Here is a 56,427-nt window from a genome sequence, read left to right as displayed (position 1 = left end):
TGTCGTCTATTGGCATTCCGCTATTCAAGTGTGCATCCAATAGCATCTCCAATTGTTTGCCATTGGCATTTGCTGTAATGCTCTGCGGATTATAACAATAGTGATAGTATCCTTGGCTGCAGGTTCTGATTGTCTTTGCAGCCTCGAGCAGATGGGGGAGCGTGTAAACATCCTCGAATACCTTATCTTCAGGATATCTTATATTGCAGAAAAGCGATTTCTTATAGATTTTGTTACAAGCGTAGGTGTGACGATAGGCTTGACCTTGGAGCCAGTATTTCTGAGCATCTGTATAAATGCAGTCGGGGAGCGACAGGCGGTTGGCAATAGAGTATTCCAACAGGTCGGCATCCTCCATACACTGAAGTAAAGGGGCATAGGTGTTGGCTGCGATGTAATCATCAGAATCTACAAAGGTGATATAATCACCCTGGGCCTTATCCAACCCTGCATTACGTGCATTGCTCAAGCCTCCGTTCGGCTTGTGGATAACCCGGATATGTGCATCTTTCGCTGCCCAGTCGTCGCATATCTGCGGACTGTTGTCGGGCGATCCGTCGTCAACGAGTATCACCTCAAAATCGTCGAGATTCTGGTTGAGCACGCTCTCAACACATCTGTGGAGCGTGGCTTCTGTGCGATAAACAGGGATGATGATACTCAGTTTCATGGGCACAAAGTTACAAATTTATTTGGATAATCGTAATAATTTGCTTACTTTTGCGTTTGTTTTTAAGGAATTATGAACGAAGAGCGCGACGAGAGTTATAGTCACGTGCTGAAATACACGGGTGTATTTGGCGGGGTGCAAGGCCTGAATGTGTTGATAGGTCTTGTGCGCAATAAATTCGTGGCCATGCTTCTAGGTCCTGGTGGCATGGGCTTGGTGTCGCTCTTTAATACCACGGTTCAGCTTATATCGCAGGCCACCAACTTAGGTATTGCCATGAGTGCGGTGCGCCATATATCGGAATACTACGATGCTGGCGATACTGAGCACACCGCCCACTATGTAAAAGTGGTGCGTGGCTGGTGCTTGCTTACCGCTTTGCTGGGCATGCTGATATGTGTGGTTTTAGGTCCGTTTTTCAGTAATGCCACCTTCTCGTGGGGCAATCACACCTTGCATTTTGTACTGTTGGCGCCTGCCATTGGTATGCTGGCTGTTACGGGTGGCGAAACAGCTATTCTGAAAAGTGTGCGAAAGCTGGGGGCCTTGGCTTTGGTGCAAATCGTTGCCGCCTTGGCGTCGTTAGCCATTACTATACCCATTTATTATATGTTCGGCCAGGCTGGTATCGTACCGGTAATAGTGCTGATGGCATTCGTTACCATGTGTGCCACGTTATGGTTCTCGTGGCGCATCTTCCCGTTGCAGCTACGAGGCACGCGAGGCATTCTGGGTGAGGGTATGGAGATGGTTCGCTTGGGTGTGGCGTTTACGTTGGCAGGCATTGTGGGTAGCGGGGCCGAGATGTTTGTGCGCTCGTACCTGAATGTGGTGGGCGATTTGGAAGTGCTAGGCTTGTATAATGCCGGCTATATGCTTACCATTACCTATGCCGGTATGGTGTTCTCGGCAATGGATACCGATTATTATCCGCGCCTCTCGGCTGTTAACCATGATATAGCGGCAACCAACCTTACGGTGAATCGCCAGATGGAGGTGTCGCTGCTGATAGTTGCGCCTATGCTTACAGCCCTCATCGCTTTGTTGCCGATACTCATTCCTTATCTTTTCACCAGCGAGTTTGCACCCGTAGTGCCTATGGCGCAGGTGGCAGCATTGGCCATGTTTTTCAAGGTGCTCACAATGCCTGTGGCTTACATTACGTTGGCCCGTGGTTATTCGATGACTTATCTGATGCTCGAGACTGCTTATTTTGTGTTTTTTGTACTGTTGATAGTGTTAGGCTATCAGTATTGGGGCTTGCTGGGTACTGGTATTGCCATCACGCTGGCTCATGTTTTCGAGTGCTTGATGATTAATGGTTATGCCTATAAAAAATACGGCTACCGTATGTCGGCAGCCGTATATCGATATGCAATCGTATTGCTTTTGTTTGGCTTCCTCGCCTATGCCTGCACCATCTTTCTGGATGGCATGGTCTACTGGTTGGTAGAAATGGTGGCTATTGTGGCGAGTGCTCTTTATGCGCTTCAGAATCTGAAGTCGAGCTCCATGTCGAACAAGTTGTAGTTGTGCTTAGCCAACGAACGATCGTTTACGCGTGAATACTCAGCATGCAGCTCGAGATTCTTTGTGAAGCGATAGTTCAAACCGCACTCAACCTGATTGACTGATGTGGCCCATTCCTTCTGATTACGGTAGGTCTGATAACGAGCCTTAGCGTAGAGCTTGCTCTTAACCAGGGGCACGATACCAAATACGTACCAACCATCGGCCTTATCACCCTTGCTGTAGTCAATCTCGCGTACGTTGTTACCAGGCGACTTTGCACCCCAACCCTGGCTGTGGATATACTCAGCGCGGAAGGTGTAATCGTTCAGGTCGTACTCAGCTGAAAGGGCATAACGGTTTTTCTTAATGCTGATGGTCTTGCCAGTATTGGGATCCAGCATGCCACCACGGCTACCTGTCCATCCGAAGGCACCGATGCGCAAGCCCTTAATAGGCATAATCCATGCACCACCGATGATATCCTTACGGTTGTCCATATCCTTCTGGTTCACACCTTCACCGTTGTAGATACCCAGCTGATAGTGGAATACACGGCGACCATTGGCGTTGGGGAACAGATCACCCGAGAACTGGATACCGATATCACGACCACCCGACGACTTCTCACCAGTACGGTCACCAAAAGCAGAGAGCTTATTGATTACGTCGGCATAGCTACGCCATCCCTGTGTGATGGGATGGGTGGGGTTCTCGTAAGTGAAGGCACGCTTGAACTGACCTGCACGAATCTTGAACTCGGGATACTTACGCCACTCAGCATAGAGGTCGACAAGCTGTACGGTAGGCTGACCAGGACCGGTAGCGTTGGTGCCCTGAATCTGGGCACGCCAGTCGAAATCGCCAATCTTACCATCTAAGATGAAACGGGCCAGACGCAGATTAAATGTATTGCTGTGCGCATTATCCTTGTCTTCGGCCTGATACTGCAGCATGCCGTAGCCGCTGAATTTGATGTTGTTTACCCAGGCGGGTACCTCGATGGTAGCCTTCTGCTGTGTAGCCTCCATAGAGTTAAGAAGTGCTACGTCAGCATCTGATAAGGGCTCCAGATTATCACTTGCTTCAACCAGATTTTCGGCGTTAGCTGTGATTGTCATCGACGCCATAAGCGCCATCATCCAAAATACCTTTTTCATTTTAATATGAGTTTAAAAATTAGTAATGTAGTTGCTCGTCAAAATGTTTTTAGTTAAACTTGGGGCAAATATATGAAAAAATATTGAAACTTCCAAGTATTTGCCCCAAATTATTTTATCTGCGCTCCAGCAGCACCACGTTCTCAACGTGTGGTGTGTGGGGGAACATATCAACGGGTTGAACAGCTGCCACGCGGTAATCTACGTCGAGATCGTGCAAATCGCGAGCCTGAGTGGCAGGGTTGCAACTTACGTAAACAATGCGCTTTGGTGCTGCTCCAAGAATAGTTTTTACCACATCGGGGTGCATACCGGCACGTGGTGGGTCGGTAATAATCACATCCGGACGTCCGTGCTCGGCAATGAATTCTTCTGTCAGAATATCCTTCATGTCGCCTGCATAGAACAGTGTGTTGCCAATCTTGTTTACTTCAGAGTTGATCTTGGCATCCTCGATAGCTTCGGGCACATACTCGATACCTATCACCTTGCGTGCCTTCTTGGCTACAAAGTTGGCAATGGTGCCTGTACCGGTATAGAGGTCGTAAACCAGCTCGTTGCCGGTAAGACCGGCAAAATTTCGGGCAACCGAGTACAGGTGGTAGGCCTGCTCGGTGTTGGTCTGGTAGAAACTCTTTGGGCCAACCTTGAACTTCAGGTCCTCCATCAACTCGTAAATGTGGTCGATCCCCTTGAATACCAATATCTCCTGGTCGCCGATGGTATCGTTGCACTTCTGGTTGTCTAGATACATCAGCGAGGTTATCTGTGGGAATTTGTCGGCGATGTGCTGCAGCAGTCCCTTGGCCTGTTCCTCGCTTTGGGCCAGCGCCTCGGTCGAGGTGCGGTCGTAGTGGAACTGGAAGATAACCATCCACTCGCCACTGGCGCTGTTGCGGATGATGATATCGCGCAGCAGTCCTACCTGGGCACGCAGGTCAAAGAACGATAAACCGTTAGCCATCGCATAGTCGCGTGCCTCGTTACGGATCTCGTTCTGTAGATTGTCCATCAACCAGCATTTCTCGATAGGCAGTATTTTGTCGAAAGCACCTGTGATGTGGAATCCGATAGCGGGTACGTCCTTCAAGCTTTGACTCTCGTCGTTGGGTAGTGTCTGAATCTGTTCCTTAGTCAGATAGCGCTTGTTGGCGCATCCGAAATCAAGTTTGTTACGATACGCCTGAGTGTGTACGCTTCCTAGGATAGGCATAAACTCGGGCAACTCTATCTTGCCAATGCGGTGCAGCTGGTCGTACACCTGCTGCTGCTTAAACTTAAGCTGCTCTTCGTAAGGCAGGTTCTGCCATTTGCAACCACCGCACACACCGAAGTGGGCGCAGAAGGGGGTCGCGCGTACCTTACTTAATTCTATAAATCTAACAACCTCGCCCTCGGCAAAGGAGTGTTTTTTGCGGCGAATCTGTACATCGCACACGTCGCCAGGCACACAGAAAGGCACAAACACCACCAGATCGTTCCAGTGGAACAAACATTTGCCCTCGGCAGCCACAGCTTCAATCACCACGCCCTCAAGGAGCGGTAATGGTTTCTTGTTTCTTGCCATAATCTTTCTTAATTTGGCTGCAAAGTTACAAAATATTTATCAAAAAATGGTGTTTATATGCGTATTCCGTGCCAAAAAAACAAAAATGTAAGGTCGAGTTTGCAATTTTTGTTTTTTTTTCTTGTGTATTTGATGGAATTTTAATATCTTTGCAGAATCTAATCAAAAATAATTTATCATCAACAAAAATAAATATTACGTATGAGTCAGAAAAGAGTTTACCTCTTCGGTAATGGAAAGGCCGAAGGAAACGCAAAGATGCGTGAGGAACTTGGTGGTAAGGGTGCTAACCTTGCCGAGATGAACCATATTGGTGTTCCCGTTCCTCCAGGTTTCACAATCACCACAGATTGTTGTAATGAGTACTATCAGGTTGGTCAGCAGAAGATCATGGAGCTTCTGAACGACGACGTGATGGCTGCCGTGAAGCACATTGAAGATTTGATGAACTGTAAGTTCGGCGATGCCCAGAATCCTCTGCTGGTATCTGTTCGTTCTGGTGCCCGTGCCTCAATGCCTGGTATGATGGACACCATCCTGAACCTTGGTTTGAACGACGAGGTTGCCGAAGGTATGGCTAAGAAGACAAACAATCCTCACTTCGTGTACGACTCTTATCGTCGTTTCGTACAGATGTACGGCGATGTTGTACTCGAGATGAAGCCCGTAAATAAAACTGATATCGATCCATTCGAGGAGATTATCGAAATGGTTAAGAAGGAGAGCGGTGTTGTTCTGGATAAGGACCTCTCTGTTGAGGACCTGAAGAAGCTGGTTCAGCTGTTCAAGGCTGCCATCAAGGAGCGCACTGGTAAGGACTTCCCCAACGATCCTATCGAGCAGCTCTGGGGTGCTATCTGCGCTGTGTTCCGTTCATGGATGAACGAGCGCGCTATCCTGTATCGTAAGATGGAAGGAATCCCCGACGAGTGGGGTACAGCCGTATCAGTAATGGCAATGGTATTCGGTAACATGGGCGATACATCAGCTACTGGTGTATGCTTCAGCCGCGATGCTGCTAACGGTGAAAACCTGTTCAACGGTGAGTATCTGGTTAACGCTCAGGGTGAGGACGTGGTTGCCGGTATCCGCACACCACAGCAGATTACCAAGATTGGTTCTCAGCGTTGGGCTGAGCGCGCTGGTATCTCTGAGGAGGAGCGCGTAGCCAAGTATCCTTCAATGGAGGAGGCTATGCCTGAGATCTATGCCGAGCTGAATGGTATCCAGGACAAGCTGGAGCACCACTATCACGATATGCAGGATATGGAGTTCACCGTACAGGAGGGCAAGCTCTGGTTCCTCCAGACACGTAACGGTAAGCGTACAGGTGCTGCTATGGTTAAGATTGCTATCGACCTGCTCCACGAGGGTATGATCGACGAGAAGACTGCCATCCAGCGCTGCGAGCCTCAGAAGCTCGACGAGCTGTTGCACCCCGTATTCGATAAGAAGGCTCTCTCTGCTGCTAAGGTAATTGCACAGGGTCTGCCCGCTTCTCCAGGTGCTGCTTGCGGTCAGATTGTATTCCACGCTGACGACGCTAAGGAGTGGCACGAGAATGGCCACAAGGTAGTACTCGTACGTATCGAGACCTCTCCTGAGGATCTGGCTGGTATGGCTGCTGCCGAGGGTATCCTCACCGCTCGTGGTGGTATGACATCTCACGCTGCCGTTGTGGCTCGTGGTATGGGTAAGTGCTGCGTATCAGGTGTAGGTGCTCTGAATGTAAGCTATAAGGATAAGACCGTTGAGATCGACGGTGTTGTATATAAGGAGGGCGACTTCATCTCTCTGAACGGTACAACTGGTCAGGTATATGCTGGCGAGGTTCCAACCAAGGCTGCCGAGCTTTCTGGCGACTTCAAGGAGCTGATGGACCTCTGCGACAAGTACACCAAGCTGCAGGTTCGTACCAATGCTGATACTCCACACGATGCACAGGTAGCTCGCGCTTTCGGTGCTAAGGGTATCGGTCTTACACGTACCGAGCACATGTTCTTCGAGGATCAGAAGATCGTTGCTATGCGTGAGATGATTCTGGCCGACAGCGTTGCCGGACGTGAGAAGGCTCTTGCTAAGCTGCTGCCTTACCAGAAGGCCGACTTCAAAGGTATTCTCGAGGCTATGGACGGTCTGCCCGTTAACATCCGTCTGCTCGATCCCCCTCTCCACGAGTTCGTTCCCCACGATCTGGCTGGTCAGCAGACCATGGCTAAGGAGATGGGCGTAAGCCTGGAGGAGATTCAGCGCCGTGTTGACTCACTCGCTGAGAACAATCCAATGCTGGGTCACCGTGGTTGCCGTCTGGGTATCACATTCCCTGAGATTACCGCTATGCAGACAAAGGCTATCCTCTCTGCAGCTTGCGAGCTGAAGAAGGAGGGTAAGAACCCAATGCCTGAGATCATGGTTCCTCTGATTGGTACTATCAACGAGCTCAAGCAGCAGAAGGAGGTTATCCAGTATGCCGCTAAGGAGGTATTCGCTGAGTATGGTATCGAGGTTGAGTTCGAGATTGGTACAATGATTGAGATTCCACGTGCTGCCCTCACAGCCGATCTGATCGCTTCAGAGGCTCAGTACTTCTCATTCGGTACCAACGACCTTACTCAGATGACCTTCGGTTACAGCCGCGACGATATCGCATCGTTCCTGCCTGTTTACCTCGATAAGAAGATTCTGAAGGTTGACCCATTCCAGGTTCTCGACCAGAAGGGTGTTGGCCGTCTCATCAAGTTCGCCGTTAAGGAGGGTCGTGAGGTTCGTCCTGACCTGCGTTGCGGTATCTGTGGTGAGCATGGTGGTGAGCCCAGCTCAGTTAAGTTCTGCGCTAAGATTGGCATGAACTACGCTAGCTGCTCTCCATTCCGCGTGCCCATCGCCCGCCTCGCTGCCGCCCAGGCTGCTGTTGAAGAGTAATCCCTTCAATCACTATAAAAAAGAACCCCGTCAAGTTTTACCTTGGCGGGGATTTTTTGTTTGTCTTGTTTATATTAATCTTTTAAACAACCAATGGGAACCACAAATATGCCGTCTGGCCTTTGGTATGCATAAGGCCCAACTGCTGTAAGAACCATCTTAAATGAAGGCTTTTTCATTTTCGTTGTATCAATGGTGTTTGCAAGCGTATTCAATGCATCAGCACCATCGTTTATCAGCTTTTCGCCGCCAAGTTTTACCTCTATCAGTCCATATGTTCCATTACGGCGATGTAGCACGGTGTCGCACTCAAGCCCTGAACTGTCGCGATAATGATAGAGCTTCCCATCAAGTGTTTCAGCAAATACACGTAGGTCGCGTACAGCCATATCTTCGAAGATAAGACCAAATGAGTCCAAATCGTTTATCAGGTCTTTTGGACCTAAACCTAATGATGCCGTACCAATGCTTGGGTCAACGAAATGACGAGTATCGCTAGTACGAATCGCAGCCTTACTGCGGATGTTAGGATTCCATGCATCGAGGTCTTCAATCACAAAAAGCTTTCTTAGAGCCTTGATATAGTCAGCGACGGTATCCTCGTCAAGTGTTTTTGCGTCGTTTGATAGCATATCGGCCTTAATGGTACTATAGGGCACTTGCTGAGAAATATTACGGGCATAAGAACGAAGCAACAGACGCGTACGTTCTGGGCTGCGTTTTACACCATCTACTCGTTGTATATCTCTTTCTGCTATGTCATCAACATAGCCAAAGGCCTGATCCAGTGCAATATCACCTTCGAGTAGCGTTGCTTGTGGCCAGCCACCACGGCATGTCAGAAAAGCTATACGTTCCAAATCGATGCTATTTGGTTGTGGTTCGAATGTCTCGCCATCAAAGAGTTTTGCCAGACTGACGCTACCCGTAGAATCGCCAGACTCATATAGGCTCATCGGGCGCATCTTGACTCTGCCAATACGTCCCGTGCCGCTATGAACAGTATCTTCAGCCTGTGGTGCAACTGTAGAACCCGTCAGGATGAATTGAGAAAACGCATTTCGCTTATCCACTTCATTTCTGATGGTATCCCATAGTTCTGTTATCGTCTGCCATTCGTCAATCAGTCTGGGTGTTTCGCCTTGAAGGAGCGTCTTTGAACTGATTTCCATCATCTGCTTGCTCTGTTTTAAAACTTCTGTGTCTCCTAAATCAAGCAGACTCTTAGCTTGCTGGCGCGCTGTCGTTGTCTTGCCGCACCATTTTGGTCCTTCAATTAACACTGCACCCTTACCTGCCAGCTTGCGAGCCAAAAGTCTGTCAACAATTCTTGGTTTATACATATTATCCATCATTTTATTCGTTGTTGATTTTGTGCGCAAAGTTACAGATTTATATTGAATTGTCCAAATTTTTTTTGATTTTTCGGTTGTTTGTGGTGATTTTGTTCGGTCGTTTGTGAAAGTTTGGTTCGGTTGTTTGTAATTTTGTATGGGGATTTTTATTGAAAAGTGTAGTTTTTGGGTGCTAAAACTCATTGAAAAGTGTAGTTTATTTGCACTGAGTAAAATTACTCACTCCACTGAGTAAAATTTTAATTTAATTCTAAATACTTGACTATTAGTTGATTAGTGAATACAAGTAACTACCGAAACTTACTAAAGCCCATATCATAAGTGCAATGAGTATTAGTAGGATGATAAGTACTACGTATGATTGTATAGCTTTTTGATTCACTTCCTTTATTACGGTCTCGTTACCGTCTACAAACCCTTGAATCATCGCCATGTTCTTAGTATTGGCGCGGTGGAAAACATCAATAATGTCGCCAACAAAGAATGGTATCATACCCAATAGCACATCACGGAGTGCATTGTTGATAATGGCAAGAGTAAGCGGCATACTTTTGATAACGCGCGTTGAGAAGTAGATAAAAGGCACTGCGCAGAAAATTGTTATGATATCGCCCCATCCAGGAATGATTCCAATTATGGCGTCAAGATAATAGCGATCCATGTAACGAGTGATATCGTTCATTGTCTGATAGACTTTATTGTCCATCAGGCGTTTCCTTTGTAGCAGTCGCTTTTCGTCTTTATTCATTGATTCTTCTTATGAATATCACGATAGTCTGCGAGCAGGTTCCAAATGCCGTCTTCTGATAGAACTCCGCGTTTTAGATCTGGAGGAAGTTTTCCTGCTTCGTCAGCAGCAAAGTCCATTTTCCACAACTCACTACTTCATCCTGCATGGCTATCCATAGAGAATGATATTGGCCATCCTTTTCGAACAGCTTCTTTTGCAGGTGCGAGCACATGTTTATCGTATCGATGGTTATCATACTCAATCAAACAGTTTCTTCCAAATCCACAAAAATGTTACGGCACCAACAACGCAGAATACGAAATTGGTGAGATAACCTTTGCCAAGTAGTTCTATGTTCAGCAGATGGCTGATGAATGTTCCTACATAACTGCCAACGATGCCTATGACGAAGTTCATGCAGCATCCTTTGCCCTCACCGCTCATAATGCGGTTGGCAATGTAGCCGATGAAAATACCAGTGAGTATTGGCCAAGCGGTAAATACTGCAATGTGTTCTAACATAACGTTCTATTTAATTCTTTGTTGTATGTTATTTTTCCTCCAATGCTCCAGTTTCTGAATCAATGATAAACCCGCGAACCACAATATCCTTTGGCACAAGCGGATGAGTCTTGATAGTATCAACTGTCTTACGAACAGAGGTAGGTGTGTCTTTAAAACCTTCCAACCACTGATTGAGGTCTATCCCACACTTACGGATGGTGTCGAGCGTTTCATCTGTCACGCCACGGGCAATCATCTCGTGATGGAAATGGTCATAGCTCATATGGCAGGCTCCACAATGCGAGTGAGCCACGACCATGATTTCCTCCACGCCCAGTTCATAGATGGCAACAATCAAACTGCGCATGGCAGAGTCGAAAGCTGAGATAACCAGGCCTCCTGCATTCTTGATAATCTTCGCATCACCGTTCTTCAGACCGAGGGCCGCAGGGAGCAATTCTGTCAGTCGGGTATCCATACATGACAGTACCGCCAGCTTCTTGTCTGGGTACTTGTCAGTCAGATACTTCTCGTAGCCCTTCTGAGCCACAAATGTCTTGTTGAATTCAATAATCTGGTCAATCATAATCACAAAGCATATTAAAAGCTACGGCAAAGATAGTATTTTTCAGGATTTAATTCGTATTTTTGCCCTCACAATTAACAAAAGTTGAATTTTGTCGCGACTCGGCCAATACTGAGCAAGCTCAATTGGCTCTCGCTGCTCCAAAAATTAGGATAGTTTATGAAGAAAAGTACTATTATCTCAGCATTTACAGCCATTTTGCTGATGGCAGTGACTCCTGCATTTGCACAGGAAGAGCATGGGTTCTAAGAGTGGCCGCGACGGTGACAAGGCTCAGGCTCTTGGGCTTCATACGGCCTATACTGCCAACGGAACGCCTTACTATACAGAGGCTGCAATGGTGATAGAGTGCAAGATTATGTATGCTGCCCCCTTTGACCCTCAGTATTTCAAGAGTGATGCGCCCAAGAAGATGTATGCTAACTTTCCTGCAGGCATCCACTCTATGTATATCGGTGAAGTTGTAAATGCTTGGAAGAAATAAGGCGAGTTATCTCGAACCTGTCATTTCATAAACAAAACGAGAAACCTCATTTCTGAGATTTCTCGCAAGTCCTCTTTCGAGGCATATAGAGAATTTTTGATTTATAGAAAATAAATTTTCTTTATCTAAACATAATACAGACCCACATTTAACAATTTTGTTGTTTATTAACTTGGTGTGGACAGTTTTTGGATATATCAGATCTGTTTTTATACATAACGAGCGATTTCTGGGGGAGATAGTCATGCAAAAATGGTTTTATTTTAATAAAACATTAAATTTTTTGCAAAATGTTTTGTTGTTTTCCAGGAAACTACTATCTTTGTAGCCAATACGTGAAAAGGTGGTACGTAACCCACTTAAAAAGGTGGTACGCAGAGTAAATGCACAAAAATATTCCTGAAAAGGTGGTACGTAACCCACTTAAAAAGGTGGTATGATCATGAAGGTAGAAGAAATCTATAAAGACTGGAAGTCGCTCTTCCCACTTTCGGAAGCGCATGCAGAGTTGTTGCGTAACAAGTTTACAACAGAGTATAACTACAACAGTAACCACATCGAGGGCAACACGCTAACCTATGGGCAGACGGAGTTACTTTTGATGTTTGGCAAGGTGAGCGGTGAAGGAAACCTGAAGGACTTTGTAGATATGAAAGCCAGTCAGGTAAGTGTAGAGATGGTAATGGAAGCAGTACGTGATAGAAACATGCCACTGACACAGAATTTTATCCGTCAGTTACAGAAGGTACTTCTGCGCGAGGATTATACCGTATATCGAGAGCTTCCTGGAGGTGGACAGACAAGCTACACTGTTCATGCTGGACAATATAAGACACGTCCCAACAGTGTTATTACTCGATATGGAGATCGCTTTGAGTATGCATCGCCCGAAGAAACAGCCTCGCTGATGGGAGACCTTGTGGATTGGTATAATTCTGCAGAGCAAGAGGGCGAGTTATCGCCTGTAGAATTGGCTGCTTTGTTTCATTACCGCTATATCCGTATTCATCCATTTGAAGATGGTAACGGACGCATTGCCCGATTGATGGTGAACTACATCATGGCCCGCCATGATTGGCCTATGATTGTCATCCGTAATCGCAAAAAAGCTGAATACTTAGAGGCATTACATCGCTCTGACCAGAAAATTGGCAAAGTGCCATCAGATGGCGCTCATGCCACAATAGGCAAGATTACTTCATTTCTCGCTTTCTTTCGTAAGACAGTATGTGAGGAGATGCAATGCGAGATAGATATCGTAAAGAATGCTGATAAGGATACATGGTGGTACGATGGACAGAAAATTAACTTCAGAAGCGAGAATGGTAGTTTGTTGCTTAAGCTCATGTATGACAAACCCAATATTTCCTTCTCAGAAATGGCAGAACGCATATCAGTAAACCGTTCAGCTGTACAAAAGCAGATTGAGGGATTCAGAAAAAAAGGCTATGTGGACCGACACGACGATGGCAGTTGGCATGTTCTTGCCATGAACTCAAAAATAAAGTAGTGCTGAAGCAGAATAAATCTTTCAAAAGATATGATATTGGTTACCTTTCTGACAAGGTTGTCGGAAGGTGCAAGCAAGGGAGATGGTAGGGGGAAGGTTTAATCTACACCGACTGCTCGTACACAAAATTGATGCACATAAGCATTCTGTTCAAAGCGTCGAAAGCTCTGAACGAATGCCGGCTGTGTATGTACAAATCGATGATAGGAATTCTTCCATGATATATTGCTCGATAGATGCTGCTGACATACCTGAGAAGTCGCAGACGGCCTTTCCCTGGTGGATGTAGGTCATCTCGTCGCAGATGTCAGCGATGGCAGCAACGATATGTGAGGAAAGGATGACGCAACGGCCCTGGGCCTTTAGGTCCTTGAGCCACTGTCTTAGGATGATTGTTCCGGCAAGATCGATGCCGTTGAAGGGTTCGTCCATGATGACGATGTCGTTGTCCTGCAGCATCAACGTCAGCAGCATCAGGCGCTTTTTCATGCCTAAGGAGTATCTGCTGGCGTATCTCTGGAGCGGCAGGGCGAACTTCTCATTCAACTGCTCAATCTCGTCTCGGCTGATGGTCTTACCCTTGGCACGCAGACAGAACTCGATGTGTTCCATGCCTGTGACGTAAGAGTAGTAGAAGGGCGTATCGTTCATGTAACCAATCTGCTTGTTTTCGTTGACGACGACTGAACCGTCGTACGACTCGATTCCGGCAATACATCTGAACAGCGTGCTCTTGCCTGCGCCGTTCTCGCCCATGATGCCATACACCTTGCCGCCATCAAACGAGTGGCAGAAGTTGTCGATGACCGTGAGCTCACGATATTTCTTTGTTAAGTTCCTGATTTCAATCATCATTTATATTTCTTGATTACTAAATAGGCATGATAGGCCAGCATGACGGACACGATGACGGAGAGCACTAAGGCCTGTGGCACCAGTGCCGACACGCAGAAAATGACATTCAAGGCCACATACACAAGGGCTGATATGAGATCGTTGCCACTGTTGGTTCCGCCGCTTACGAAGCAAAGCATCTCTACTTGAAACAGCAGAAGACTTGCACCAAGGCAGTAGGATTCGCCTAAAAGCAACTGCGACCAACTGGGGGCAACAAGTAGCAGACATACGATAAAAGGCAGAAAGATGATGCACGCATTTCTCAGGGCAAACAGCAATTTCAGCCGGAGAAACCTCGCAGCACTCTTGTAATGAAACAGATACTCCATATGCCACTCGCGCATCATCAACATGCTGAAGACAGAAACGGCTATCATACTGACACCGATGACCAGATGGCGGTTGCCGATGTAGGCACCAATGGCTCCTGCCGCCATGAGTGGCAAGAGTAGGGGGAGCGTGAGGCGCGCTGCCCGATGATATTCGTAACTGCCGGAGGCCAGACACGGGCATGTGGGCAGGCGCAAGGAGATGCCTCCGCAAGGCAAGAAGCACACGATCACCAATGCCAGTAGAACGATGGCTACAGCCCAAGGTGCGCTACGATAGAGGAAGAAACACAGGAAAGGGGCGGACAGAAGCGTGTATTCCGCGAAGAACAACATCTTCGTACGTCTTTCGCAAAAGATGGAGCAGAGAAACACGCTATCGCTGCGCGTGAGGTGCCAGGCCAATAGCAGGGTTACATCAACCAGCACGCTATAATAGACGGGAGCCGTCCCCAATTCTTTCCATGTTATCACTCCCAATAACATAAGGAGCAACAGGGCGGGAACAGCCGCGAGTTTCAGCTCCCTAATCATCCGCCACAGGCATCTGATTCTAAGTCCCCCATATAGCCTCAATATGTCGTACATGTTATCTCAAGAAAAAGATTAATCGTCATCTTTAGTCCAAGTCATTTTGATGTGAGGTATTCCATCAAGCATGAAGGTGTCGGACGACTGCTTGAATCCAACGCTTTCATAGAATCCTTTGGCATACTCCTGTGCTTCAATATCTATAAGTGTTGCGCCGAAATGCTCTATGGCTGCACCAATGGCATGGAGCATGATTTGTTTGCCATAGCCTTTATCACGCACGGTGGTAATGACTCTGCCAATAGAAATCTCCTTCATGTGGGTACCAGCAGGACATACACGAGCCAAAGCTACAACCTTGTCGGCTACTGTCAGCCACAAGTGAATGGATGCCTGATCATCTCCGTCCAAATCCTGATAAACGCAGTTCTGTTCAACCACGAATACCTCGCTACGCACTCTAAGTAATTCGTACAGCTCATCCGTGGTCAGCTCCTGAAACGTTTTCTTATGCAGTATCGGTTCTAATTGTTTCATTGCATTATCTTATACATTTAGCAATTCACTCTCCGATAATTGTTACTACCAAATCTCTGGCACCACCGTAATTTCTGTACTCGCAGAAGTAGATGCCCTGCCAGGTACCGAGGTTCTCACAATGCCCGTCTTCGGCAGTTTCGGCAACTGACTTACAATCTCGCTCGTTACCAAATGGAATCCACGACGTTTTGGATTCAGAGTTATCTCAATTTGCTGTACCATATTCTTATCTTAAAGTATCGTAAACTTGGGTGCAAAAGTACGAAAAAACGTGGAGAAAAATGTATCTTTGCCATGAAATCAGTATGTTTTGATATAAAGATTTAAGTTATGACACCACAAAAGCAAAGAAATGAGCTCCTGGCTCAGACGATTATCAAAAATCTGAAGCGTCGCCACATAGAGGGTTTCTATTGTGCGACGGCAGAAGAGGCCGTGAAGAAAGTTTCTGACCTTATCGCCGACGGCAGCAGTGTGACTTGGGGCGGTACGATGACAGTACGCGACCTGGGTATCCCGCAATATCTGAAAGATCGTGGCACACTGGAGGTGCTAGACCGCGACCTGGCAGAAACGCCTGAAGAGAAACAATCCGTTTATCTCAAGGCTTTTTCGGCCGATGTTTACCTGTCGAGTGCCAACGCTATCTCGGAAGACGGTGTTATCGTGAATATCGATGGCAACGGAAACCGTGTGGCTGCCATCACCTGGGGACCTAAGAAGGTAATCTTCGTTATCGGTCTGAATAAAGTGGCTCAGAATGTAGAGGCTGCCCTCGCAAGGGCGCGTAGCACGGCATCGCCCATCAATGCGGCCCGTTTCGATATTCATACGCCTTGCCATACGGATGGCGTGTGCCATAACTGCAACTCGCCGGAGTGTATCTGCAGCTACGTTCATTTTCTCCGTAACTCACCCCAAGGCCGCCATGTAGTAGTATTGGTAGGCGAAACCCTCGGGTATTAATTATGGCTTGGAAACTGAAATCAGAACCTGGTGGTGGGTGGCATCAAATTAAAAGAACCTTTGCCATAAATCCTTAATTTCTTTTCAACATATAATAGGTGTGTATGATAGCTGCTTTGGGTGCGTATATCATCATTCTGGGGCCCGTCCAGCGCATCACCTTACGTATGGCTTCGCGCTCCTGTGGGGCGTAGCAGTGTATGGGGCATCGTTTGCACACCGTTTTCTTCTCGCCGAATCGGCAGTGGTCCAGTCGCTGGCACGCATAGTCGGCCAGATGCTGGTATTCTTCTGTCATTGTATCCTGATGCAGATGATGGCGACAATACAGCTCAATCATCTTTCTTACGGTCTGCTTTTCTCTTTCAATTTTACTCATGTTTGTAGTTTCCTTCTAAGTCTAATTCACAATTCTTATTAAAATGGACTGCAAAGATACACTATTCTAATGTAATTTTACTACTTTTGCACCAAAGATTAACAAAAGTTTAGTAGTCATGTTACAAGTAGGATTAAAACATACAAGTACTCTGGTGGTAACCGACGATGTTACCGCCGTAAAGATAGGTTCGGGCGATATGGCTGTGCTGGCCACCCCCGCTATGATGGCGTTGATGGAGAATGCGGCTATGCTGGCTGTGGCCGATGAGCTGCCCGAGGGCTGTACTACCGTTGGCGGACATATTGCCTCGTCGCACCTCAAACCTTCAAAGGTGGGCGACACAGTTACCGCTACTGCCGAGGTGGTGAAGGTAGATGGCAAGAAGATTGAGTTTAAGATAGCTGCTTATTCGGGCGATGTGCTGATAGGCGAGGGCACCCATCTGCGATTCGTAGTCGATCGCGAGCGTTTTATGTCGAAGCTTGGTTAAGTGATTACAAATCATACTGATATGAATAATACCGATTTAAAGTGGGTGGCCTGTTGGGGTAATGCCACCTCGATTACCGACCGTCGCGAGGCCGTATATGCCAAGAATCTTACCTTGCGTTATCCAGTACGCATGCCGTTTGCCGGCAGCGCCTTGCGTTTCCGTTTCTCCAATCTCACCGGCACCGAACCCGTAACCCTCACCAAGGTGTTTGTAGGTCACACCCCCATTACCTTTGGTGGTGCCATCAGCGTTACGCTGCAGCCTGGTAACGAAGTTGAGAGCGATGCCATCAGCTACGCCGTACATCGTGGCGATACCGTGGATGTAAGCATGTATCTGGCCGATTACACCCAGATGAATAGCGGCACACTCATCACCGGTCCTCTGTCGAAAGGTTTCTATGCCTATGGCGATTTTGCCGAGGCCGACGAGCTGCCCCTCGACCTTACCCGCCACACCAACTGGTTCTATTTCCTCAACACCATCGATGTGCTCACATCGCCCGATAACCACGCCGTAGTGTGCTATGGCGACTCTATCACCGCCCAGTCATGGCCCGATTATCTGGCTCAGCTCGCCTTTGGCACCAACGTGGCCATCATCCGCCGCGCCGTTAGCGGTACCCGTATCCTGCGCCAGTACGACTGCATCACCTATCAGGCTTACGGTTTGAAAGGTGCCACCCGTTTCCCCATCGAGATGCGTGTGGCCGGTGCCAGCGATGTGATTATCCAGCACGGCATCAACGATATCATCCACCCTGTGGGCGAAGATGTCAACCCCTTCCGTCCCTGGAGCGACCTGCCTACCGTCGAGGAGATGCAGCGCGGTGTAGAGGATATCTACGTAAAGCCCGCCAAGGCTATGGGCCTCAAGGTGTGGAGCGGCACGCTGCTGCCCATCTACGGCTGGCGTACCTATAACGAGAAGCGCGACGCCATGCGACAGGAGTTTAATGAGTGGTTACGCACCTCGCCTGTGTTCGATGGCTGTATCGATTTCGATGCCGCCGTGCGCTGTGCCACCAATCCCAAGGCCTTTGCCGACGGTTTCGATAGTGGCGACCACCTGCACCCCAGCGAGCGTGCCTACGAGGCCATGGCCCAGGCTGCCGCCCACAAGCTCATCCGCCACATCCCATCTACCTACGACCACGAAGAGCAGTACTGATAATAATAACTTATAAACAATCTGATCATGAAGAGAATGAGTAAATGGATGCTTGCCGCCATCCTAACAATATGCGGTGCAGGCACGTTGGTGTCGTGTGGTAATAGTGATAATCGTGCTTTGACCAATGTCGCGCCGCTAACCAAGTGGCAGGCCGGTAAAATCGTAAGTGCTGAGGCTGTAGAAGCCTACGGTGGTATCGACAAGTGTTTTGCTGCAGAACCGATACCCGACGACGTTTGGGAGCGCATGCAGGGCAAAACCTACAAGGAGAACCCCTATATCGGTCGCGATGACCTGCGCCATGTACGCGCTCTGCATTGGGACTACGACAACCGTATGCACGTGGGCGAGATGGTGTGCAACAAGCAGATAGCCGACTGCGTGGCTGGTATCCTGCGAAAGCTGTTCGATGCCAAATATCCCATCCAGCGCATGCTGTTGCCCGATGTGTATGATGCCGACGACGAGACGCAGATGCGCGACAACAACTCGTCGTGTTTCTGTTATCGAAGTATCGCTGGCTCTACCAATCTGTCGAAGCATGCCCGCGGTTTGGCCATCGACATCAATACGCTCTACAACCCCTATTATAAGGTGCGCGAGGATGGCACATTGTTTGTCCAGCCCGCCACGGCAGAGGCCTATTGCAATCGCGACTGGGACTTCCCCTACAAGATAGACCACGACGATCTCTGCTTCAAGCTCTTCATCGAGGCCGGTTTCGAGTGGGGTGGCGACTGGACCACGTGTAAGGACTATCAACATTTCGAATTAGTAGAATAACAATTCGTCCCACCATCACCTACGGCCTCGTGGCCTGCTTCGTAACCGAAACGGAGAAGTGAAGTTTATATACATTAAAGCCCTGAGTTGCTATAACCCAGGGCTTTTTTAATGTTCTACACTCCCATGCAGCTGGTAGCGCCCAGTGCCGTCACTATCGCCGTTGCGATACTTGCAATCATCTGCACGATGAACTTCAATGTTTCCTTCTTACTCATAATTCACCTCCTTTCCGTTAGTTCATGTCGCTACCGCCGCTACCTGGGTTGCTTGGCTGATTGCCGCCTGTGTTGCCTCCAGTGTTACCGCCCTGGTTCTGATTACCGCCACCGTTCGATGGCTGGTCGGGATCCTCGATATCGCCGCTGTCACCGCTGGTCACACGCTTCAGCACATTACCGTCCTCGTCCAGGCAGGTAATCTGGATGGCCGTATTCTTCAGCTCGTCCTTTACATCTACGCTGGGTGTGAACACGATACGACGGGTGGTAATCAATCCTGTCTTCACGTCCTCCAGCTCCTCAACAGCCTTACTGCGAACTCCGAATCGCATGGTACCCAGTCCTGGCAGAGGCACTGAGTGGCCCTCGGTGGCCCACGTACGGATTACTTCACCTGCAGCATCCCAAGCTGCCTTAATTACACCTGCAGAGATACCACTGCGAGTGGCTGCGTCGCGAAACACCTTCTTCTCTGCTATTGCACTATACAGGTCGGGGCGCATAATGAAACGCTTACCTGGTTTGTTGCCGATTTTAAGCTCTCGGCGCTGAGCAATTACTTTAATCGCCATACTTCTAAAATTTTAATGGTTAATGTTTAATGTTTAATATTTTCAATAATCTCGCTTTGTCGCCTTGGAGTGCAGGTTTCAACAGCTATTAGTACTTTCAATTGTTACTATTAATGCGCGCAATTTCTAGATTTAATTCTCGCAATTTTTAGCCTTAATGCCGCTGCTCTTACTCTCTCAATTTGACAATGCAAAGGTACGAAAAATTCAGCATATATACAAGCGTTTATTCGTTTTATTTTTAATTTATTTCTACATAGATTTACCATTTCTCGAGCACCTAACGTCCTAACGTTCTAACATTACGATTTCTCTATTATCCAATCATCCACCAATACTAACTATAAATATATATTATATTATTATATATTATAATATATAATAATATAATATATATTCTAATAAGCACGTTAGTTACTACCTAACAAAATACCAAATGTTAGTTTGTTAGGTGGTTAGATGGTTAGGTGGATTGCTAATACGTTAGTCCAAACTGCCAAAGGGGGATGATGTTGGCATGGCCTGTTTCGATATCGTCTTTTACTACGTAGCCTTGGGCTACATTTTGTATCTGTTTCTGCTTCTTGCTCTTTCCGCCCACCTCAAAGGTCTTGCCGTCTATTTCGAAATCACTGATACGCGAACTGATGACATCAGTAGTGACACGCATCTGATTGTAGAAGAAAGTCTCGCGGATGTTGCCAATGTCGGTACTCTCATGTCCAAGTACATAGGCCAGGTTCGTGTTGTCAAGATATACTTTCTCCACCTTTCCTAAGCCACGTATACCGCCAGTATCGTCACGCAGTTGTCCTATCATACCAGCCTGTTCCATGTAAAGGAAGTAGTCGGGTAACAAATTGCGACTTACACCAATAACAGTGGCCAACGACTCCATGACAGGCTTAAAGGGTACGCTCTGTGCAATAACGGCCAGCAATTTCTTTAGTTTTCGGCCTGTTGATGCGTTCATATTCGCATATTGGGGGATGTCTACCTCCATTGTTTGGTTAATAACCTGACGCAAACGCATTTCGTAGCCCCCTTCGTATGCAAATGGGTAGTAGCCGTTTTTTAGATAATCCCTAAACAGGGGCAGTGGGTGGTTAACGGCATCAAGTTTCGCTTTATGCTCCAGAATATCGTTGATGGTATATACTGGGGCGGTTATGTTATGAAACAACGCCAGATATTCTCTGAACGAAAGTCCCTGCATAGTGAATATCAGCGTACGTCGGCTAAGGTCGGATGCTCCCTTTGTGATATCAAGTATTGATGAGCCTGTGAATCCAACCTTCAAGTCAGGATGAGAGTCATAGATGAGTTTCAATTCTCGCGACCAGTTCTCGTATTTATGAATCTCGTCGATGAATATCTGCTCACCACCGTCTTTTACAAACTCATCTACTGTGTCGATAAGTGTGTGGGTTGAGAAATACAGATGGTCGGCGGCTACATATAGCATGTGTCGCTTGTCTCTGTTCTCTTTGATGTATTGTAGGATCATTGTTGACTTTCCCACACCACGTGGCCCAACAAGTCCAAACATTCTCGACTCCCAACTCACCTGATCGTACATATACCGATGGAATGTTGAAGTGGTTAACTTCAACTGACTCTCCATAAATTCAATAAGCGAAATATCCATAATCCTTATATATTTTGCTGCAAATATAATAAAAATGCACTATGGCAGTGCATAAAATAACAGAAAAGTGCACTAAAATAGTGCAATTTAACGATTTTTTACGGAAAACCTTTGAAAATGAAAGAAGGTAAAGAACGCGGGCTTAGTATCGAAGAGATTGGACTGATAGACTCGCTCTGGGGTGAGATTACCCACAACTACAATAAGATGTATTTGGCTGCAACTAAGGAGATTTGGCAGAAGATTAAGCCTGTGCGTGAAAACTTTTATGATGGCCGAAAGAGTCGCGAGGATTGTGAACTATTCGTAAACGATATGCTGAAAATTGCTCTGCCTATTGCAGAGAGACACAATCTCGACATGGAACTCGACGATGAGCATAGTCTGCCGCTGAGTTATCTTAAGTATTGGTTGGACTCTATATATTGTTACGATGATTACGGTCTCGAATAAAGAACCACTAATACCCCGCGGTATCCCCTATATAGTCCCTACTATAGCCCCTATTATAGCCCCTATATAGGGGCTTTTTTTGTTTTAATAGCCGTACCTTTGCCGTCGATAAGAATTTTATGTTTAATCCGAGTGGGGTGGGAGTCCTCTGAGGTGAAAAGCTGCAGCAATCATGCTCTTCTCACAAAACACTTGGAAAAAGATGAAACAAGTAGTATTGCGTATCGACGACGCAGCTTTTGAGAAGTTTATGGGTATGGTTGATCTGTGCCCGATGGTAGAGGTGCTGAATGTTTGTGGCACTGGCGACAAGAAACTTACCATTGATACCTATGTGGCATCGGCCATACGCGAAATGCGCCAGGCCCTGGCCTTTAAAAATCCCTGCGACTATGCTTACCTGATGGTGGCCATGAACGAGAGCGTGGTAAAAGGATTGCCCTTTTTCTATACCCCCAAAGATTTTATCGACTATATGCACCAATCGGATTTTGATAATCTGCCTGGTCGCACCACCATCTACGATACCATAGCTAAGGTGAAAGGCAAGTACCCCGACTGGACGTTTACCGATAGCCCCAAAGCCAGTGAGGCACTACGCAGAAAGAACTTGGTAAAGCGATTTTTGAGTGCCTTTATGAGGGCTCAAAACAATAAGTCGGACGGTTTGTCGGACGAATTCTAAGAAGGTCGGACGATACGTCGGACGATAGAAAATAAAGCCATCGTGGGGTGAATTTTTATTGCGAACTTTGCATCGTCGAAAGGAAAAAACGACGCAAATTTAAAATTAAAAGTTATGGTAAGACAAAGTATTTTTGAAAAGAGAAAAGGCGGTCAGTTCATCTTCGAAGATGAAGACCTGATGAGAGTACAGTGTTTGGAGCATGATGCCGAGAGCGTGATGTGCCAACTGGAGAACAAGTTAAGCCAACCGTTGCTGTTTATGCTTAACCAACAGCTGTTAGGGTTCAGCAGCCAGATGCAACAAGAACTGGCAATGGATATGGTTGACTATGTGTGCGACGATGTGATACGGATGACGGGATGCCCATCGGCTGATTACGTATTGGAAACGTGTTACGCATGGATTAACGACGAAATGGAAGGAGGTATGGCCTAATGGAACAGATAGTTAATGCCTATCACATCAAGGTGAACAAATGCTGCGCATCGTGCAAGCATAAGGAAAGCCAGAATGATGGTACAAGGCAGTGCACTAAGACGGGGCAGATGGTAGAAAGGAAATCGGTATGCTCTGAGTGGGAAATGAACGACGGTCTGCGCAATGCAGGCTTGCAAAAGGGAGCCGTGGTTCGCCTGAAAGGAACGCAAATAGTACTAATCAAATAAAAAAGTAAAGTTATGAAGAAAATGACAAAGATTGAAAAGATGGTGCGCATGTTTAGCGGCACCGACGAGATTGAAAAGCAGTTTGCTAATGATGTACAGACTTGGGGTGATGAGTTTACAGCTATAGCCGATAAGCTCGACATCCGTAACCCTTGGGATCAGGCTGTGCTGGTAGCTATTCTGACCAACATGTTGGCATGTGTAACGGTTAACGCCAAGTTTGATGGTGTGAATCTGGAGGAGGCTATACGTGATAACTATTATGATGCCTTGAAGGAATACAAGAAACAGGCTGCAAGGGAAATAGCGAAAGGCAACATCTAAAAAAGGTAAGTAAATAACCGAGTCGAAGTGTGGTGGAGGAAGTCTACGTAGTGAAAATGGCCAAATTCTAACACAACCCTTCACTCATCAATTCGACAAGTTATGAAAAAATATATTGCTATAGACGAAGAGGTTCTTGTGCGCCTCGTTGAAGGAAAGCGCGTAGAGGGTTCACTACATCGTGACAAGTTTACGGGAGTGATAACATTTAATGCCTATAAGCGTAAGTCGCGTAATTGCGCGAACGACCGCCTGGTAAAAAAGTTGCCATGGGGCTGGGTTAAGGAGAGTATACAGCGTATCAAGGTGTATGGCAGTTTCCCCAAAGAATTGGGTGCTGCAGCAGTGATGGGGCTGATGGACGATCACCATCGCGACGCCAAGAATGCTATGATAGAACGTGAGATAACCGAATTCTGCTAAGGCTTTATTCGAAAGTGATAATTGAAAATTGAGAATTATGTTTTGCTATCAGAAAAACTTTAGTAATCCCACCTTGCCGGTAGATGAGGCTCAGTTCTGGGCTCTTGTTAAGGCCACCAAGTGGAACGAGAATATCGATATGTATCGCGAAACGGGCGATGCGGCGTTGAAACGCAAACTGCCTGCATTCATCTTCCAGGCTACTTTCGACGAAACTGCATCGGCCAAAGGTAGAGTAGGTGCCTGGCGCAAACAGGCAGCCACCCGCTTAACGGGCCTGGTGGTGATGGATCTCGACCATATCGAGAACCCGTTAACCCTGTATCAGGGCTGGATAGATAAAGGCCTCGACCTGAAGGCATTGGGCATTGTGCTCGTGTATATTACACCCAGTGGAAAGGGATTGAAGATTGTGTTCAAGGCCCGACTGGATTGGGGCAACCTGATTGATAATCAGCACGCTATGGCCAAACTGCTGGGCGACGAGGTGGTTGTGGATGAGGCCTGCAAAGACTCGTCGAGAATGAGTTACATTTGCAAATATACCGATATTTTATTTATTGATAAAGAACTGTTTAGTTATGAGAACCAAGAGTATGCTGAGCGATATACTGCTCTATATCGAGACGGTCGCTCACAGAGCGAGAGTGCGAATCTTCCAGAAACATCAACTCCCATCGAGCATAGTAACGAACCTGTAATGTGGCGTGGATATGATGTACAGTGTATTATTGATAAGCGCTATGGCGATAAGCTGCCATGCCGAGAGGATAGAAACCGACATAACGAAAGCCTCAAGTTGGCCTCTGATCTGCTCACACTACTCGACGGCGATAGGGTTGATGTGCAGCGAGTGCTCGAAAAGCAGACGTGGGTACAGGAACTCATCAGCGAGGGCGAAAGGGTGGAGAACACCATATCGAGTGCCGTTGAGCACAAACGCGATAAGGAGAAGAAATTCCTTAATCAGCTGCCCAGTAAGCCCATGCTTGAGGCTATCCAGGAGGTCACGGGTAAGACGTACCAGGAGATTACGAAGGGCACGAAAGCGTCAACGGCGGCGGTGCTGAAGGATGATACCATGGCTCAGATGCTGTGGGAATGGGGTGAAGAGATTGAGGCCCTGAGCGAGTATTATCCAGCCTTGAAGGATGTGTGCAAGGGCTTGAAGCACAATCAGTACCCAGCGGCCCTGTTTGTAGCAGGCGGCCTGTTGATGACGCTGATGACACGATGCACGTATCGCTTTTACCATCGTCCAGAGGAATTGCGACGATTGAATAATTCAACGCTGATAATTGGCGATCCTGCCAGTGGTAAGAGCTTTGCCACTCGCTTGTTTAAGCTGCTGGCAGCACCTATCATCGAGGCTGATAAAGTAGGTAAGGAGGCTATTAATGCCTATCGTGAACAGATGCGCACCAAGGGTGCCAACAAGGAGAAGCCTAAGAAGCCTAAAGTGATTGTACGTGTACACCCAGCACGAACCAGTAATGCCCAGTTTATACAGGACATGGTGAACTCGGTAGAGGAGGTGGATGGCGAGCCCATGCAGCTGCACATGCTCACCTTTGATACGGAGCTGGATAACACCATCTGCGTGCAGAAGGGTGGTAGCTGGATTGACAAGATGAGTCTGGAGCTGAAGGCATTCCATAACGAGGAGGATGGACAGGCATACTCTAACAACGACTCTATCCTGCAGGATTTCTTCGTTACCTGGAACTACATCTACACTGGTACGCCCATCGCGCTTAAAAAGAAGGTGAACGAGCAGAACTTTGGCTCAGGATTGGCCACCCGCTTAACCTGTGTGCCACTGCCAGCCACCAACTTTAAGATGATGAGTCGCGAAAGTAATGTGGATTACGACAGCGACAACCGCTTGAAGGAATGGGCTAAGAAACTGGACCGTACCAAGGGCGAACTCTCAGTACAGAAGCTGGTGGATGAACTCTACGACTGGACAGCCCGTCGCATGGCCGATGCTGAAGAGAACGACAGCAAAGCCGACGAGATGCTGCTAAAGCGTTGTGCCTACCATGGCTTGAACTTCTCGGCTCCGTTTATTGTGATGCGCCACTGGGGCGATCTGCATCAGGAAGGCAACTACTGGTGTGGTACATTCGAAACGGACGAAATCGATTGGCGATTGGCCGAACTGATAGTAAACATACAGTATGCCTGCCAGCGATACTACTTTGGTGCGATGGCCGAAGCCTATTTCGACAACAAACTGAAGGATGCCAGCGTAAACGTTCAGCGTCGTCAGAAAACCTACGAAGGTTTCGAACGCTTGCCCGATGTGTTTACAACCGATGATGTGGTGCGTTGCTTCCAGCTTAAGAGTGCTGCTACAGCCTATATGCGTATCAGCCGACTAACCAAGGACCGACTGATAGAAAAGGCAGAAGACTATGTTGAAGATGGTTGCGCCAAGGTGCGCTATCGTAAAACCGGTCTGCTCATGATCTAACGTCCTAACATCCTAACAAACTAACATTACGAAAATGGAACAGATAGTACAGTTAAACAGTAAAGCAAACCTCTCCCAGCACTTGGCTTCGCCGAGTGAGGCTACGCTCGGCAATTCAAGCAAGCTTGATTGCGCTCGCTTATCGCCTCGCTTCACGCTGGGGGAGTTCACCAGGAGCAAATATCCTGAAGTGTATAACATTCCTAGTCATGAGGCGATTGCGAACCTAAAGCGATTGTGTGAGTGGTTAGAAGTATTGCGAAATAAGATAGGTCATCCAATCGTGATAAACTCAGGTTATCGATCGCCGCAATTGAATCGGAAGGTTGGTGGAGCCCCTACTAGCAATCACTTAACGGGCTGTGCGGCGGATATCCGCACCAATGGTATGGAGCAGGCCATCTGTTATGCAGCCATCCTCATAGCCTACGCCAATGAATCAGCACAGGACTATGATGAACTGCTGATAGAAAAGCGCTCGGCTTTGCCGCTTGGCTCGTCCAAGAATCGCTATGGTGCCATCTGGGTACATTTTGCAGTGAGACCGAAGGATAATCGTAGAAAGGTTGCGTTTATCCAAGCGTAATGCAAATAAAAAACACCCTGCTTCAATTTGTTGAGGCGGGGTGTTTTGGTATTTAGGGGACGACCCTGAGATTAATACTGACGCAGGGCGGCAATCAACTCGCTGTTTTCGGTCTTGGTGCCGATGGTGATGCGCAGACAGTTCTGACAGAGCTGCACGCGGTTGCGGTTGCGAACGATGATGCCCTGATCCACCAGATAGTTGTAGATACCGGTGGCATCGGTCATCTTGGCCAGGAAGAAGTTGGCATCCGTAGGATAAATCTTCTCGCAGATAGGGAGTATGCTGAAGGCCTGCATCACGCGGCCGCGCTCCTCCTTCAGAATCTTTACCCAACCATCTACTTCGAATGGGTCTTGCAATGCCTTGAGTGCCTGCTGCTGGGTGAGCAGGTTGACATTGTAGGGATACTTCACCTTATTAAAAATGTCGATGATGCCTTCTGATGCGAAAGCCATGCCCAGACGGATAGCGGCACAGCCCCATGCCTTTGACATGGTGTTGAGCACAATCAGGTTTGGGTACTTGGCCAACTCGCTACGCAGCGTCTTCTGCGAGGCGAAATCGCTGTAGGCCTCGTCGACAATCACCAGACCGTCGAACTGTTCAATCACCTTTATCACCTCTTCGCGCACCAGGCAGTTGCCGGTGGGGTTGTTAGGGGTGCACAGCCAGATAATCTTGGTATGGGCATCGGTGGCTGCCAACAGCGCGTCGGCAGTTACCTGGAAATGCTCGTCGAGCAATACGGGACGATACTCTACGTTGTTGATATCGGCGCACACCTTGTACATACCATAGGTGGGCTCGATGGCCACCACATTATCCACGCCTGGCTCGCAGAAACAGCGATAGGGCAGGTCGATGGCCTCGTCGCTACCGTTGCCCAGAAAGATGCACTGGGCAGGCACGCCTTTTACTTTGGCGATGGCTGCCTTGAGCTCCAGCTGCAAGGGATCGGGGTAGCGGTTATAAGGCGCGTTGTATGGGTTCTCGTTTGCATCGAGAAACACGTGTGCCTCGCGGCCTGCGTACTCGTTGCGTGCGCTGCTGTAAGGTGATAGAACCCAGATATTTGGCCTTGTTAGCTCTTGTAATGATTTCATTTCAAACTATTGATTCTAACTGTCATTGCATTCTTGTGGGCATCCAGCTGTTCGGCTTCGGCCATAAGTTCTACGGCGCGACCGATGCTGCGGATACCGTCCTCGGTAAGATGCTGGAAGGTAATCTTACGGCAGTAGCTATCCAGGTTTACACCGCTGTAGGCAGTGGCATAACCGTGGGTAGGCAGGGTGTGATTGGTGCCGCTGGCATAGTCGCCAGCACTCTCACAGGCATACTCGCCCAGGAACACGCTACCTGCGTTAACTACCTTATTGGCCACCTTATTATAATCCTTTACCTGCAGAATGAGGTGCTCGGGGGCATAGGCATTCGAGAGGTCGATAGCCTCCTGCATGCTGTTAACCAGTACCAGACGGCTGTTGTCGAGTGCCTTGGCAGCCATCTCCTTACGGGGCAGCAGATCCAGTTGACGGTTCACCTCGGCCTGTACGTCGAGAATCACCTGCTCGGAGGTGGTAATGAGGAATACCTGCGAGTCGATACCATGCTCGGCCTGCGACAGCAAGTCGGCAGCTACAAACTCGATGTTGGCATGCTTATCGGCGATGACGCACACCTCGGAAGGACCTGCGGGCATGTCGATAGCCACGTCGTGCAGACTAACCTGCTGCTTGGCGGCCATCACATACTGGTTGCCAGGACCGAAGATTTTATATACCTTGGGCACACTCTGTGTACCATAGGCCATAGCGCCGATGGCCTGTACGCCACCTGCCTTGAATATCTTGCTTACACCTGCAATGCGGGCGGCCACCAGAATGGCGGGGTTTACCTTACCATCGCGACCTGGAGGGGTGCAGAGCACAATCTCCTCGCAGCCTGCTATCTTGGCTGGTGTGGCCAGCATCAGTACGGTAGAGAAGAGTGGGGCAGTGCCGCCAGGAATGTACAAACCAACCTTCTGGATGGCTACACTCTTCTGCCAGCATACCACGCCGGGCTGTGTCTCGATTTTCTTGCCTTTGAACTGCTGCGACTCGTGGAAGGTCTTGATATTGTAGTGAGCCACCTGAATGGCTGCTTTCAACTCAGGACTTACCAGCGCTTCGGCTTCGTTCATCTCGGCTTCGGAAACAGCCAGTGTGGGCAGATCAACATGGTCGAACTTCAGCTCGTAGCCCTTTACGGCATCATCGCCGCGCTTCTTTACGTCGGCCAATACCGATGCTACGGTGTCGTTGAGCTGCGAAACATCCAGGTGCGGACGCTCTACAATCTTTGCCCACTCGCTACGTTGTGGATTACGAATTATGATCATAATATCATTTTTTCGATTGGCGTTACCAGAATGCCCTGGGCGCCCATTTCCTTCAGTTTGCCAATAATCTCCCAGAACTGCTTCTGGTCGAGTACGGTGTGAACCGAGCACCACTCGTCGTCGGCCAGAGGGATGATGGTGGGGCTCTTCAGGCCTGGCAGCACGTTGATAATCTCTTGCAGGCGGGCCTTGGGGGCGTTCATACGTACATACTTCTTGTCCTCGGCATCCTTTACGGCCTTAAAGCGGAACAGCATCTGCTCGAGGATGGCTTTCTTCTCGTCGCTCATCTGCTTGTTGCCAATCAGCAGAGCCTCACTCTGCATTACAATCTCAACTTCGCGCAGATTATTGCTCACCAGGGTAGAGCCTGATGATACGATATCAAAGATAGCATCGGCCAGACCAATGCCCGGGCTGATTTCTACGCTACCTGTGATGACATGGATTTCGGCATGGATATGATGCTGCTCAAGGAAATGTCGAAGGATTCCGGGGTAGCTGGTGGCAATCTTCTTGCCGTTGAACCACTCTACTCCCTTGTAGTCGATCTCTTTGGGAATGGCCAGCGAGAGGCGGCATTTTGAGAAGCCGAGACGTGAGATGATATCTGCATCTTCGCCACGCTCAACAAACTCGTTTTCGCCCACTACACCGATGTCAGCCACTCCACTGGCTACACTCTGTGGGATGTCATCATCGCGGAGGTAAAGAACCTCCAGCGGAAAGTTGGACGACTGCACCAGCAAGGTGCGTTTTGAGGCACTAACCTTGATGTCAGCCTCTGACAACAGGTTCATGGTGTCCTCGAACAGACGTCCTTTTGATTGTACTGCAATTCTTAACATATCGTTAAATCTAAAAAATATCGGGTGCAAAATTACAACTTTTTCGCGAAATAAGTGTCATTACTGACCAAAAAGTAGTACCTTTGCACCGTTTTTACTAACAAAATGGTGCTGATTGATGCGAAAATGGTATAAATATGTCGGTTTTGGGGCGGTTTTGCTGTCGCTGGCGTCGTGTTTCGAAAAGAAGCACGAACCCATTGTGGCACCCTGGGGCGTGATTGATGATACCGTTTCGGTATCCGACGAGTTCGACCTGCACGATATCCAGACCAGTGGCGAGCTGATTATGGCCACCGTGAGCGGACCTCATACCTATTACGAGTATCACGGTAAGAGTCTGGGCACGCAGTTCCTGATTTGTCAGCGATTTGCCGATTCGCTGGGTGTGCGTCTGCGTGTAGAGGTGTGCCGCGACAGTATGGAGTTAGTAAAACGTTTTGCCGATGGCGAGGTGGACATTGTGGCCTGGCCCACACCGGGACATATCAGTGCCGATACAGCTAAGAACGACCTGGCTAAGGAGCTGCAGGGCTGGTATCGCCCAGAGCTGATTGCAGCCGTGCAGAAGGAGGAGAACGACCTGCTGACGGTGCGTAAGGTGCATCGCCGCATCTTCTCGCCCATGCTGGATGCCAAGGGCGGTATTATCTCGCATTACGACAGCTATTTCATGACGTATGCCCGCGACATACGCTGGGACTGGCGCCTGCTGGCTGCCCAGTGTTATCAGGAGTCGACGTTCGACCCGCGTGCCGTATCGTTTGTGGGTGCCAAGGGACTGATGCAGATTATGCCTGGCACAGCCGACCATCTGGGAGTGCCACGCAGTCAGCTGTACGAGCCTGAGGCTAACATACGTGCAGCGGTGAAATATATCGGACAGCTGCAGAACACGTTCTCGGATGTGCGCGACCAGTACGAGCGTACCAACTTTGTGCTGGCCAGTTATAACGGTGGTGCGCACCATATCCGTGATGCCATGAATCTGGCTAAGCGCGACGGCAGGAACCCGCACCGCTGGAGCGAGGTGGCGCCTTATGTGCTGAAGCTGAGTCAGCCCCGCTATTATAACGACCCGATTGTAAAATATGGTTACATGCGTGGTTCGGAGACGGTGGATTACGTGCAGCGTATCCGTCAGCGCCATGCGGGCTATCAGGGTGTGAAAACGCCGCACATGGGTTTCCACGGGGTAGGCAAGCCCCGCAAAGCGGAACAGCGAAAAACAAAATATGATATTAAAAATTAGGCACGAATTACACGAATTTCACGAATTTTACTAGCAATGAGTAAAATAATTCGTGTTAATTCGCGAAATTCGTGCCAAAATAAAAACTATTTCTGCACGGGGATCTTATCTACGCGCTTCTGGTGGCGGCCACCTTCGAAGCTGGCGGTGAAGAACTCGTCCATAATCTTGCGAGCCATGTTGTTATCGATGAAACGGCCTGGCATTACCAGTACGTTGGCATCGTTGTGCTGACGGATGAGATGTGCAATCTCGGGAATCCAGCACAGTCCGGCGCGCACCTGCTGGTGCTTGTTCAGGGTGATTGAGATACCCTCGCCACTGCCACAGATGGCAATACCGGGATAAACCTCGCCACTCTCGATACCCTCGGCCAGTGCGTGTCCGAAATCGGGATAATCTACACTCGCATCACTCCATGTACCATAGTCCTTAACGGGGTAACCCTTCTCCTCCAGGTACTGGAGCACAAACTGCTTTAAAGCGAAGCCTGCGTGATCGCAAGCAACTCCAACTGTCTTTACTTCCATAGTCTTAAAATTTAAGGCACGAATTACACGAATTTCACGAATTTTACTAGCAATGAGTAAAATAATTCGTGTTAATTCGCGAAATTCGTGCCAGATTATTAATTAAGCAAGCAATTTCTTAACCTGCTTGTAAACATTCTCTCCGGTGAAGCCGAGCTTCTCGTCGAGCACCTTGTAAGGAGCAGAGAAACCGAAGCTCTCCAAGCCCCATACTGTACCGTCGGCACCTACCAGACCCTCGAGGTTAACGGGCAGACCAGCGGTGAGACCGAACTTCTTAACACCAGCGGGCAGTACGCTCTGCTGATACTCCCTGCTCTGGCTGCGGAACAGACCCTCAGAAGGAACGCTAACCACGCGAACCTTTACGCCGTCCTCGCGGAGCAGCTTAGCACCAGCCTCGAGAGTAGAAACCTCAGAACCTGAAGCCAGCAGGATAACGTCGAAGTTCTCGTCTGAACCAGCTACAACGTAAGCACCCTTGGTAGCCTGGTTGTAGTCGTTGCCCTCGGGCAGCATGTCGATATTCTGACGAGAGAAGATCAGGGCTGTAGGAGTATCAACATTCTCCATAGCCATGCGCCAGCAAACGGTGGTCTCCTCGGCATCGGCAGGACGAACTACCAATACAGAGTTCTTACCATGGTGGTTCTTCAGCTTCTCCATCAGGCGGATCTGTGCCTCCTGCTCAACAGGCTCGTGGGTAGGACCATCCTCACCTACACGGAAGGCGTCGTGAGTCCAGATGAACTTAACAGGCAGCTCCATCAGGGCAGCCATACGTACAGCGGGCTTCATGTAATCAGAGAATACGAAGAAGGTACCGCAAGCGGGGATAACACCACCGTGCAGAGCCATACCAATGCAGCAGCAAGCCATAGTGAGCTCGGCTACACCAGCCTCGAAGAAGGCACCGCTGAAGTCGCCACGAACCAGGTCGTGAGTCTTCTTCAGGAAGCCGTCGGTCTTATCTGAGTTGCTCAGGTCGGCAGATGCACAAATCATGTTGGGAACCTGCTCAGCGAGAGCCGACAGAACAGTAGCACTGGCACCACGAGTAGCAGCACCTGCCTTCTGCTCAACCTTGCTCCAGTCGATAACAGGAGCCTTGCCGCTGAACCACTCCTCGAGCTGCTTGGCCTGCTCGGGGTGACCCTTAGCCCACTCAGCCTTCTCGGCGTAGCGCTCAGCTACAATCTTCTTCAGCTCCTCGGCACGCTTTGCGTACATCTCCTGAACCTCGGGGAAAATCTGGAATGGGTTCTCGGGATCGGCACCCAGGTTCTTCATGGTGTTGATGTAAGCATCGCCACCGAGAGGAGCACCGTGAGTAGCGCAGTTGCTCTCGTATGAGCTGTTGTCAGCCTTACGGGCACCCTTACCCATTACACAGTGACCGATGATGAGTGATGGGCGGTCCTTCTCGGCCTGAGCCTTCTTGATGGCCTCGCGAATCTGGTCAACATCGTTACCGTTAATCTTCTGTACAAACCAGCCCCATGCCTCGTACTTCTTGGCGGTATCCTCGCAGGTAACCACCTCGGTCTTGGTAGAGAGCTGAATATCGTTAGCGTCGTAGAACATGATGAGGTTGTCGAGTCCCAGGTTACCAGCAATACGACCAGCACCCTGTGAAATCTCCTCCTGTACACCACCGTCAGAGATGTAGGCGTAGATTGTCTGGTTCATTACGTTGCCCAGACGAGCCTTCAGGAACTTAGCGGCGATAGCAGCACCTACAGCGAAACAGTGACCCTGACCAAGAGGACCAGAGGTGTTCTCGATGCCGCGCTCAATCTCGCGCTCGGGGTGACCTGGAGTTACTGAGCCCCACTGGCGCAGGTTCTTCAAATCCTCGAGTGTGTACTTGCCGATCAGGGCGAGCTGGCTGTACAGCATTGGAGCCATGTGACCAGGATCGAGGAAGAAACGGTCGCGACCCTCCCAAGCGGGATTCTCGGGATCGTAAACCAGGAACTCACTGTAAAGGGTGTTGATGAAATCAGCACCACCCATAGCACCGCCGGGGTGACCCGACTTAGCCTTCTCAACCATCGAAGCAGCAAGGATACGGATATTATCCGCTGCCATGTTCATAACTTTGTTGTCGTTCATAATGAATAATTAATTGAAAAACGTTAATTTTGGGGGCAAAGATACAAAATTATTCCGAAACAAATCACGGTTTCGGAATAATTATTTGATTTAGAGCAAAAAATTATTGTAATTTTACACTTATTGCTTGAAAACTCCTATCTCAACCTTAGTTTTGTCAGTCAAGGATGGCATTCGGCAGGTAACGGTACGCGTTTCGCCTGGGGCCAGCGTCAGGTAGTTGTCGCTCCAGTAGGCGGGGCAAATCAGCTCGCCCTGGTTCTTGGCTGTTAAGCGAATCATAAATGCCACCTTATCGGTAGGATTGCTTACTTGTACCTGGTAGCCATCGTTGGTGGGGGTGGTAGAAAGCTTCACGTCGGTGGTACACAGGCTGTCGAGCATGGCATACGAGGCGTACTTGGTGATGGGGGTGTGTACCCAAGTGGTCTTGCTCCAGTCGTACGTATCCTTCTCGCTTACAATAAAGTATTCGTTGGTGATGTCGTCGCCCAGCTTCAGCAGCAGGAAGGCGGCAGGGGCCTGGGCCATATCAATGTCGAACACCTTGGTTACCATGCCGGGGGCTATCTCAATCTCCTGACTGTCGTCGGTTCGCTTGTCGCCTCTCAGCAGCTGCATCCTGGCTGTGGCCTTGGCGGGGTGCAGCGTCTCGTTAACGGCATACACGGCTTTGGTGTAGTAGTCGTAAATCAGCTGCACGGGGGCGTTGGCTTTCTTTACACCGTAGTAGGCGGCGTTGGGCTGCTTGTAGTAGTCGTACAACTGCCAGTAAATGCCTGGGCGTGAGCCGTTCAGCATCCACTGGATAATGCCTGTGGTGTGGGGCAATCTTACTCGGAAACTCTCGAACATGGCCTTGGTGCTCTCGTAGTTCAGCATGTCGGCGCGGCGCAGGTACTCGTCGATATCCTTGGCCTCGCTAAAGCGGTTACGAATCACCTCGTTCAGCTGTTTCAGCGAGTTCATGTCGCTGCCCGATGCGGTACACAGAATATTCCAGCGCTGGTCGATGGGGAAGAGGTTGGGGCCTAACATCTTCTGCAGCGACTCCTTCACAGGCAGCTGGGCGCCGATACCTGTTTCGGTGTTGAATCCGAATGCGCCTCCAGGAGCTTCTGGCAGATACCAGTAGCTGGGACCCACATACTCGTACGGACCAGCCATCTTGGTTCCCGACGGACCAGAAATCTCGCTCGTCTGATCCTTGGCTGATATCAGGTACTGGCGATCGTCCTCAGTACTCAGGAACGCCTGATACTTCTTCTCAAGTTCGGGTTTGGGCAGCATGTCGCTACCTACAAACCAGCCGATGATGGATGGGTGATAGCGCAGCCACATCACCTGATCCTCGAACGAACGGGCTATCAGGTCGATATTCTCTTGGCTCAGTATGCCGCCGTACAGCTCGTCGCAGGGCGAGCCGATATAGTCCTCCCACTCCCAGTGGCAGCTCCAGCCCACCAGGATAAAGAGTCCCAGCTCGTCGCACAGGTCGTACAGGTTCTGCGAGGTACCCCAGAAACCCTCCAGGCGCACGGTGTTCATATTCATGTCGCGTACATACTCCAGTTGCTGGCGATTGCTCTCGGGTGTGTCGCGCAGGTAGATATCATCTGTCCAGCCGGCACCACGCAGCAGAACGGGCTGGCCATTCAGCGAAAAGGCGCGGTAGCCTTCGTCGGTGAGGTAGCTTTTTATCTCGCGAATACCAAATCGCACATCCTCGAAATCCGAAATTTTGTGGTCCTCGGCAAACTCAATGTGCAAATCACACAGTTCAGGTTTGCCCATGTTGTGGCACCACCACAATTTGGGCTTGTTGATATGTATTTCGGTGGGACTCACAAAGCGTTTCTTCTCGCCAGGGGCCAAACTTACGCGGTAGTTGAACTTCTGTCCGTCGGCAGTACCCTGCACGGTGCCTTCAACGGGCTTATCCGACAGGTTGCGCAGTTCGGTGGCGATGGTGAGCCAGGCCTCGTTCAGCGTTTCGGTGTTTACACGAGAACGTACGGCTGAGTGCGACAGGGCCACATTGCCGCAGGTTTTAATACGCACCTCGCGGTAGATACCCATATTCTCATCGGCAGGGCGTGGATTCCAGTCGGCAAAACCGATATTGGGTTCGCCGGGCTGTGCACGGAACACCTCAACCTCCAGTTTGTTCTGGTCGGCAACCTCGTTGGTAACGTCGAACTCAAACTGGCGGAACGCGCCGTACATCTCCTTGCTGTTGGCTATCTGCTTGCCGTTCAACCATACGTTGGCGCGGTAACTGATACCGTCGAAGTTCAGCACGGCATGTTCGCCCTCGTTAAGGGGTTGCAGCTCGAAGGTGGTGCGGTACTTCCAGCTTTTATCAAACTGTGTTTTGTTAATCTTGGCATAGTCGTCGGCTGTCAGCGCCTCGGGTTCTATGCCGTTGGCAGTCAGCGTACCCATCAGGGTGCCAGGTACTTGGGCTGGTATCCAACCATCGGGTGTTTCTACCTCCCAGTTCATATCCAATGTCTTATGCTCGGTACATGCAGCAGCCACTACTGCCAGCATCCCCGCCGCCAAAATAGTTTTAAATTTCATATTTTAATGTTTGATGTTTAATGTAAGATGGAGGCTCCCAGCATGGCAGCGTTTGGTAAGGTTGATGGCTGGATGCGGGTGGCAGCCACGTTCTCGGGGTAGGGGAAGGTGCTGAGCTGCTGTCGCATGGGTGCTTCGTAAAGCGCGAAAGCGTTGGCTATGCCGCCACCGATGATGATGGCCTCGGGGGCATAGGTAAACAGCACCGCTTTCATCAGGTTGCCCACATGCGTGCCAAACTCCTGCCACACAGCCTGTGCCTCTTTGTCGCCAGCCAAAGCCAGCTTGGCAAAGTTGGCTCCCGTGTCGCCATGCAGCTTGCTGAAGAACCGGCTACTGCAATAAAACTCGTAGTCGGCATCCAGGTAAGGCAGCGAACCAATCTCGCCAGCACCCGTGTTCACACCATTATACAACTTGCCATCGATGATGATACCTGCGCCAATGCCGGTACCTATCGTCAGGCCCACCATATTCTGCGTACCCTTGCCCTCGCCGTAGCGCCAGGCACCTAAGGCAAAGCAGTTGGCATCGTTATTAACAGCTGCGGGCACACCAAACTCGCGTTCAAGGGCCTCCTTCAGGTGTACCTCCTGCCACGAGGGGATATTGGCCACGTTATATACAATGCCCTGCTGGCAGTCTACCACCGAAGGCACACCCACACCAATGCCCGTTACCTCGGGACGCATCAGCTGGGCTATCTGTCGCTTCAGCTGGGCGAGCACTACCTCCTCGGGCTCCTGTGCGGGGCAGGGCTCTATCACGGTATCAACCACCGTGGCGCCATCGGTCAGTCCAACACGCATGTTGGTACCGCCTAAATCAATCGCTATTTTCATCTTTATAGGTTACGTTTGCTTGTTTCAAAATGTTACGATAATAGGCCGATACATCCTTCCAATGGTAGAAGGGGTAGCAGTCGGTCTGGATGGGGATGGAGGTCTCGTTCTCGTTCATCAGGAACTTCACGAGGATATCGTCCGACCCCTGCTTGCGGAAGAAGATGAGCTGCACGTTACCTGCCATCGGGATAAGTCGGAACAGGGCAAATGTGTTATGCAGGTTCTCCATATCCTGCGTGCCGCCCATAGCCTCTTTCACACCTAATATATATGAGAAAGGTAGCAGCACGCTGTCGTGACCGAAGCGCAGACGCACCTGTTTCTTACCCGAAGCTATCATGAGGTCGGCCTCGTCGAGGAAGTTCTTCAGCAGCGGATAGATGGCGTAGTAGTTGGGGCGCGAACCAGGCATCAATCCCTCCCACAGGCACCAGCTGGCATTGTAAACATAAAAGCCGTCGATAAGTTCGTCGGTGGTAAACAGGTCGTTGAACGACAGATTCAACTCGGGCAGACAATGCATGTTCGAGGCGATGTTCCATAAGCCATCGGCCAGCTTGTAGCCATCCACAAAACCTTCCAGCTGTTTGGGATCCTTAAACAGCATCTGCATCTGGTAGCGTCCGTTCAGCTTTTCGTGGCGGAACTTATCCAGTTTGTCGTACAGGTGTCCGTCGATACCTTTCTTAGGGATGAAGATACTATCGTTAGGTATCAGGTAGTACATATCGTGTTCGCTGGCATCCATCGTGATGATGAGCTGTGGATTCATGCACTTCAGCTCCTGACAGAAGTTAGCCATCGAGAGCATGCAACGGCGAACGGTTGATGAGTTGGCCTTCACCTCAACGGGCTGCATCAGCAACTGTGGGTAGTTGGTAGCCAGACGGTGGGCTATGCCCTGATGCTGTCGGGCACCCAGATTAGTCAGGTCGCCATCGCGATGCCATGCATCGGCAGCAGCCAGTTTTAAACGTTGCAGCACTTCTACGCCTTTGGGTGTAAGCCAGCCGCGCGCCTGGGCGGTATCCATCTTGCCAATCACGTATTTGTAGGCATCGTCGTCCGTCATATAACGGGCACCGTGACGGCCGTAATGACTCACGTAGAATGGTTCGTAACCTGCAGGTGCAGGCGTTACTGTTCCCTTGGGTAGGGGGTAATTGCAATAGTTGCCAGTAGCTAACTCCATGTTGGCCAAAAGTTCGGCCTTTGATGTCTGGGCCTGCATGGGCGCACAGAGCATCGTAGCTGTAAAAGCACAGATAAAGGTTTGTTTTAAATGATTCATAAACTGTTTTGAATAGTTGATTTGTGGCGCAAATATACATTATTTTTCTATAAGGTGGTGCATTTTTTTAGTTTTTTTTGTATCTTTGCCGCCACATTATATTAATAAGGTATAAAGATTATGAAGATAGCGATTGTACAACACGATATACCCAGTAGCAATTTTTTAAATAATATGGACCGTTTGGATCCGTTGTTAAAGCAGCAGCCGGATGCCAATCTGTATGTGTTGCCAGAAACCTTTGCCACAGGTTTTATGGCCGAGGGCTATGTAGGTGGGGTGGGTGCTCCGGCTCACTTTATGTTGCAGTGGATGGCGTACCAGGCCATGCTGCATAATGCCGCCATAGTAGGTAGTGTGGCAAAAAAAGATACAGAGGGATTGCTGCGTAACCGCTTGATTTTTATGCATCCTGATGGCAAGTACGACTATTACGATAAGCGCCATTTGTTTACGTTTGCCGGCGAAACCAAGGATTACGTGCCAGGTGATCGCCGTGTGGTTGTAGAGTGGTGTGGTGTGCGTTTCCTGCTGCAGGTGTGTTACGATTTGCGATTCCCTGTTTTTTCGCGTTCGCGTGGCGATTACGATGCCATCATCTACGTGGCCAACTGGCCCGAACAGCGTCAGGATGTATGGCAAACCTTGTTGAAGGCGCGTGCCATCGAGAACCAGTGCTATGTGATAGGTGTGAACCGTGTGGGTAGCGATGCCGCTTGTAAGTATATAGGTGGTTCGGTAGTGATTGATGCCTATGGTCGCACCATCGCCCAGTGTGCCGATGGTGAGGAGGGTATTGCTACCGTTGAACTCGACATGGAACAACTGCAGCGTTTCCGTAAGAAGTTCCCTGTGCTGGACGATGCCGACGAGTTTAGTGTTCTCTGATGCTCTTTGGTTCTACGTGAACGGCGATGTGGGTTTCCTTGCCGTAGTGTTCGCGTAGGATATTCTCCACTTCTTCGCTTTTGTTGTGAGCCTCGCGCAAACTGATGTCGTCGTCCATCAGTATGTGCAGTTCTATGGCGTAATGATTGCCTATTCGGCGCGTGTGCAGATCGTGTGGCTCTGTAACGCCAGGTATCGATCCTGCCAGCTGCAGTATCTCGTTCTCCACCTCGTCGGGCAGCGAATGCTCCATCAGGTCGCCAATGCCATTACGCAGCAGGTCTATCGCCACCTTAATAATAAATAGGCCCACGATGATACCTGCCATGGGATCGAGCACCGTCCATCGTTCACCTAAGAAGATGGCGCCACCAATGCCGATGGCTGTGCCTATACTCGACAGGGCATCGCTGCGGTGGTGCCAGGCGTTGGCCTCTACTGCCTGCGACTTGAGTTTGCGGGCCTGCACCATCGAGTAGTGGAACACCGCCTCTTTCAGAATAATCGAAAGAAGTGCAGCCCAGAGTGCCAGCATACCTGGTGCCTCTAAGGTTCCGCCCTGTGCCCAAGCGATAATCTTGGTGAGTGCGCTATACACAATGCCTACAGCTACTATCAGTAGTGCCAACCCAATCAGTGTGGTGGCCAGCGTTTCGTATTTACCATGCCCGTACTCGTGCGATTTGTCGGTAGGTTTGCCGCTGATGCGCACAAACACCAGCACGATGATATCTGTGACAAAGTCGGACAGCGAGTGCACCGCATCGGCAATCATTGCCGCACTATGTCCCACAATGCCCGCCACAAACTTAAACAGTAGGAGCACCACATTCACGGCGCCACCAACCATTGTTACCTTATATATCTCTTTATTTCTTTCCATTGTAGTGCAAAAGTAGTAAATTGATAGCAAATAGCAAAAAAAACTGCGATTTATTTGTCAGATAGAAATAAAAACATTACTTTTGCAGCGCAAAATTAAATATTCGGGGTGCTGAGGCATGTGCCAAAGCTGAGAAAATACCCATAGAACCTGATACGGGTAATGCCGTCGGAGGAATGCAATATGAAAGTAAGGATTAACAACAAACAACACGAGACGCAAGCCAAAACTGTATCCGAGCTTGCCGCCCAATTGCAGTTGCCCGCCAAAGGTGTGGCAATAGCTATCGATAATGAGTTGAAACCGCGCACTACTTGGGATGACACCATCCTGCAAGAAGGCGCCACTATCACTATTATCAAAGCTGCATGCGGGGGGTAAGGGCTATGTTACAGTTTATATCTCACTACACCGATAAGTATAGCTATCTGGACAGCATCCGTCTTGCCTTGCAGGGTGGTTGCCGATGGATACAGCTGCGCATGAAGGACGCTACCGACGATGAGGTGCGCCCCGTTGCGATTGAGGCCCAGAAGCTATGTAAACAGTATGGCGCTACGTTTATTATCGACGATCGCGTGGCACTGGTAAAAGAGTTGCAGGCCGATGGCGTGCATCTGGGTAAGAACGATATGCCCATTGCCGAAGCGCGACGCCTATTAGGTCCCGATTATATCATAGGTGGAACAGCCAACACCATCTGGGATGTAAAGGCCCACTATGCGGCTGGTGCCGACTACATTGGCTGTGGCCCCTTCCGCTTTACTACCACCAAGCAGAAGTTGTCGCCGGTACTAGGCCTGGATGGCTACCGACGGATTATTATCGAGATGCGTGCGGCGCATATCGATATCCCCATTGTGGCTATCGGCGGTATTACCAAGGATGATATCCCCGCCATACTGGCTACCGGCATTACCGGTATAGCCCTGAGCGGTACGGTGCTTAGGGCCGCAAACCCCATTGACGAAATGAAACACTTAACAAACATAGTTAATCATGAGTAAATTAGTTATTGCAGGACGGGAGTTTAACTCTCGTTTGTTTCTGGGCACAGGCAAGTTTAACAACAATGCGCTGATGGCCCAGGCTATCGAGGCTTCGGGATCGGAGATGGTTACCGTTGCCATGAAACGTGTGGAACTCGACGATAAGAACGACGATTTGCTGACACACATCATCCAGAACCCCAACATACAGCTGTTGCCCAACACCTCGGGTGTGCGTAATGCTGAAGAGGCGGTGTTTGCTGCCCAGATGGCTCGCGAGGCCTTTGGCACCAACTGGTTGAAACTGGAGATACACCCCGACCCACGTTATTTATTGCCCGACTCGGTTGAGACGCTGAAAGCCACCGAGCAGTTGGTAAAACTGGGATTTGTGGTGCTGCCATACTGTCAGGCCGACCCTACGCTGTGTAAGCATCTGGAAGAGGCTGGTGCTGCTACGGTAATGCCACTGGCTGCTCCCATCGGTACCAACAAGGGCTTGAGAATGAAGGATTTTCTGCAGATTATCATCGACCAGGCCACAGTGCCCGTAGTGGTTGATGCAGGTATCGGTGCTCCCAGTCATGCTGCCGAGGCGATGGAGATGGGAGCCGACTGCGTGCTGGTGAATACCGCCATTGCCGTAGCAGGCGATCCAGTAAAAATGGCCGATGCCTTCCGTCAGGCTGTGATTGCAGGTCGCCAGGCCTACGAGGCTGGTTTAGGTGCTATTGCCGATTGCGCCGAGGCATCAAGTCCATTAACCGCATTTCTTAATGTTTAAAGTTCAAAGTATGATAAATGATCACAAAGCTTACGCACAGCGTGAGAAATTCTATATGCAGGGCCAGTTGTACCCTGATGTAAAGGTGGGTATGACTAAGGTAAACCTGACACCCACCGTTACCCGCGACGAGAAGGGCATGCCACACATGGAGCCCAACGCACCAGTATATATCTACGATACCAGCGGACCTTATACCGACCCCAACTACACGGTTGACCTGAAGAAGGGGCTGCCCCCAATGCGCCAGCAGTGGATAGCCGATCGCGCCCAGAAAGGACAGGGTATTACCCAGATGGCATGTGCCAAGGCAGGCATCATCACTCCCGAGATGGAGTACGTGGCTATTCGCGAAAACATGAACTGTCAGGCACTGGGAATCGAGAGTCATATCACCCCTGAATACGTACGCCAGGAGGTGGCTCGCGGACGTGCCGTTATCCCTGCTAACATTCATCACCCCGAGAGCGAGCCGATGATTATCGGACGCAATTTCGCGGTGAAAATCAATACCAACATCGGCAACTCGGCTACTACATCCAGCATCGACGAAGAGGTGGACAAGGCCGTATGGTCGTGCAAGTGGGGTGGCGATACATTGATGGACCTCTCTACGGGTAACAACATTCACGAAACCCGCGAGTGGATTCTGCGTAACTGTCCTGTACCCGTAGGCACCGTGCCCATCTATCAGGCTTTGGAAAAGGTGGATGGCAAGGTGGAAGACCTGACCTGGGAGGTGTATCGCGACACGCTGATTGAGCAGTGCGAGCAGGGTGTGGATTACTTTACCATCCATGCCGGTATCCGTCGCCACAACGTGCATCTGGCTGATAGTCGTTTGTGTGGTATTGTGAGTCGTGGCGGTAGCATTATGAGTAAGTGGTGCCTGCTGCACAATAAGGAGAGCTTCTTATATGAGCACTTTGATGATATCTGTGATATCGTAGCCAAGTATGATGTAGCCCTGTCGCTGGGCGATGGTTTGCGTCCTGGTTGTACTGCCGATGCCAACGATGCCGCCCAGTTTGCCGAGCTCGACACCATGGGTGAGCTGGTGGTACGTGCCTGGGAGAAGAACGTGCAGGCCTTTATCGAGGGTCCCGGTCATGTGCCCATGCATAAAATCAAGGAGAATATGGAGCGCCAGTTGGAGAAGTGTCACGAGGCACCTTTCTACACCCTCGGACCTATTGTTACCGATATCGCTCCAGGCTACGATCATATTACCAGTGCCATCGGTGGTGCGCAGATAGCCTGGCTCGGAACCGCCATGCTTTGCTACGTAACCCCCAAGGAGCATCTGGCTCTGCCTAATAAGGACGATGTACGCGCAGGTATCATTGCCTATAAGATAGCTGCCCATGCAGCCGACCTGGCAAAGGGACACCCCGGTGCTACCATCCGCGATAACGCCCTGTCGAAGGCTCGTTTCGAGTTCCGTTGGCGCGATCAGTTCCACCTGTCGTTGGATCCCGAACTGGCGCTGCAGTATTTCACCGAGGCTGGTCATACCGATGGCGAGTACTGCACCATGTGCGGACCTAACTTCTGCGCTGCCAAGCTGACACATGACCTGAGGAAGCTCAAGAATTGACAATTGATAATTGACAATTAATGGAACTAACGAGTGAACAACGCAGGCGTTATAACCGCCACCTGATACTGGAAGGTTTCGGGCCCGAGGCACAAAGCAAACTGCTGCAGGGCAAGGTGCTGATAGTGGGTGCAGGGGGCTTAGGCTCGCCTGTAGCCCTGTACCTGGCAGCAGCTGGCGTAGGCACCATCGGTGTGGTGGATGGCGATACCGTGAGTATTACCAACCTGCAGCGTCAGGTGCTGCATAGCACCCCCGATGTGGGCCGACCCAAGGTAGAAGTGGCTCGCGAACGTATGCAGTCCATCAACCCCGATGTGTGCGTTGAAACCCATGAGTGCTATCTGAGCGAGACCAACGCCATGGAGCTGATACAGCCCTACGATTTCATCATCGACGGTACCGACAACTTTGCCACCAAGTATCTTGTAAACGATGCTTGCGTGATGCAGGGTAAGGCCTTTACCATGGGTGGTATCAGCAAGTATTGCGGACAGCTGATGACCCACGTGCCTGGTTCGGCCTGTTACCGTTGTCTGTTCCCTGAGCCCCCTGCCAAGCAGGATGTAGAATCCTGCGCTATGGTAGGTGTGTTGGGCTCGATAGCCGGCATGTTAGGTACCGTGCAGGCCACCGAGTGCTTGAAATACTTAGCTGGGGTGGGTCAGTTGCTCACCAACAGCATGCTTACTTTCGATGCCCTCAGCATGCAGTGGCAGCGCTTTGGTTTTGCCCAGCGCCCCAGCTGCGAACTCTGTGGCACTCATCCTTCGATACACCAGTTGAAGGAGTATGCTTTCAAACCCTGTAAATCAAAATAACGATAAGATGTTTAGTGACGAACTTAAAAACATTAGTTGGCAGGAAACCACCGAGCGCATAGCCAGCATGACCGATGCCGATGTGCGCCGTGCCTTAGGCAAGAGTCGCTGCGATGTGAACGACTTTATGGCCCTGCTGTCGCCTGCAGCCGAACCTTACTTAGAGCAGATGGCCCGACTCTCGCGTAAATACACCGAGGAGCGTTTCGGGCGCACCATGTCGATGTTTATCCCGCTGTATATCACCAACTCGTGCTCCAACTCGTGTGTGTACTGCGGCTTTCATCGCGAAAACCCTATGGCACGCACCATCCTCACACCCGAACAGATTGAGGACGAGTACCGTGCCATCAAGCAGTTGGCACCTTTCGAGAACATCCTGCTGGTAACCGGCGAGAACCCAGCCAAGGCGGGAGTGCCTTATCTGGCTAAAGCCATCGATATTGCCAAGCGCTACTTCTCGAACATCAAGATCGAGGTGATGCCGCTGAAGATGGAGGAGTATCGCGAGCTGACTCACCACGGATTGAACGGTGTGATCTGCTTTCAGGAAACCTACAACCGCGAGCACTACCAGCTGTATCACCCACGTGGCATGAAGAGCCGTTTTGAATGGCGCTGCGACGGATTCGACCGTATGGGTCAGGCTGGCGTACACTCTATCGGTATGGGTGTGCTGATTGGACTGGAGAAAGAATGGCGTACCGATGTTACGATGATGGCTTACCACCTGCGCTATCTGCAGAAGCACTACTGGCGCACCAAGTACAGCATCAACTTCCCCCGTATGCGTCCGGCCCAGAACGAGGGATTCCAGCCCAACTGTTTTATGACTGATCGCGAACTGGCACAAGCCACGTTTGCCATGCGTATCTTCGACCACGATGTCGACATCTCGTACAGTACCCGCGAACCCGCTTACATCCGCGACAACATGTGTACCTTAGGTGTAACCACCATGTCGGCCGAGAGCCATGTGAATCCTGGTGGCTACCACACCTATCCACAGGCCTTGGAGCAGTTTACGGTAAGCGATGAGCGTACGGCTAAGGTGATAAACACCCGCCTGAAGGAACTGGGTCGCGAACCCGTTTGGAAGGATTGGGATGCCTCGTTCGATATGTGTAAGAAGTGTGTATGATTATAGTCCTTACGCGCCCTGATTTCTTCGAGGGCGAAGCCGAAAAGATTACCCAGCTGCTGCAAAGCGGCAGGGCCGATTTAATACATATTCGTAAACCTCAAGCCAGCCAGAGCGAGGTAGAGCAGCTGTTGGTCGCCATTCCATCAGCTCTCTACTCGCGCCTGGTACTACACGATCATCACTCCCTGGCCATCAAGTATGGCTTACACGGGGTGCATCTTAACAGCCGAAACCCAGAGACACCGGCAGGGTGGAGTGGGGCGGTAAGCATTTCGTGCCACACCCTGAGCGAGCTGTCGGAGTGCCGCCGAAAGCCTTATGCCTACATGAGCTTGAGTCCCATCTTCGACAGCATCTCTAAGCGCGGCTATTATTCTACGTTTGCTCCCGACGTCATCATCGCAGCCCATAAGGCAGGACTGATAGATGAACGGGTGATGGCACTGGGCGGTATCACATTCGATAAGATAACTGAAGTTGAAAAAATGGGCTTTGGAGGAGCCATGATCCTCGGCGACGCATGGAGGTAGTATTATCAATAGCCGGTAGCGACCCATCGGCAGGTGCCGGCATTCAGCAGGATCTTAAAACCATCACGGCTCATGGCTGTTATGGGGCTACGGTGATTACATCGGTTACCGCACAAAACACGTTAGGCGTACAGACTGCTATGCCTGTGCCGCCCGAAGTAGTAGCCCAGCAGCTGCGTGCTGTGCTTTCCGATCTGGAGCCTAAGGCTATTAAGATAGGTATGCTGCCTGATGCCGAGGTGGCTCAGGTGGTAGTCGACGAACTGCGCTGCTATCTGGAGCAGCATCCTGTGCCAGTGGTTTACGATCCGGTGATGGTATCAACCAGCGGCTATCCGCTGATGGCACCCGAGGCCATCCAGTTAGTGGTTAATCAGTTGTTCCCACTCTGCACACTCATCACGCCCAACCTGCCCGAAACTAACCGCCTGCTGCAACTCATCGAAAAGCCCATCCCGTCATCGTTTGTACAGGTGGCTGGCGAAACTCTCTCGCGATATTTCGGTTGCGCTTTTCTGCTGAAGGGCGGCCATGCTGATTCGCCAAAGATGATAGATCTGCTGTTTGAGTGCGATGGCAACGTGAGCACTTTTGCCACCGAGCGTATTGCTACCAGCAATCTGCACGGTACGGGCTGCACACTCTCATCGGCCATTGCATCCAACTTAGCCTTAGGTCACCCGCTACCCGAGGCGGTGGGTAAAGCCAAGCAGTTTATTACCGAGGCTATCCGCAAGTCGGCAGCTATCCGTATCGGGCATGGTAACGGTCCGCTACAGATGCCGTAACTTTCAGAACATCAAAAAAGGACACCCTCCGTTACCGGATGGATGTCCTACTATCCCATGGATTAGAATTATATAAATCTCTCTTTTTACTTGTTCAGACCGCGGTTGTAGATAGTGATGTTCAACAACATGAGGTACTTCTTCATCTGCTCGGCGTTCAGAACGCGGCTCATACGCTTAACGTCGGTGTTGATAGCGTTCTTAACCATTGCATCGCGATCTGCATTGCCATACTGTGCAGCATAAGTCATCTCGGTGCTGAATACGTGGTGAATGTTCTCAACAGCAGCCTTCTGATCGTCGCCCAGGTTCAGAGCGTCAGCCAGCTTATTGATATTGATATCCATCTTATAAGCCTCTACGTTTGCTACTGCGTTAGTGTTCTCACCCTCGGCAAATGCAGTTGTCATACTCAGCATTGCTACTAATGTCAAAATCATCTTTTTCATCTTTTTACCCTTTCTTAATTTTACTCAGTCGGCCTTTCACGGTCGGCCTACTTTAAACATTTTTGTTACCCTTTGTTTCTTTTTGACGGTGCAAAGGTACGGCGACTTTTTGAATTAAACAAGCATTTTTATTTAATTGTGTGCGAGCACGGCGCTTTTATTGATACAAATCATGTTATTGATTCAGGTCAATCATAGATACAAAAAGTCCGCCTACGGGGATAGACGGACTCTCGGTTTGTTAATACTTAATACTTATTTAGTAGTAGCGGCGGGGCGTGCAGGAGCAGGACCGAAGCTGAATGCGGGCAGCTTCGACTTCTCGGGCTGGCCTAAGAACGAAGCCTCGGCATCCTTCTCGTCCAGCTTGAATACCATGAACTTGGTGCTCTTGGCAGTGCAAGGTGTCCAGGCACCACCCTTAGGACCGTTAGGATCGCTGTACTTTACAAAGTTGGTCCAGGCGGTAAGCATCTTCTCGCTCAGATCCCAGTCGCCCTTAGTCCAGGGGCGCCAGCAGTGCTTCAGACTCTTGAATACAAACCACAGGTCGCTTGAGTGGAAAGCACCCTTCAGGCGCTGGGTTACTTCGGGATGACTGCCATCATCGGGCAATGGACGTGCAAACTGGTAGGCCCAAGCCTTACCGCCCTTCTGCTCGCGAACCTTACAGAACTCGGCAATGTTGGGTGCCATGTTACCCATATCATCCAGTGTAAAGCCAATCATATAAGGTACGTCGGCCAGTGTGCCCTGGCGGGTAGCATCATCAAAGCTCTTCTCGCTTACGTAGCCATCAATCATAGGCATGAATGGCAGTCCGCGCATAAATGGGAAACCACCAGCCTGCTGCTGTCCGTCGTTGTTTACCTGATAGTACAGGGTGGGCAGGGCAAAGATGGTCTCGGTGCTGGCGGCGCGCATCTTTTGCAGGTCGGTCAGTCCAGCCCAGTCGAACACCTTCTTGGCGTTAGCCTCGGCCTCCTGTACGGTACCGCCACTGTAGCGACCACCCATCATGTTACCGTTGGCATCGGGAATGCTCAGTCCCTGGGCACTCATAATCACAGCCTTGTGGAACAAGCCGCGAGCCAGAGGACTCTCGCACAGTGTACGTACGCTACCACCACCGGCGCTCTGTCCGAAGATAGTTACGTTATTGGGGTCGCCACCAAACTGGGCGATATTCTTCTTAATCCATTTCAGGGCCTCAATCTGGTCAAGGATACCATAGTTACCCGATACGTGGTTGGGGCTCTCGGCTGCCAGTGCAGGGTGGGTGAGGAATCCGAATACACCCAGACGGTAGTTGATAGATACCAATACTACATCCTTGGCACCCCATTCCTGTCCGTCGAACTCAGGCTCCGAACCGAAACCCTCGCGATAGCCACCACCGTGAATCCACAGGGCTACGGGCAGCTTCTTGTTTACATCGCCAGGTGCCTTGGTCCATACGTTCAGGTACAGGCAGTCCTCGCTAAAGGCAGCCTCCTTACCATAACCCCACTCAGTGTAGTAGCCACCGGTATACTGGATGGCCTGATAGCTGGGGCGACCGAAGGTATCGCAAACCTTCACACCCTTCCAGGGAATAATGGGCTGTGGTGCTTTCCAACGGTTCTCCTTGATAGGAGGTGCAGCATAAGGAATGCCACGATACACAAAAACTTCGGGATGATCGTCGGCCAGGATGCCTTGCACCTTGCCACCTTCGATTGTTAGAACTGGATTTTCTGCAGCACCTGCAGACGCTGCTACAAAGAGCAGGAGAGACATAAATAGTTTTCTCATAATTATTGGTTTTGTTGATAATAACTAATGGTTCCTTTTATATTCAGGTTTATTTATTGACGTAGCGTGGGGCAAAAGGTTTAAACCGAAAGCAAAGTTTGGCGTGTTTTTTGTCGGCCTATGGCAATCAGTTTTTCCGATTTGTCGTAGTCGAACCCGCCGTAACGGGCCATCTGTATGTCCACCAGCACATCGGGCTTGGTTAGCTGGGCCATCAGCAATGAGTTCTGACGTATCATCAGCGAACTTACGCGCGACAGCATGGTGTAATAGTTAAAGTCGAGGTGGTCGGGCAGTAATCGGTTCAGTATCTGTTGCGACAGCGAGGTGCTGCGTTTGCGCTTCTCGGTCAGTTCCTGCTGTATCTCCCACTGTGCTTTGTAGTCGTGCCCGCTCACGTCGATGCCTACCAGCAGGTCGCCCTCGTGGCGCTCCACACGGTTAAGGGGTATGGGGTTGGTAACGCCACCGTCAATCAGTATCATGCCATCGCGGCGAACAGGCTCGTAAAAGGTAGGTAGCGAGATCGAGGCGCGGATAGCCTCGAACAAACTGCCTTTTCGGAACACCACCTCCTTGCCCGATATCCAGTCGGTAGCTACAGCGCAGTAGGGTATGGGCAGCTCCTCAATCGGCACATCGGGTACAAACTCCATGATGGCTTCGATAATACGGCTGCCTTTTACCAGATGGTTCAGGCTGAACGAGAAATCTGTCAGCTCCAGCATTTTCTTGCGGTCGATGCTTTTCATCCACTCTCTGAAGTCCTCCAGCTTGCCTGCTGCATACACACCACCTATTAGCGCACCCATCGAGCAGCCAGCTATCGAGGTGATATGATACCCCTCGTTCAGCAGTTCTTCGATGGCACCGATATGTGCCAGTCCGCGGGCACCACCACTCGATAATACCAGAGCCACATCACGCTTTGTGTTTGTTTCTGTATCCTGTTTGTTCATTGCAATCATTCTAATTCCGCGACAAAAATACAAAAAATCAGGCACGAATTACACGAATTTGCGCGAATTTATTAATTTTTTCGTGTTAATTCGTGAAATTCGTGCCAAAACATTTATCTTTGCATCCTATATGACACAACAAAGTATCTTCCAGCGTCCTGTTTGGGCTGCCCTTATGGCATTTACCGCAGCGTTTCTGTGGGGATGGGCTTATCCGTTTATCAAACTGGGTTTTGCCGAGTTCGGGATTACTGCCGACATGACGGGCAGTAAGATGCTGTTTGCCGGCATCCGCTTCTGTATCTCGGGACTCATCATCCTTTCGATAGCCCGTTTCACCCATCGCTCGTTCCAGTTCAAGGAGGCTGCCAAACCAAATCTCATAGGTAGTGCTTTGTTTCTGTTAGGTTTCACCTTACTTAATACTACGCTGCATTACGCCGCTTTCTATATCGGCTTGTCGCATAGTCAGGGCAGTCGTGCCGCCATCCTTAATTCGCTCAGCGTGTTTACGCTGGTGTTGTTGGCCTGTCTGTTCTTTAAGAGCGATAAACTCACTACCCGTAAAATCCTAGGCTGTACCATCGGCTTTGGTGGTATCCTGTCGCTTAACTTAGGGGGCGAGGTTAGTGGTTCGTTCACCCTGCTGGGCGACGGTATGATTATACTCAATGCTCTGTGCGGTGCCTTTGCGGGACTGATGACACGAGGCGTCAACAAACGTGTTGATGTATTTGTAGGTACGGGCTACAGCTTAGGTATCGGTGGTGCCCTGCTCATTATCCCCGGCTTGCTGCTGGGAGGCACACTGCCCCATGTAACCCTGCTGGGCTTGTTCTATCTGCTCATGCTGATTGGCATCTCTACCATCGGCTTTGCCCTCTACAACAAACTCCTGACCTGCAATCCCGTAGGCAAAATAGCCATCTGGAACTCGCTCATCCCTGTGGTAGGTGCCGTTACCTCGTGCCTTTGTCTGGGCGAGCCCTTCCTGCCTAAGTACATCCTGGCCGCCACCCTCACCACGGCAGGTATATACATTATTAATAAAGGAAAAGTGTAACATCAAACAATAACAAACAAAACTCATAACCTTATGCCTACAACTCAATATTTACTACTGTTTGCAGTCAACCTGGCGTTTATCCTCACCAACCTGTACGGATGGATTCTTAAGTGGTACTATCGCCCCAAAGCCTACAACGCGCATTTCCACGAGCTGTTTCCTGCCCAGCGGTCGGTAGGTGTGCTGTACCTGATGCAGATTATGGAGCTGCCCTACCTGTTGCAGGTGGGCGATGCCGATGCCCTGCTGTATGTCAACGCCTTTGCCGTGCTGTTCTTCTCGCTGCAGATGCTGGTGATGTGCCATGGTTATTTCTTTGCGGCAGGCCATTCATCGTGTAATTGCATGCTTGATAAGAAAGGCTACTGGCTGTTTCTGCCTGGTGCCATCGTGCTGGTCCCGTTGCTGCTGCAGGCGGTGGGTATTATCAGTATGCCTGGCAGCTATCGTCCGTGGGCGTTTGCTGCCGTTAGTGTGGTGTTTGCCGCCTATTTCGTTTTGTCGGTACGCATGGCGTTGAGGATTGGTCAGGCTGTACGCCGTGCCAACGAGGATATCTACGCCGATAGCGACGATTTCCCCGTACGCTTTGCGCAGTACATCCAGTGGCTGCCCACGTGTATCTGTGTGCTGATGGCCATCAACTTCTATGCCGATAATGCCATCGTAAAAGCCGTACGCGATGTGATCTTTACCGGTATGAACATCTGGTTCTGCATTTTTACCCTTAACCCCTGGCGACAGCCTTACGCGGCCCCATCCGAGCGCACAGCCCGACCTGTTACCGACGATGAGCCCGAAACTGCCCCTGCCGCTGGCAACTTCCGTTTAACCGATGAGCGCTTTGAACAGTTAAGCGAGAAACTCGACCTTCTGCTTACCAAGGAGCGTATTTTTACCGAGCAGCATATCACCAGCGATACGCTTACTGCACGCCTGGGCACCAATGCCACCTATCTCTCCGAGGTGATACGTCGCAGCGGCTACCAGTCGTTCTACGATATGATCTGTCAGCACCGTGTGCGCCATGCTATCAGCCTGATAACCGCCCGTCCCGACGAGCGCCTGCTGGTGATAGCCGAACAGTGTGGTTTCTCGTCGCCAGCCTCGATGACCAAAGCCTTCAAGCAGTTAGGAAAACAGTCGCCATCGGCCTATCGCCAGCGCGGGTAGTCGTCTTTCCTCTCAGCGTATTTCTTTCCTCTTGGCGTATTTTTGCTTTCCTTTCATCGTATTTTTGGCGAGGGGAAAGGCCGTTTTCGGCTGTCGTGTGTATCTTTGCACCCGCTAACTTATATTAATTACGCGTATGATGGCTTTAGAGATTCTGCTTTACGTACTTTTCGGCGTTACCGCCGTTATCGTATTTTACCTTTTATATAAGGTAAACAGTTTTTTCAGTTCTAAGGATCGCCATGATTTAACCTCTAAAAAACTATAGATAATGAACAAACAAAACATTCAGAAAACGCTGGTGCTGCTACCTACAAGTGCACTCCTGGCTGGTTGTTTGGATGCGACCGACAACCCTGCAAACAAAATCACGCCTACGCCTAATGCCGACGGCAAGTACAACATCATCTTTATCACTACCGACCAGGAGGCCTACATGGAGCAGTATCCTGCTGGTAGCGACTATGCCGCTCGCGAACGCCTGCGCCAGATGGGTACCACATTCGAGAAGCACTACGCCTGTGCCAATGTTTCCACATCAAGTCGCTCGGTTATCTACACCGGCCGCCACATCACCGAAACCTGTATGCTGGATAACACCAACTATGCCTTTGTAAACGATATGTCGCGCGACCTGCCTACCGTAGGCGATATGTTGCGCGATGCCGGCTACTATACCGCCTTTAAGGGTAAGTGGCACATTTCTGAAGATACCGAGTCGCTTGAGGAGTACGGCTTTAGCGACTGGACCGAAGGTGATATGTACGGTTCGGTTTGGGAGGGCTATAAAGAGGATGGCACCATTGCCGACCATGCCATCGACTGGCTGAAAAACAAAGGTAAGCAGCTGAACAACGACGGCCAGAGTTTCTTCCTGGCTGTAAACTTCCTGAACCCGCACGATATCATGTACTTTAACGAAACACCGGGCACGTACATCGCAGGCGAGGCTACACCTGCACCCGACGATCCTGTTTATAAAAAGAGCTACAATGTGCCTGTTCCTGCATCGTGGAACGAGTCGTTCGACAAACCTGGTCGCCCTGCTGCACATAAGGAGTACAACAAGCAGTGGCAGGACTGGGTAGGTCCATCGCCAACCGACAGCACAGGGTGGCACACCTTCCGCGACTATTACTTTAACACCATCCAGGATGAAGACAACCACATGCTGGTGCTGCTCAAGTATCTCGAAAAAGCCGGACTGCTTAATAATTCCATCGTTATCTACACCAGCGATCATGGTGAGATGCAAGGCGAACACGGCTTGAAGGGTAAGGGTGGTAATATCTACGAGAACAACATCCACGTTCCCCTGATTATCTATCACCCCGAGATGAAGGGCGGTCGCCATTGTTACAACCTTACCTCGCATCTCGACCTGGCACCCACATTTGTTGATATTGCTACAGCTGGCAACGTGCAGCAGTTTAGTGCTATCACTCAGGAGCTCCACGGCCACTCGCTTATGCCTGCTGTGAAGAATCCCGCTACCGACATCCGTAACAGCGAGGGTGCCCTGTTCTGTTTCGAGATGATATCCATGATTGATGGCGACTACGTGATGAATCCCAGCCTGAAGCCTGCCTATCGTGCCGATATGAACAAGCGCGGTTTTGTACGTGGTATCATCACCCCCGATTATAAGTTTGCCCGTTACTTTGCACCAGTTAAGTTCAACACACCAGCCGATTACGAAGCCTTGTGGGCCGACAACGATGTAGAGCTGCTGATGTGCGGTACCGACGAGACCGAGAACCTGGCATGGCCCAAGGATAATAACGCCAACCAGCAACTGGTAGAGCAGATGAACCAGAAGCTGAACGCCCTGATACAGCGCGAGATTGGTACCGACGATGGTAGCGAAACCAAGAAAGGCTATAAGGGCGGTGTAGAAATGTACGATAAGAATAAGTATGACCAGTAGTGACGACTTGCGACACTATGCCATCGAGGTAAAGCCCATTGGTGCGGCTTGCAACCTGCGATGCCAGTACTGTTATTATTTAGCGAAGGGTAGTGGCTATGCCGCTGGCCCTTCGCTTATGACGGATGAGGTGCTCGAGAACTATATCCGTCAGGTGATTGATATCCACGGTCGGTATGCCGAGATAGAGTTTGCCTGGCATGGTGGCGAGCCCACTATGTGCGGCATTCCCTTTTTTGAGCGGGCCATGGCGCTGCAACAGAAATACGGCGAGGGCCGCCACATACTGAATACGTTGCAAACCAACGGCACGCTGCTTACCGACGAGTGGTGCCAGTTCTTCCGCAATCACCAGTTCCGTATCGGCATCAGTATCGATGGTCCCGAACATCTGCACAACATCTATCGCAAGGACGCACGGGGCGAGGGAACCTTCAGTCGCACCATGCACGGTCTCGACCTGCTGTTGAAACACGGTGTCGACTTCAATACCCTTACCACCGTTAATGCCGCCAACGCCACACATGCTGCCGAGGTGTATCAGTTTCTGCGAGGCTTTAGCAACTACATGCAGTTTTTGCCAGTTGTCGAGAGCCTGCCGCTTAATGATAGCCATAAGAATGTGGCTTTGCCCCCAGGCATCTATAGCCATCAGCCTCGCAACCTGGCCCCCTTCTCTGTGCAACCCGAAGCCTACGGCAAGTTCCTCTGTACCGTATTCGATGAGTGGAGCCGCCGTGATGTAGGTCGCAAGTACGTGCAGGTTATCGAGGCAGCCATTGGCAACCTTACCCACCGCCCAGCCGGTTTGTGTGTTCACGAATCCGTTTGCGGCCATTGTGGTGTGATTGAGAAGAATGGCGACCTGTACCGTTGCGATCGCTATGTGTTTCCCGAGTATCGCATTGGCAACATCCTGCAGGGTTCGCTCCACGATATGATGCAAACCAACCGCAAGTTTGGCGAGTATAAACTCGACAGCCTGCCCTCCGCCTGTCTGCATTGCGATGTAGCCCACCTCTGTTTCGGTGGTTGCCCCAAGGATCGCCTGGTAGAGCGCATCACCCTTAACGGTCCAGAACGCCGCAACTACCTATGCCCCGGCTACAAAATGTTTTTCCGCTACATTTCGCAGAAAATCAAAACAAAAAAATAGGGAGTTACTTTTGCAGTTTTCCACTTTTCCACTTGTAACAGGAAGGTTTTTAAGTTGTTGTGATTACCTATTATATATATTATATATATTATAATATATATAATATCTTATAAGAGAGTTTTGCGAGTATCGCAAAACCTTCCTGTTACAAGTGGAAAAGTGGAAAAGTGGAAAACCATCATCAGACAAAAAAATGTCGTTATATAATCTAAAATAACCACCAAAATATTTGCACAATTCAAATTATTTTTGTACCTTTGCAATGTTGTTGAAAGGCAGCAAAAAGAGCGTTCAAGCCATATAAAAATTTTCAGTAGGCCTATCAGAAAATTTTTGATGGCTACACCCGCTCAAACACGACTAAGAAAAAGGTTTTAAGGAAAAGGAAAGATTTTAACAAACCCTTTTATTTAAAACAAAATTATGGCACTTAAAGTTAAGGCAGTTGAGCGACTGCTTAAGTTTGACAAAGAGAAAGAAGG

The 56,427-nt window shown here is 49.8% G+C and carries 58 protein-coding genes, 1 pseudogene and 1 riboswitch (1 of these 60 only partly in view); of the genes and pseudogenes, 30 read left to right on the top strand and 29 right to left on the bottom strand.

What is annotated here, in order from left to right:
* Window positions 1-670 carry the 5' portion of a glycosyltransferase family 2 protein gene (locus T500_RS0109920; RefSeq protein ID WP_028907984.1) on the bottom strand. Its footprint begins 206 nt before the window's first position, so only the first 670 of its 876 coding nucleotides appear in the window; its start codon is at window positions 668-670; its stop codon lies off the left edge, out of view.
* Window positions 671-742: 72 nt separating this feature from the next.
* Between T500_RS0109920 and T500_RS0109915 the strand changes: the two genes are divergently transcribed.
* Window positions 743-2,200: an oligosaccharide flippase family protein gene (locus T500_RS0109915; protein ID WP_028907983.1), complete on the top strand. Its 1,458-nt coding sequence runs from the start codon at window positions 743-745 to the stop codon at window positions 2,198-2,200.
* Here T500_RS0109915 and T500_RS0109910 read toward each other — a convergent pair.
* Both T500_RS0109910 and rlmD read right to left on the bottom strand, forming a co-directional pair.
* The gene (locus T500_RS0109910; RefSeq protein WP_013063537.1) at window positions 2,161-3,339 is read right to left on the bottom strand and encodes a porin; all 1,179 of its coding nucleotides are present in this window, start codon (window positions 3,337-3,339) and stop codon (window positions 2,161-2,163) included. The two genes, T500_RS0109915 and T500_RS0109910, sit on opposite strands and share 40 nt — an antisense overlap.
* 115 nt (window positions 3,340-3,454) lie before the next feature.
* Complete coding sequence (rlmD, locus tag T500_RS0109905; protein WP_028907981.1) at window positions 3,455-4,906, bottom strand: 23S rRNA (uracil(1939)-C(5))-methyltransferase RlmD; 1,452 nt, start codon at window positions 4,904-4,906, stop codon at window positions 3,455-3,457.
* A gap of 201 nt (window positions 4,907-5,107) precedes the next feature.
* Between rlmD and ppdK the strand changes: the two genes are divergently transcribed.
* The gene (gene ppdK / locus T500_RS0109900) at window positions 5,108-7,828 is read left to right on the top strand and encodes a pyruvate, phosphate dikinase (RefSeq protein ID WP_028907980.1); all 2,721 of its coding nucleotides are present in this window, start codon (window positions 5,108-5,110) and stop codon (window positions 7,826-7,828) included.
* A gap of 74 nt (window positions 7,829-7,902) precedes the next feature.
* Here the strand turns inward: ppdK and T500_RS0109895 are convergent, their stop codons facing one another.
* The 6 genes from T500_RS0109895 to T500_RS0109875 form a co-directional block, all read right to left on the bottom strand.
* Window positions 7,903-9,171 (bottom strand): ATP-binding protein, encoded by a 1,269-nt coding sequence (locus tag T500_RS0109895; RefSeq protein WP_410543883.1) that lies wholly within the window; start codon window positions 9,169-9,171, stop codon window positions 7,903-7,905.
* A gap of 277 nt (window positions 9,172-9,448) precedes the next feature.
* Window positions 9,449-9,931: a DUF4112 domain-containing protein gene (locus tag T500_RS0109890; protein ID WP_028907978.1), complete on the bottom strand. Its 483-nt coding sequence runs from the start codon at window positions 9,929-9,931 to the stop codon at window positions 9,449-9,451.
* Complete coding sequence (locus T500_RS17500; protein ID WP_155267504.1) at window positions 9,928-10,050, bottom strand: DUF4298 domain-containing protein; 123 nt, start codon at window positions 10,048-10,050, stop codon at window positions 9,928-9,930. Before T500_RS17500 ends, T500_RS0109890 begins: the two co-directional genes overlap by 4 nt.
* Window positions 10,005-10,169 (bottom strand): hypothetical protein, encoded by a 165-nt coding sequence (locus T500_RS16690; protein WP_155267503.1) that lies wholly within the window; start codon window positions 10,167-10,169, stop codon window positions 10,005-10,007. The genes T500_RS17500 and T500_RS16690 overlap by 46 nt, the downstream gene beginning before the upstream one ends.
* 2 nt (window positions 10,170-10,171) lie before the next feature.
* Window positions 10,172-10,435 carry a GlsB/YeaQ/YmgE family stress response membrane protein gene (locus tag T500_RS0109880; protein ID WP_028907977.1) on the bottom strand — a complete coding sequence of 88 codons (264 nt, stop codon included), beginning with the start codon at window positions 10,433-10,435 and terminating at the stop codon, window positions 10,172-10,174.
* 28 nt (window positions 10,436-10,463) lie between these two features.
* On the bottom strand, window positions 10,464-11,003 hold the full coding sequence (locus tag T500_RS0109875) for a beta-class carbonic anhydrase (RefSeq protein ID WP_028907976.1): 540 nt from the start codon (window positions 11,001-11,003) through the stop codon (window positions 10,464-10,466).
* A 238-nt stretch (window positions 11,004-11,241) separates the two neighbouring features.
* Here T500_RS0109875 and T500_RS15730 point away from each other — a divergent pair, with 238 nt between their 5' ends.
* Both T500_RS15730 and T500_RS0109865 read left to right on the top strand, forming a co-directional pair.
* The gene (locus T500_RS15730; protein WP_051612004.1) at window positions 11,242-11,487 is read left to right on the top strand and encodes a flavin reductase; all 246 of its coding nucleotides are present in this window, start codon (window positions 11,242-11,244) and stop codon (window positions 11,485-11,487) included.
* Window positions 11,488-11,929: 442 nt separating this feature from the next.
* Window positions 11,930-12,997, top strand: a complete 1,068-nt coding sequence (locus T500_RS0109865; protein ID WP_028907975.1) for a Fic family protein — start codon at window positions 11,930-11,932, stop codon at window positions 12,995-12,997.
* A gap of 150 nt (window positions 12,998-13,147) precedes the next feature.
* Here T500_RS0109865 and T500_RS15725 read toward each other — a convergent pair whose 3' ends face one another.
* The 4 genes and pseudogenes from T500_RS15725 to T500_RS0109845 form a co-directional block, all read right to left on the bottom strand.
* Window positions 13,148-13,849 (bottom strand): ATP-binding cassette domain-containing protein, encoded by a 702-nt coding sequence (locus tag T500_RS15725; RefSeq protein ID WP_230580888.1) that lies wholly within the window; start codon window positions 13,847-13,849, stop codon window positions 13,148-13,150.
* Window positions 13,849-14,757: a hypothetical protein gene (locus tag T500_RS0109855; RefSeq protein WP_036908957.1), complete on the bottom strand. Its 909-nt coding sequence runs from the start codon at window positions 14,755-14,757 to the stop codon at window positions 13,849-13,851. Before T500_RS0109855 ends, T500_RS15725 begins: the two co-directional genes overlap by 1 nt.
* A gap of 72 nt (window positions 14,758-14,829) precedes the next feature.
* Complete coding sequence (locus T500_RS0109850; RefSeq protein WP_028907973.1) at window positions 14,830-15,291, bottom strand: GNAT family N-acetyltransferase; 462 nt, start codon at window positions 15,289-15,291, stop codon at window positions 14,830-14,832.
* A 25-nt stretch (window positions 15,292-15,316) separates the two neighbouring features.
* Window positions 15,317-15,516 (bottom strand): annotated as a pseudogene (locus tag T500_RS0109845) (hypothetical protein).
* A gap of 108 nt (window positions 15,517-15,624) precedes the next feature.
* On the opposite strand from T500_RS0109845, the gene T500_RS0109840 reads away from it, so the two are divergent.
* Window positions 15,625-16,260, top strand: a complete 636-nt coding sequence (locus tag T500_RS0109840; protein WP_013064110.1) for a lactate utilization protein — start codon at window positions 15,625-15,627, stop codon at window positions 16,258-16,260.
* 73 nt (window positions 16,261-16,333) lie between these two features.
* Here the strand turns inward: T500_RS0109840 and T500_RS0109835 are convergent, their stop codons facing one another.
* Complete coding sequence (locus T500_RS0109835; RefSeq protein WP_028907971.1) at window positions 16,334-16,639, bottom strand: nitrous oxide-stimulated promoter family protein; 306 nt, start codon at window positions 16,637-16,639, stop codon at window positions 16,334-16,336.
* A 118-nt stretch (window positions 16,640-16,757) separates the two neighbouring features.
* Between T500_RS0109835 and T500_RS0109830 the strand changes: the two genes are divergently transcribed.
* The 3 genes from T500_RS0109830 to T500_RS0109820 are packed head-to-tail and all read left to right on the top strand — an operon-like array spanning window position 16,758 to window position 19,091.
* Window positions 16,758-17,132 (top strand): thioesterase family protein, encoded by a 375-nt coding sequence (locus tag T500_RS0109830; protein ID WP_028907970.1) that lies wholly within the window; start codon window positions 16,758-16,760, stop codon window positions 17,130-17,132.
* Between the two features lie 21 nt (window positions 17,133-17,153).
* Window positions 17,154-18,305 carry a GDSL-type esterase/lipase family protein gene (locus tag T500_RS0109825; protein WP_028907969.1) on the top strand — a complete coding sequence of 384 codons (1,152 nt, stop codon included), beginning with the start codon at window positions 17,154-17,156 and terminating at the stop codon, window positions 18,303-18,305.
* A gap of 27 nt (window positions 18,306-18,332) precedes the next feature.
* On the top strand, window positions 18,333-19,091 hold the full coding sequence (locus tag T500_RS0109820) for a M15 family metallopeptidase (RefSeq protein WP_230580887.1): 759 nt from the start codon (window positions 18,333-18,335) through the stop codon (window positions 19,089-19,091).
* A 116-nt stretch (window positions 19,092-19,207) separates the two neighbouring features.
* Here T500_RS0109820 and T500_RS16955 read toward each other — a convergent pair whose 3' ends face one another.
* The 3 genes from T500_RS16955 to T500_RS0109810 form a co-directional block, all read right to left on the bottom strand.
* Entirely contained in the window at window positions 19,208-19,309 is a 102-nt protein-coding gene (locus T500_RS16955) for a smalltalk protein (RefSeq protein ID WP_155267502.1), read from the bottom strand.
* Window positions 19,310-19,326: 17 nt separating this feature from the next.
* On the bottom strand, window positions 19,327-19,884 hold the full coding sequence (locus tag T500_RS0109815) for a DNA-binding protein (protein WP_028907967.1): 558 nt from the start codon (window positions 19,882-19,884) through the stop codon (window positions 19,327-19,329).
* Between the two features lie 475 nt (window positions 19,885-20,359).
* The gene (locus T500_RS0109810; protein ID WP_028907966.1) at window positions 20,360-21,532 is read right to left on the bottom strand and encodes an ATP-binding protein; all 1,173 of its coding nucleotides are present in this window, start codon (window positions 21,530-21,532) and stop codon (window positions 20,360-20,362) included.
* A gap of 117 nt (window positions 21,533-21,649) precedes the next feature.
* On the opposite strand from T500_RS0109810, the gene T500_RS0109805 reads away from it, so the two are divergent.
* The 8 genes from T500_RS0109805 (at window position 21,650) to T500_RS16430 (ending at window position 27,147) form a co-directional block, all read left to right on the top strand.
* Entirely contained in the window at window positions 21,650-21,985 is a 336-nt protein-coding gene (locus tag T500_RS0109805) for a hypothetical protein (RefSeq protein WP_028907965.1), read from the top strand.
* Between the two features lie 202 nt (window positions 21,986-22,187).
* Window positions 22,188-22,670, top strand: a complete 483-nt coding sequence (locus T500_RS0109800; protein ID WP_036908956.1) for a hypothetical protein — start codon at window positions 22,188-22,190, stop codon at window positions 22,668-22,670.
* Window positions 22,671-22,784: 114 nt separating this feature from the next.
* Window positions 22,785-23,108 carry a hypothetical protein gene (locus T500_RS0109795; RefSeq protein WP_028907963.1) on the top strand — a complete coding sequence of 108 codons (324 nt, stop codon included), beginning with the start codon at window positions 22,785-22,787 and terminating at the stop codon, window positions 23,106-23,108.
* Window positions 23,108-23,338, top strand: coding sequence for a hypothetical protein (locus tag T500_RS0109790; RefSeq protein WP_028907962.1), 231 nt, complete (start codon window positions 23,108-23,110; stop codon window positions 23,336-23,338). The genes T500_RS0109795 and T500_RS0109790 overlap by 1 nt, the downstream gene beginning before the upstream one ends.
* Before the next feature lie 12 nt (window positions 23,339-23,350).
* A complete protein-coding gene (locus T500_RS0109785; protein ID WP_036908955.1) occupies window positions 23,351-23,662 on the top strand; it encodes a hypothetical protein in 312 nt (103 codons plus the stop codon).
* Window positions 23,663-23,764: 102 nt separating this feature from the next.
* On the top strand, window positions 23,765-24,085 hold the full coding sequence (locus T500_RS0109780; protein WP_028907960.1) for a hypothetical protein: 321 nt from the start codon (window positions 23,765-23,767) through the stop codon (window positions 24,083-24,085).
* A 37-nt stretch (window positions 24,086-24,122) separates the two neighbouring features.
* The gene (locus T500_RS0109775) at window positions 24,123-26,561 is read left to right on the top strand and encodes a BT4734/BF3469 family protein (RefSeq protein WP_028907959.1); all 2,439 of its coding nucleotides are present in this window, start codon (window positions 24,123-24,125) and stop codon (window positions 26,559-26,561) included.
* Window positions 26,562-26,595: 34 nt separating this feature from the next.
* Window positions 26,596-27,147, top strand: a complete 552-nt coding sequence (locus T500_RS16430) for a D-Ala-D-Ala carboxypeptidase family metallohydrolase (protein ID WP_051612002.1) — start codon at window positions 26,596-26,598, stop codon at window positions 27,145-27,147.
* A gap of 71 nt (window positions 27,148-27,218) precedes the next feature.
* Here T500_RS16430 and hisC read toward each other — a convergent pair whose 3' ends face one another.
* The 3 genes from hisC to hisG are packed head-to-tail and all read right to left on the bottom strand — an operon-like array spanning window position 27,219 to window position 30,381.
* The gene (hisC, locus tag T500_RS0109765) at window positions 27,219-28,253 is read right to left on the bottom strand and encodes a histidinol-phosphate transaminase (RefSeq protein ID WP_028907958.1); all 1,035 of its coding nucleotides are present in this window, start codon (window positions 28,251-28,253) and stop codon (window positions 27,219-27,221) included.
* Window positions 28,250-29,533, bottom strand: a complete 1,284-nt coding sequence (hisD, locus tag T500_RS0109760; protein ID WP_028907957.1) for a histidinol dehydrogenase — start codon at window positions 29,531-29,533, stop codon at window positions 28,250-28,252. Before hisD ends, hisC begins: the two co-directional genes overlap by 4 nt.
* The gene (gene hisG, locus T500_RS0109755; RefSeq protein WP_028907956.1) at window positions 29,530-30,381 is read right to left on the bottom strand and encodes an ATP phosphoribosyltransferase; all 852 of its coding nucleotides are present in this window, start codon (window positions 30,379-30,381) and stop codon (window positions 29,530-29,532) included. The genes hisD and hisG overlap by 4 nt, the downstream gene beginning before the upstream one ends.
* Before the next feature lie 118 nt (window positions 30,382-30,499).
* On the opposite strand from hisG, the gene T500_RS0109750 reads away from it, so the two are divergent.
* A complete protein-coding gene (locus T500_RS0109750; protein ID WP_028907955.1) occupies window positions 30,500-31,633 on the top strand; it encodes a transglycosylase SLT domain-containing protein in 1,134 nt (377 codons plus the stop codon).
* An 86-nt stretch (window positions 31,634-31,719) separates the two neighbouring features.
* Here the strand turns inward: T500_RS0109750 and rpiB are convergent, their stop codons facing one another.
* From rpiB to T500_RS0109725, 5 genes are all read right to left on the bottom strand, one after another.
* A complete protein-coding gene (rpiB, locus tag T500_RS0109745; protein ID WP_028907954.1) occupies window positions 31,720-32,163 on the bottom strand; it encodes a ribose 5-phosphate isomerase B in 444 nt (147 codons plus the stop codon).
* A gap of 102 nt (window positions 32,164-32,265) precedes the next feature.
* Window positions 32,266-34,278 (bottom strand): transketolase family protein, encoded by a 2,013-nt coding sequence (locus tag T500_RS0109740; RefSeq protein WP_028907953.1) that lies wholly within the window; start codon window positions 34,276-34,278, stop codon window positions 32,266-32,268.
* A gap of 120 nt (window positions 34,279-34,398) precedes the next feature.
* Complete coding sequence (locus T500_RS0109735; RefSeq protein WP_028907952.1) at window positions 34,399-36,861, bottom strand: glycoside hydrolase family 2 protein; 2,463 nt, start codon at window positions 36,859-36,861, stop codon at window positions 34,399-34,401.
* Window positions 36,862-36,878: 17 nt separating this feature from the next.
* Complete coding sequence (locus T500_RS0109730) at window positions 36,879-37,703, bottom strand: ROK family protein (RefSeq protein ID WP_028907951.1); 825 nt, start codon at window positions 37,701-37,703, stop codon at window positions 36,879-36,881.
* The gene (locus T500_RS0109725; protein ID WP_051612001.1) at window positions 37,687-38,997 is read right to left on the bottom strand and encodes a histidine-type phosphatase; all 1,311 of its coding nucleotides are present in this window, start codon (window positions 38,995-38,997) and stop codon (window positions 37,687-37,689) included. Before T500_RS0109725 ends, T500_RS0109730 begins: the two co-directional genes overlap by 17 nt.
* 120 nt (window positions 38,998-39,117) lie before the next feature.
* On the opposite strand from T500_RS0109725, the gene T500_RS0109720 reads away from it, so the two are divergent.
* A complete protein-coding gene (locus T500_RS0109720) occupies window positions 39,118-39,885 on the top strand; it encodes a nitrilase-related carbon-nitrogen hydrolase (RefSeq protein ID WP_028907949.1) in 768 nt (255 codons plus the stop codon).
* Here the strand turns inward: T500_RS0109720 and T500_RS0109715 are convergent.
* Entirely contained in the window at window positions 39,872-40,768 is an 897-nt protein-coding gene (locus T500_RS0109715) for a cation diffusion facilitator family transporter (RefSeq protein ID WP_028907948.1), read from the bottom strand. The two genes, T500_RS0109720 and T500_RS0109715, sit on opposite strands and share 14 nt — an antisense overlap.
* Window positions 40,769-40,862: 94 nt before the next feature.
* Window positions 40,863-40,965: riboswitch (TPP riboswitch) on the top strand.
* Here T500_RS0109715 and thiS point away from each other — a divergent pair.
* From thiS to thiD, 8 genes are all read left to right on the top strand, one after another.
* A complete protein-coding gene (thiS, locus tag T500_RS0109710) occupies window positions 40,952-41,149 on the top strand; it encodes a sulfur carrier protein ThiS (RefSeq protein WP_013063548.1) in 198 nt (65 codons plus the stop codon). Its footprint overlaps the riboswitch before it by 14 nt.
* Before the next feature lie 5 nt (window positions 41,150-41,154).
* A complete protein-coding gene (locus T500_RS0109705; protein WP_230580886.1) occupies window positions 41,155-41,775 on the top strand; it encodes a thiamine phosphate synthase in 621 nt (206 codons plus the stop codon).
* Entirely contained in the window at window positions 41,768-42,541 is a 774-nt protein-coding gene (locus tag T500_RS0109700) for a thiazole synthase (protein ID WP_028907946.1), read from the top strand. The genes T500_RS0109705 and T500_RS0109700 overlap by 8 nt, the downstream gene beginning before the upstream one ends.
* Window positions 42,542-42,551: 10 nt before the next feature.
* Window positions 42,552-44,138, top strand: coding sequence for a phosphomethylpyrimidine synthase ThiC (gene thiC / locus T500_RS0109695; RefSeq protein WP_028907945.1), 1,587 nt, complete (start codon window positions 42,552-42,554; stop codon window positions 44,136-44,138).
* 20 nt (window positions 44,139-44,158) lie between these two features.
* On the top strand, window positions 44,159-44,959 hold the full coding sequence (locus tag T500_RS0109690) for a HesA/MoeB/ThiF family protein (protein ID WP_028907944.1): 801 nt from the start codon (window positions 44,159-44,161) through the stop codon (window positions 44,957-44,959).
* 7 nt (window positions 44,960-44,966) lie between these two features.
* Window positions 44,967-46,100, top strand: a complete 1,134-nt coding sequence (thiH, locus tag T500_RS0109685) for a 2-iminoacetate synthase ThiH (protein ID WP_028907943.1) — start codon at window positions 44,967-44,969, stop codon at window positions 46,098-46,100.
* Window positions 46,097-46,633 carry a thiamine phosphate synthase gene (locus T500_RS0109680; RefSeq protein WP_028907942.1) on the top strand — a complete coding sequence of 179 codons (537 nt, stop codon included), beginning with the start codon at window positions 46,097-46,099 and terminating at the stop codon, window positions 46,631-46,633. The genes thiH and T500_RS0109680 overlap by 4 nt, the downstream gene beginning before the upstream one ends.
* Window positions 46,624-47,421, top strand: a complete 798-nt coding sequence (gene thiD / locus T500_RS0109675) for a bifunctional hydroxymethylpyrimidine kinase/phosphomethylpyrimidine kinase (RefSeq protein WP_028907941.1) — start codon at window positions 46,624-46,626, stop codon at window positions 47,419-47,421. The genes T500_RS0109680 and thiD overlap by 10 nt, the downstream gene beginning before the upstream one ends.
* A gap of 86 nt (window positions 47,422-47,507) precedes the next feature.
* Here thiD and T500_RS0109670 read toward each other — a convergent pair whose 3' ends face one another.
* From T500_RS0109670 to T500_RS0109660, 3 genes are all read right to left on the bottom strand, one after another.
* Window positions 47,508-47,870, bottom strand: coding sequence for a hypothetical protein (locus T500_RS0109670; protein WP_028907940.1), 363 nt, complete (start codon window positions 47,868-47,870; stop codon window positions 47,508-47,510).
* Between the two features lie 255 nt (window positions 47,871-48,125).
* On the bottom strand, window positions 48,126-49,664 hold the full coding sequence (locus T500_RS0109665; RefSeq protein ID WP_028907939.1) for a carboxylesterase/lipase family protein: 1,539 nt from the start codon (window positions 49,662-49,664) through the stop codon (window positions 48,126-48,128).
* Between the two features lie 80 nt (window positions 49,665-49,744).
* On the bottom strand, window positions 49,745-50,623 hold the full coding sequence (locus T500_RS0109660; RefSeq protein WP_036908960.1) for a patatin-like phospholipase family protein: 879 nt from the start codon (window positions 50,621-50,623) through the stop codon (window positions 49,745-49,747).
* Between the two features lie 130 nt (window positions 50,624-50,753).
* Between T500_RS0109660 and T500_RS0109655 the strand changes: the two genes are divergently transcribed.
* From T500_RS0109655 to T500_RS15715, 4 genes are all read left to right on the top strand, one after another.
* Window positions 50,754-51,686: a DMT family transporter gene (locus tag T500_RS0109655; RefSeq protein ID WP_028907937.1), complete on the top strand. Its 933-nt coding sequence runs from the start codon at window positions 50,754-50,756 to the stop codon at window positions 51,684-51,686.
* Between the two features lie 33 nt (window positions 51,687-51,719).
* A complete protein-coding gene (locus T500_RS0109650; RefSeq protein WP_028907936.1) occupies window positions 51,720-52,862 on the top strand; it encodes an AraC family transcriptional regulator in 1,143 nt (380 codons plus the stop codon).
* A gap of 271 nt (window positions 52,863-53,133) precedes the next feature.
* Window positions 53,134-54,789 carry a sulfatase-like hydrolase/transferase gene (locus tag T500_RS0109640; protein WP_028907935.1) on the top strand — a complete coding sequence of 552 codons (1,656 nt, stop codon included), beginning with the start codon at window positions 53,134-53,136 and terminating at the stop codon, window positions 54,787-54,789.
* The gene (locus tag T500_RS15715) at window positions 54,779-55,945 is read left to right on the top strand and encodes an anaerobic sulfatase maturase (protein WP_051612000.1); all 1,167 of its coding nucleotides are present in this window, start codon (window positions 54,779-54,781) and stop codon (window positions 55,943-55,945) included. The genes T500_RS0109640 and T500_RS15715 overlap by 11 nt, the downstream gene beginning before the upstream one ends.
* Window positions 55,946-56,427: the final 482 nt, after the last annotated feature.

Source organism: Xylanibacter ruminicola Ga6B6 (assembly GCF_000687715.1).
Classification (GTDB): domain Bacteria; phylum Bacteroidota; class Bacteroidia; order Bacteroidales; family Bacteroidaceae; genus Prevotella; species Prevotella ruminicola_B.
This window is presented reverse-complemented; position numbering and strand designations above follow the sequence as displayed.

Excerpts from the sequence above, each read along its gene's own strand:
- T500_RS0109715 (WP_028907948.1), bottom strand. The coding sequence starts at position 40,768 with ATGGAAAGAAATAAAGAGATATATAAGGTAACAATGGTTGGTGGCGCC.
- T500_RS0109825 (WP_028907969.1), top strand. The coding sequence starts at position 17,154 with ATGAATAATACCGATTTAAAGTGGGTGGCCTGTTGGGGTAATGCCACC.
- T500_RS0109655 (WP_028907937.1), top strand. The coding sequence starts at position 50,754 with ATGACACAACAAAGTATCTTCCAGCGTCCTGTTTGGGCTGCCCTTATG.
- T500_RS15730 (WP_051612004.1), top strand. The coding sequence starts at position 11,242 with ATGGGTTCTAAGAGTGGCCGCGACGGTGACAAGGCTCAGGCTCTTGGG.
- hisG (WP_028907956.1), bottom strand. The coding sequence starts at position 30,381 with ATGTTAAGAATTGCAGTACAATCAAAAGGACGTCTGTTCGAGGACACC.
- T500_RS0109740 (WP_028907953.1), bottom strand. The coding sequence starts at position 34,278 with ATGAACGACAACAAAGTTATGAACATGGCAGCGGATAATATCCGTATC.
- T500_RS0109785 (WP_036908955.1), top strand. The coding sequence starts at position 23,351 with ATGAAGAAAATGACAAAGATTGAAAAGATGGTGCGCATGTTTAGCGGC.
- T500_RS0109855 (WP_036908957.1), bottom strand. The coding sequence starts at position 14,757 with ATGATTAGGGAGCTGAAACTCGCGGCTGTTCCCGCCCTGTTGCTCCTT.
- thiS (WP_013063548.1), top strand. The coding sequence starts at position 40,952 with ATGAAAGTAAGGATTAACAACAAACAACACGAGACGCAAGCCAAAACT.
- T500_RS0109670 (WP_028907940.1), bottom strand. The coding sequence starts at position 47,870 with ATGAAAAAGATGATTTTGACATTAGTAGCAATGCTGAGTATGACAACT.
- rlmD (WP_028907981.1), bottom strand. The coding sequence starts at position 4,906 with ATGGCAAGAAACAAGAAACCATTACCGCTCCTTGAGGGCGTGGTGATT.
- T500_RS0109680 (WP_028907942.1), top strand. The coding sequence starts at position 46,097 with ATGATTATAGTCCTTACGCGCCCTGATTTCTTCGAGGGCGAAGCCGAA.
- T500_RS16955 (WP_155267502.1), bottom strand. The coding sequence starts at position 19,309 with ATGAGTAAGAAGGAAACATTGAAGTTCATCGTGCAGATGATTGCAAGT.
- T500_RS0109810 (WP_028907966.1), bottom strand. The coding sequence starts at position 21,532 with ATGGATATTTCGCTTATTGAATTTATGGAGAGTCAGTTGAAGTTAACC.
- T500_RS0109660 (WP_036908960.1), bottom strand. The coding sequence starts at position 50,623 with ATGAACAAACAGGATACAGAAACAAACACAAAGCGTGATGTGGCTCTG.
- T500_RS0109830 (WP_028907970.1), top strand. The coding sequence starts at position 16,758 with ATGTTACAAGTAGGATTAAAACATACAAGTACTCTGGTGGTAACCGAC.
- T500_RS15725 (WP_230580888.1), bottom strand. The coding sequence starts at position 13,849 with ATGATTGAAATCAGGAACTTAACAAAGAAATATCGTGAGCTCACGGTC.
- T500_RS0109875 (WP_028907976.1), bottom strand. The coding sequence starts at position 11,003 with ATGATTGACCAGATTATTGAATTCAACAAGACATTTGTGGCTCAGAAG.
- ppdK (WP_028907980.1), top strand. The coding sequence starts at position 5,108 with ATGAGTCAGAAAAGAGTTTACCTCTTCGGTAATGGAAAGGCCGAAGGA.
- T500_RS16430 (WP_051612002.1), top strand. The coding sequence starts at position 26,596 with ATGGAACAGATAGTACAGTTAAACAGTAAAGCAAACCTCTCCCAGCAC.
- T500_RS0109915 (WP_028907983.1), top strand. The coding sequence starts at position 743 with ATGAACGAAGAGCGCGACGAGAGTTATAGTCACGTGCTGAAATACACG.
- T500_RS0109690 (WP_028907944.1), top strand. The coding sequence starts at position 44,159 with ATGGAACTAACGAGTGAACAACGCAGGCGTTATAACCGCCACCTGATA.
- T500_RS0109775 (WP_028907959.1), top strand. The coding sequence starts at position 24,123 with ATGTTTTGCTATCAGAAAAACTTTAGTAATCCCACCTTGCCGGTAGAT.
- hisD (WP_028907957.1), bottom strand. The coding sequence starts at position 29,533 with ATGATCATAATTCGTAATCCACAACGTAGCGAGTGGGCAAAGATTGTA.
- T500_RS0109815 (WP_028907967.1), bottom strand. The coding sequence starts at position 19,884 with ATGGCGATTAAAGTAATTGCTCAGCGCCGAGAGCTTAAAATCGGCAAC.
- T500_RS17500 (WP_155267504.1), bottom strand. The coding sequence starts at position 10,050 with ATGGACTTTGCTGCTGACGAAGCAGGAAAACTTCCTCCAGATCTAAAA.
- T500_RS0109910 (WP_013063537.1), bottom strand. The coding sequence starts at position 3,339 with ATGAAAAAGGTATTTTGGATGATGGCGCTTATGGCGTCGATGACAATC.
- T500_RS0109790 (WP_028907962.1), top strand. The coding sequence starts at position 23,108 with ATGGAACAGATAGTTAATGCCTATCACATCAAGGTGAACAAATGCTGC.
- T500_RS0109840 (WP_013064110.1), top strand. The coding sequence starts at position 15,625 with ATGACACCACAAAAGCAAAGAAATGAGCTCCTGGCTCAGACGATTATC.
- T500_RS0109795 (WP_028907963.1), top strand. The coding sequence starts at position 22,785 with ATGGTAAGACAAAGTATTTTTGAAAAGAGAAAAGGCGGTCAGTTCATC.
- T500_RS0109800 (WP_036908956.1), top strand. The coding sequence starts at position 22,188 with ATGAAACAAGTAGTATTGCGTATCGACGACGCAGCTTTTGAGAAGTTT.
- T500_RS0109720 (WP_028907949.1), top strand. The coding sequence starts at position 39,118 with ATGAAGATAGCGATTGTACAACACGATATACCCAGTAGCAATTTTTTA.
- T500_RS0109750 (WP_028907955.1), top strand. The coding sequence starts at position 30,500 with ATGCGAAAATGGTATAAATATGTCGGTTTTGGGGCGGTTTTGCTGTCG.
- T500_RS0109640 (WP_028907935.1), top strand. The coding sequence starts at position 53,134 with ATGAACAAACAAAACATTCAGAAAACGCTGGTGCTGCTACCTACAAGT.
- T500_RS0109705 (WP_230580886.1), top strand. The coding sequence starts at position 41,155 with ATGTTACAGTTTATATCTCACTACACCGATAAGTATAGCTATCTGGAC.
- T500_RS0109780 (WP_028907960.1), top strand. The coding sequence starts at position 23,765 with ATGAAAAAATATATTGCTATAGACGAAGAGGTTCTTGTGCGCCTCGTT.
- T500_RS15715 (WP_051612000.1), top strand. The coding sequence starts at position 54,779 with ATGACCAGTAGTGACGACTTGCGACACTATGCCATCGAGGTAAAGCCC.
- T500_RS0109735 (WP_028907952.1), bottom strand. The coding sequence starts at position 36,861 with ATGAAATTTAAAACTATTTTGGCGGCGGGGATGCTGGCAGTAGTGGCT.
- T500_RS0109850 (WP_028907973.1), bottom strand. The coding sequence starts at position 15,291 with ATGAAACAATTAGAACCGATACTGCATAAGAAAACGTTTCAGGAGCTG.
- T500_RS0109730 (WP_028907951.1), bottom strand. The coding sequence starts at position 37,703 with ATGAAAATAGCGATTGATTTAGGCGGTACCAACATGCGTGTTGGACTG.
- T500_RS0109805 (WP_028907965.1), top strand. The coding sequence starts at position 21,650 with ATGAAAGAAGGTAAAGAACGCGGGCTTAGTATCGAAGAGATTGGACTG.
- T500_RS0109835 (WP_028907971.1), bottom strand. The coding sequence starts at position 16,639 with ATGAGTAAAATTGAAAGAGAAAAGCAGACCGTAAGAAAGATGATTGAG.
- T500_RS0109895 (WP_410543883.1), bottom strand. The coding sequence starts at position 9,171 with ATGTATAAACCAAGAATTGTTGACAGACTTTTGGCTCGCAAGCTGGCA.
- thiC (WP_028907945.1), top strand. The coding sequence starts at position 42,552 with ATGATAAATGATCACAAAGCTTACGCACAGCGTGAGAAATTCTATATG.
- hisC (WP_028907958.1), bottom strand. The coding sequence starts at position 28,253 with ATGAAATCATTACAAGAGCTAACAAGGCCAAATATCTGGGTTCTATCA.
- thiH (WP_028907943.1), top strand. The coding sequence starts at position 44,967 with ATGTTTAGTGACGAACTTAAAAACATTAGTTGGCAGGAAACCACCGAG.
- T500_RS0109725 (WP_051612001.1), bottom strand. The coding sequence starts at position 38,997 with ATGAATCATTTAAAACAAACCTTTATCTGTGCTTTTACAGCTACGATG.
- T500_RS0109700 (WP_028907946.1), top strand. The coding sequence starts at position 41,768 with ATGAGTAAATTAGTTATTGCAGGACGGGAGTTTAACTCTCGTTTGTTT.
- T500_RS0109650 (WP_028907936.1), top strand. The coding sequence starts at position 51,720 with ATGCCTACAACTCAATATTTACTACTGTTTGCAGTCAACCTGGCGTTT.
- T500_RS0109890 (WP_028907978.1), bottom strand. The coding sequence starts at position 9,931 with ATGAATAAAGACGAAAAGCGACTGCTACAAAGGAAACGCCTGATGGAC.
- T500_RS0109880 (WP_028907977.1), bottom strand. The coding sequence starts at position 10,435 with ATGTTAGAACACATTGCAGTATTTACCGCTTGGCCAATACTCACTGGT.
- T500_RS0109865 (WP_028907975.1), top strand. The coding sequence starts at position 11,930 with ATGAAGGTAGAAGAAATCTATAAAGACTGGAAGTCGCTCTTCCCACTT.
- T500_RS0109820 (WP_230580887.1), top strand. The coding sequence starts at position 18,333 with ATGAAGAGAATGAGTAAATGGATGCTTGCCGCCATCCTAACAATATGC.
- rpiB (WP_028907954.1), bottom strand. The coding sequence starts at position 32,163 with ATGGAAGTAAAGACAGTTGGAGTTGCTTGCGATCACGCAGGCTTCGCT.
- thiD (WP_028907941.1), top strand. The coding sequence starts at position 46,624 with ATGGAGGTAGTATTATCAATAGCCGGTAGCGACCCATCGGCAGGTGCC.
- T500_RS0109665 (WP_028907939.1), bottom strand. The coding sequence starts at position 49,664 with ATGAGAAAACTATTTATGTCTCTCCTGCTCTTTGTAGCAGCGTCTGCA.
- T500_RS16690 (WP_155267503.1), bottom strand. The coding sequence starts at position 10,169 with ATGATAACCATCGATACGATAAACATGTGCTCGCACCTGCAAAAGAAG.